Annotated in this window: 69 protein-coding genes, 1 rRNA gene and 2 other annotated features (1 of these 72 running past the window's edge); all 70 genes read left to right on the top strand. The window is 42.1% G+C overall.

Annotated features, from left to right (window positions below; all coding sequences use genetic code 11):
- The first annotated feature begins 85 nt into the window (after window positions 1-85).
- Window positions 86-202 (top strand): 5S ribosomal RNA (rrf, locus tag J7I93_RS17015).
- Window positions 203-890: 688 nt separating this feature from the next.
- Window positions 891-1,355, top strand: coding sequence for a CtsR family transcriptional regulator (locus tag J7I93_RS17020; RefSeq protein ID WP_251025883.1), 465 nt, complete (start codon window positions 891-893; stop codon window positions 1,353-1,355).
- Window positions 1,356-1,383: 28 nt separating this feature from the next.
- Entirely contained in the window at window positions 1,384-1,932 is a 549-nt protein-coding gene (mcsA, locus tag J7I93_RS17025; protein ID WP_214727116.1) for a protein-arginine kinase activator protein McsA, read from the top strand.
- A gap of 2 nt (window positions 1,933-1,934) precedes the next feature.
- Window positions 1,935-3,014 carry a protein-arginine kinase McsB gene (mcsB, locus tag J7I93_RS17030; protein WP_214727117.1) on the top strand — a complete coding sequence of 360 codons (1,080 nt, stop codon included), beginning with the start codon at window positions 1,935-1,937 and terminating at the stop codon, window positions 3,012-3,014.
- Between the two features lie 4 nt (window positions 3,015-3,018).
- Window positions 3,019-5,469: an ATP-dependent Clp protease ATP-binding subunit gene (gene clpC / locus J7I93_RS17035; RefSeq protein WP_214727118.1), complete on the top strand. Its 2,451-nt coding sequence runs from the start codon at window positions 3,019-3,021 to the stop codon at window positions 5,467-5,469.
- Between the two features lie 323 nt (window positions 5,470-5,792).
- Window positions 5,793-7,172 (top strand): DNA repair protein RadA, encoded by a 1,380-nt coding sequence (gene radA / locus J7I93_RS17040; protein ID WP_214727119.1) that lies wholly within the window; start codon window positions 5,793-5,795, stop codon window positions 7,170-7,172.
- A gap of 2 nt (window positions 7,173-7,174) precedes the next feature.
- The gene (gene disA / locus J7I93_RS17045) at window positions 7,175-8,248 is read left to right on the top strand and encodes a DNA integrity scanning diadenylate cyclase DisA (protein ID WP_214727120.1); all 1,074 of its coding nucleotides are present in this window, start codon (window positions 7,175-7,177) and stop codon (window positions 8,246-8,248) included.
- A 238-nt stretch (window positions 8,249-8,486) separates the two neighbouring features.
- Window positions 8,487-9,575 (top strand): PIN/TRAM domain-containing protein, encoded by a 1,089-nt coding sequence (locus J7I93_RS17050; RefSeq protein WP_214727121.1) that lies wholly within the window; start codon window positions 8,487-8,489, stop codon window positions 9,573-9,575.
- Window positions 9,576-9,667: 92 nt separating this feature from the next.
- Window positions 9,668-10,357, top strand: a complete 690-nt coding sequence (gene ispD / locus J7I93_RS17055) for a 2-C-methyl-D-erythritol 4-phosphate cytidylyltransferase (RefSeq protein WP_214727122.1) — start codon at window positions 9,668-9,670, stop codon at window positions 10,355-10,357.
- Window positions 10,358-10,406: 49 nt separating this feature from the next.
- Window positions 10,407-10,889 carry a 2-C-methyl-D-erythritol 2,4-cyclodiphosphate synthase gene (ispF, locus tag J7I93_RS17060; RefSeq protein WP_214727124.1) on the top strand — a complete coding sequence of 161 codons (483 nt, stop codon included), beginning with the start codon at window positions 10,407-10,409 and terminating at the stop codon, window positions 10,887-10,889.
- Window positions 10,890-11,071: 182 nt separating this feature from the next.
- Window positions 11,072-12,529 carry a glutamate--tRNA ligase gene (gene gltX, locus J7I93_RS17065; protein WP_214727126.1) on the top strand — a complete coding sequence of 486 codons (1,458 nt, stop codon included), beginning with the start codon at window positions 11,072-11,074 and terminating at the stop codon, window positions 12,527-12,529.
- A gap of 250 nt (window positions 12,530-12,779) precedes the next feature.
- Window positions 12,780-13,043, top strand: a binding site (T-box leader).
- A 211-nt stretch (window positions 13,044-13,254) separates the two neighbouring features.
- A complete protein-coding gene (cysE, locus tag J7I93_RS17070; RefSeq protein WP_214727127.1) occupies window positions 13,255-13,923 on the top strand; it encodes a serine O-acetyltransferase in 669 nt (222 codons plus the stop codon).
- Window positions 13,904-15,307 (top strand): cysteine--tRNA ligase, encoded by a 1,404-nt coding sequence (gene cysS, locus J7I93_RS17075; RefSeq protein WP_214727128.1) that lies wholly within the window; start codon window positions 13,904-13,906, stop codon window positions 15,305-15,307. The genes cysE and cysS overlap by 20 nt, the downstream gene beginning before the upstream one ends.
- A gap of 3 nt (window positions 15,308-15,310) precedes the next feature.
- On the top strand, window positions 15,311-15,736 hold the full coding sequence (locus J7I93_RS17080) for a Mini-ribonuclease 3 (protein ID WP_214727129.1): 426 nt from the start codon (window positions 15,311-15,313) through the stop codon (window positions 15,734-15,736).
- The gene (rlmB, locus tag J7I93_RS17085) at window positions 15,733-16,476 is read left to right on the top strand and encodes a 23S rRNA (guanosine(2251)-2'-O)-methyltransferase RlmB (protein WP_214727130.1); all 744 of its coding nucleotides are present in this window, start codon (window positions 15,733-15,735) and stop codon (window positions 16,474-16,476) included. Before J7I93_RS17080 ends, rlmB begins: the two co-directional genes overlap by 4 nt.
- A gap of 2 nt (window positions 16,477-16,478) precedes the next feature.
- Window positions 16,479-16,988, top strand: a complete 510-nt coding sequence (locus J7I93_RS17090; protein ID WP_214727131.1) for an NYN domain-containing protein — start codon at window positions 16,479-16,481, stop codon at window positions 16,986-16,988.
- 70 nt (window positions 16,989-17,058) lie between these two features.
- Window positions 17,059-17,715: an RNA polymerase sporulation sigma factor SigH gene (sigH, locus tag J7I93_RS17095; protein ID WP_026583290.1), complete on the top strand. Its 657-nt coding sequence runs from the start codon at window positions 17,059-17,061 to the stop codon at window positions 17,713-17,715.
- A 97-nt stretch (window positions 17,716-17,812) separates the two neighbouring features.
- Window positions 17,813-17,956 carry a 50S ribosomal protein L33 gene (gene rpmG, locus J7I93_RS17100; RefSeq protein ID WP_214727132.1) on the top strand — a complete coding sequence of 48 codons (144 nt, stop codon included), beginning with the start codon at window positions 17,813-17,815 and terminating at the stop codon, window positions 17,954-17,956.
- Window positions 17,957-18,095: 139 nt separating this feature from the next.
- Window positions 18,096-18,278 carry a preprotein translocase subunit SecE gene (gene secE / locus J7I93_RS17105; protein WP_110067536.1) on the top strand — a complete coding sequence of 61 codons (183 nt, stop codon included), beginning with the start codon at window positions 18,096-18,098 and terminating at the stop codon, window positions 18,276-18,278.
- Between the two features lie 143 nt (window positions 18,279-18,421).
- A complete protein-coding gene (gene nusG, locus J7I93_RS17110; RefSeq protein ID WP_110067537.1) occupies window positions 18,422-18,955 on the top strand; it encodes a transcription termination/antitermination protein NusG in 534 nt (177 codons plus the stop codon).
- 240 nt (window positions 18,956-19,195) lie between these two features.
- Window positions 19,196-19,621, top strand: a complete 426-nt coding sequence (rplK, locus tag J7I93_RS17115) for a 50S ribosomal protein L11 (protein WP_009336545.1) — start codon at window positions 19,196-19,198, stop codon at window positions 19,619-19,621.
- Window positions 19,622-19,789: 168 nt separating this feature from the next.
- A complete protein-coding gene (gene rplA, locus J7I93_RS17120) occupies window positions 19,790-20,488 on the top strand; it encodes a 50S ribosomal protein L1 (RefSeq protein WP_214727133.1) in 699 nt (232 codons plus the stop codon).
- Window positions 20,489-20,541: 53 nt separating this feature from the next.
- Window positions 20,542-20,684: a sequence feature (ribosomal protein L10 leader region), on the top strand.
- A 33-nt stretch (window positions 20,685-20,717) separates the two neighbouring features.
- Window positions 20,718-21,218 (top strand): 50S ribosomal protein L10, encoded by a 501-nt coding sequence (gene rplJ, locus J7I93_RS17125; protein WP_110067539.1) that lies wholly within the window; start codon window positions 20,718-20,720, stop codon window positions 21,216-21,218.
- Between the two features lie 57 nt (window positions 21,219-21,275).
- On the top strand, window positions 21,276-21,641 hold the full coding sequence (rplL, locus tag J7I93_RS17130; protein WP_214727134.1) for a 50S ribosomal protein L7/L12: 366 nt from the start codon (window positions 21,276-21,278) through the stop codon (window positions 21,639-21,641).
- Window positions 21,642-21,863: 222 nt separating this feature from the next.
- Entirely contained in the window at window positions 21,864-22,466 is a 603-nt protein-coding gene (locus tag J7I93_RS17135; RefSeq protein WP_214727135.1) for a class I SAM-dependent methyltransferase, read from the top strand.
- 270 nt (window positions 22,467-22,736) lie between these two features.
- Entirely contained in the window at window positions 22,737-26,291 is a 3,555-nt protein-coding gene (rpoB, locus tag J7I93_RS17140) for a DNA-directed RNA polymerase subunit beta (RefSeq protein WP_214727136.1), read from the top strand.
- Between the two features lie 149 nt (window positions 26,292-26,440).
- Window positions 26,441-30,040 (top strand): DNA-directed RNA polymerase subunit beta', encoded by a 3,600-nt coding sequence (gene rpoC, locus J7I93_RS17145; protein WP_214727137.1) that lies wholly within the window; start codon window positions 26,441-26,443, stop codon window positions 30,038-30,040.
- 155 nt (window positions 30,041-30,195) lie between these two features.
- A complete protein-coding gene (locus J7I93_RS17150; RefSeq protein WP_214727139.1) occupies window positions 30,196-30,444 on the top strand; it encodes a 50S ribosomal protein L7ae-like protein in 249 nt (82 codons plus the stop codon).
- 102 nt (window positions 30,445-30,546) lie between these two features.
- Entirely contained in the window at window positions 30,547-30,969 is a 423-nt protein-coding gene (gene rpsL / locus J7I93_RS17155; RefSeq protein ID WP_009336562.1) for a 30S ribosomal protein S12, read from the top strand.
- A gap of 42 nt (window positions 30,970-31,011) precedes the next feature.
- Complete coding sequence (gene rpsG / locus J7I93_RS17160; RefSeq protein ID WP_113885244.1) at window positions 31,012-31,482, top strand: 30S ribosomal protein S7; 471 nt, start codon at window positions 31,012-31,014, stop codon at window positions 31,480-31,482.
- 51 nt (window positions 31,483-31,533) lie between these two features.
- Complete coding sequence (fusA, locus tag J7I93_RS17165; protein WP_214727141.1) at window positions 31,534-33,612, top strand: elongation factor G; 2,079 nt, start codon at window positions 31,534-31,536, stop codon at window positions 33,610-33,612.
- A 121-nt stretch (window positions 33,613-33,733) separates the two neighbouring features.
- Complete coding sequence (gene tuf, locus J7I93_RS17170; RefSeq protein WP_214727143.1) at window positions 33,734-34,921, top strand: elongation factor Tu; 1,188 nt, start codon at window positions 33,734-33,736, stop codon at window positions 34,919-34,921.
- A gap of 677 nt (window positions 34,922-35,598) precedes the next feature.
- Window positions 35,599-35,907: a 30S ribosomal protein S10 gene (gene rpsJ / locus J7I93_RS17175; protein WP_009336571.1), complete on the top strand. Its 309-nt coding sequence runs from the start codon at window positions 35,599-35,601 to the stop codon at window positions 35,905-35,907.
- A 39-nt stretch (window positions 35,908-35,946) separates the two neighbouring features.
- The gene (rplC, locus tag J7I93_RS17180) at window positions 35,947-36,573 is read left to right on the top strand and encodes a 50S ribosomal protein L3 (RefSeq protein ID WP_214727145.1); all 627 of its coding nucleotides are present in this window, start codon (window positions 35,947-35,949) and stop codon (window positions 36,571-36,573) included.
- 28 nt (window positions 36,574-36,601) lie between these two features.
- Complete coding sequence (gene rplD / locus J7I93_RS17185; RefSeq protein WP_214727147.1) at window positions 36,602-37,225, top strand: 50S ribosomal protein L4; 624 nt, start codon at window positions 36,602-36,604, stop codon at window positions 37,223-37,225.
- Window positions 37,225-37,509 carry a 50S ribosomal protein L23 gene (gene rplW, locus J7I93_RS17190; RefSeq protein WP_034262861.1) on the top strand — a complete coding sequence of 95 codons (285 nt, stop codon included), beginning with the start codon at window positions 37,225-37,227 and terminating at the stop codon, window positions 37,507-37,509. Before rplD ends, rplW begins: the two co-directional genes overlap by 1 nt.
- A gap of 29 nt (window positions 37,510-37,538) precedes the next feature.
- Window positions 37,539-38,369, top strand: a complete 831-nt coding sequence (gene rplB / locus J7I93_RS17195; protein ID WP_214727149.1) for a 50S ribosomal protein L2 — start codon at window positions 37,539-37,541, stop codon at window positions 38,367-38,369.
- A gap of 60 nt (window positions 38,370-38,429) precedes the next feature.
- Window positions 38,430-38,708 carry a 30S ribosomal protein S19 gene (rpsS, locus tag J7I93_RS17200; protein WP_009336580.1) on the top strand — a complete coding sequence of 93 codons (279 nt, stop codon included), beginning with the start codon at window positions 38,430-38,432 and terminating at the stop codon, window positions 38,706-38,708.
- Between the two features lie 18 nt (window positions 38,709-38,726).
- Window positions 38,727-39,068: a 50S ribosomal protein L22 gene (gene rplV, locus J7I93_RS17205; RefSeq protein ID WP_009336582.1), complete on the top strand. Its 342-nt coding sequence runs from the start codon at window positions 38,727-38,729 to the stop codon at window positions 39,066-39,068.
- Between the two features lie 3 nt (window positions 39,069-39,071).
- Window positions 39,072-39,728: a 30S ribosomal protein S3 gene (rpsC, locus tag J7I93_RS17210; RefSeq protein WP_035332293.1), complete on the top strand. Its 657-nt coding sequence runs from the start codon at window positions 39,072-39,074 to the stop codon at window positions 39,726-39,728.
- 1 nt (window position 39,729) lies between these two features.
- Complete coding sequence (gene rplP, locus J7I93_RS17215; RefSeq protein WP_009336587.1) at window positions 39,730-40,164, top strand: 50S ribosomal protein L16; 435 nt, start codon at window positions 39,730-39,732, stop codon at window positions 40,162-40,164.
- On the top strand, window positions 40,154-40,354 hold the full coding sequence (gene rpmC, locus J7I93_RS17220) for a 50S ribosomal protein L29 (RefSeq protein WP_009336588.1): 201 nt from the start codon (window positions 40,154-40,156) through the stop codon (window positions 40,352-40,354). Before rplP ends, rpmC begins: the two co-directional genes overlap by 11 nt.
- Before the next feature lie 21 nt (window positions 40,355-40,375).
- Entirely contained in the window at window positions 40,376-40,639 is a 264-nt protein-coding gene (rpsQ, locus tag J7I93_RS17225) for a 30S ribosomal protein S17 (protein ID WP_214727151.1), read from the top strand.
- A gap of 40 nt (window positions 40,640-40,679) precedes the next feature.
- Window positions 40,680-41,048: a 50S ribosomal protein L14 gene (gene rplN / locus J7I93_RS17230; RefSeq protein ID WP_214727153.1), complete on the top strand. Its 369-nt coding sequence runs from the start codon at window positions 40,680-40,682 to the stop codon at window positions 41,046-41,048.
- 36 nt (window positions 41,049-41,084) lie between these two features.
- Window positions 41,085-41,396 (top strand): 50S ribosomal protein L24, encoded by a 312-nt coding sequence (rplX, locus tag J7I93_RS17235; RefSeq protein WP_214727154.1) that lies wholly within the window; start codon window positions 41,085-41,087, stop codon window positions 41,394-41,396.
- A 26-nt stretch (window positions 41,397-41,422) separates the two neighbouring features.
- Complete coding sequence (rplE, locus tag J7I93_RS17240; protein WP_144546243.1) at window positions 41,423-41,962, top strand: 50S ribosomal protein L5; 540 nt, start codon at window positions 41,423-41,425, stop codon at window positions 41,960-41,962.
- A gap of 25 nt (window positions 41,963-41,987) precedes the next feature.
- Window positions 41,988-42,173 (top strand): 30S ribosomal protein S14, encoded by a 186-nt coding sequence (gene rpsN, locus J7I93_RS17245; RefSeq protein WP_009336593.1) that lies wholly within the window; start codon window positions 41,988-41,990, stop codon window positions 42,171-42,173.
- Window positions 42,174-42,202: 29 nt separating this feature from the next.
- Window positions 42,203-42,601 carry a 30S ribosomal protein S8 gene (rpsH, locus tag J7I93_RS17250; protein WP_151537127.1) on the top strand — a complete coding sequence of 133 codons (399 nt, stop codon included), beginning with the start codon at window positions 42,203-42,205 and terminating at the stop codon, window positions 42,599-42,601.
- A gap of 31 nt (window positions 42,602-42,632) precedes the next feature.
- Window positions 42,633-43,169, top strand: a complete 537-nt coding sequence (gene rplF, locus J7I93_RS17255; RefSeq protein ID WP_144546245.1) for a 50S ribosomal protein L6 — start codon at window positions 42,633-42,635, stop codon at window positions 43,167-43,169.
- Between the two features lie 32 nt (window positions 43,170-43,201).
- Window positions 43,202-43,564 (top strand): 50S ribosomal protein L18, encoded by a 363-nt coding sequence (rplR, locus tag J7I93_RS17260; protein WP_214727155.1) that lies wholly within the window; start codon window positions 43,202-43,204, stop codon window positions 43,562-43,564.
- Window positions 43,565-43,588: 24 nt separating this feature from the next.
- Entirely contained in the window at window positions 43,589-44,089 is a 501-nt protein-coding gene (gene rpsE, locus J7I93_RS17265) for a 30S ribosomal protein S5 (RefSeq protein ID WP_026583677.1), read from the top strand.
- 13 nt (window positions 44,090-44,102) lie between these two features.
- Window positions 44,103-44,285, top strand: a complete 183-nt coding sequence (gene rpmD / locus J7I93_RS17270) for a 50S ribosomal protein L30 (protein ID WP_009336598.1) — start codon at window positions 44,103-44,105, stop codon at window positions 44,283-44,285.
- A 32-nt stretch (window positions 44,286-44,317) separates the two neighbouring features.
- Window positions 44,318-44,758, top strand: a complete 441-nt coding sequence (gene rplO, locus J7I93_RS17275; protein WP_214727156.1) for a 50S ribosomal protein L15 — start codon at window positions 44,318-44,320, stop codon at window positions 44,756-44,758.
- Complete coding sequence (gene secY / locus J7I93_RS17280; RefSeq protein WP_214727157.1) at window positions 44,758-46,053, top strand: preprotein translocase subunit SecY; 1,296 nt, start codon at window positions 44,758-44,760, stop codon at window positions 46,051-46,053. Before rplO ends, secY begins: the two co-directional genes overlap by 1 nt.
- Window positions 46,054-46,112: 59 nt before the next feature.
- Window positions 46,113-46,763 (top strand): adenylate kinase, encoded by a 651-nt coding sequence (locus J7I93_RS17285; RefSeq protein ID WP_214727158.1) that lies wholly within the window; start codon window positions 46,113-46,115, stop codon window positions 46,761-46,763.
- A complete protein-coding gene (map, locus tag J7I93_RS17290) occupies window positions 46,760-47,506 on the top strand; it encodes a type I methionyl aminopeptidase (RefSeq protein ID WP_214727159.1) in 747 nt (248 codons plus the stop codon). The genes J7I93_RS17285 and map overlap by 4 nt, the downstream gene beginning before the upstream one ends.
- 16 nt (window positions 47,507-47,522) lie before the next feature.
- On the top strand, window positions 47,523-47,858 hold the full coding sequence (locus tag J7I93_RS17295; RefSeq protein ID WP_214727160.1) for a KOW domain-containing RNA-binding protein: 336 nt from the start codon (window positions 47,523-47,525) through the stop codon (window positions 47,856-47,858).
- Window positions 47,836-48,054 (top strand): translation initiation factor IF-1, encoded by a 219-nt coding sequence (gene infA / locus J7I93_RS17300; RefSeq protein ID WP_066192222.1) that lies wholly within the window; start codon window positions 47,836-47,838, stop codon window positions 48,052-48,054. Before J7I93_RS17295 ends, infA begins: the two co-directional genes overlap by 23 nt.
- A 35-nt stretch (window positions 48,055-48,089) precedes the next feature.
- Entirely contained in the window at window positions 48,090-48,203 is a 114-nt protein-coding gene (rpmJ, locus tag J7I93_RS17305) for a 50S ribosomal protein L36 (RefSeq protein WP_000868344.1), read from the top strand.
- 22 nt (window positions 48,204-48,225) lie between these two features.
- Window positions 48,226-48,591, top strand: coding sequence for a 30S ribosomal protein S13 (gene rpsM, locus J7I93_RS17310; protein WP_110067561.1), 366 nt, complete (start codon window positions 48,226-48,228; stop codon window positions 48,589-48,591).
- A gap of 21 nt (window positions 48,592-48,612) precedes the next feature.
- Window positions 48,613-49,002 carry a 30S ribosomal protein S11 gene (gene rpsK, locus J7I93_RS17315; RefSeq protein WP_048011510.1) on the top strand — a complete coding sequence of 130 codons (390 nt, stop codon included), beginning with the start codon at window positions 48,613-48,615 and terminating at the stop codon, window positions 49,000-49,002.
- Between the two features lie 174 nt (window positions 49,003-49,176).
- Window positions 49,177-50,121, top strand: coding sequence for a DNA-directed RNA polymerase subunit alpha (locus J7I93_RS17320; protein WP_026583683.1), 945 nt, complete (start codon window positions 49,177-49,179; stop codon window positions 50,119-50,121).
- 78 nt (window positions 50,122-50,199) lie between these two features.
- The gene (gene rplQ / locus J7I93_RS17325) at window positions 50,200-50,562 is read left to right on the top strand and encodes a 50S ribosomal protein L17 (protein ID WP_214727162.1); all 363 of its coding nucleotides are present in this window, start codon (window positions 50,200-50,202) and stop codon (window positions 50,560-50,562) included.
- Window positions 50,563-51,140: 578 nt separating this feature from the next.
- On the top strand, window positions 51,141-51,980 hold the full coding sequence (locus J7I93_RS17330; protein WP_214727163.1) for an energy-coupling factor ABC transporter ATP-binding protein: 840 nt from the start codon (window positions 51,141-51,143) through the stop codon (window positions 51,978-51,980).
- On the top strand, window positions 51,956-52,825 hold the full coding sequence (locus tag J7I93_RS17335) for an energy-coupling factor ABC transporter ATP-binding protein (RefSeq protein WP_214727164.1): 870 nt from the start codon (window positions 51,956-51,958) through the stop codon (window positions 52,823-52,825). Before J7I93_RS17330 ends, J7I93_RS17335 begins: the two co-directional genes overlap by 25 nt.
- Complete coding sequence (locus J7I93_RS17340) at window positions 52,822-53,619, top strand: energy-coupling factor transporter transmembrane component T family protein (RefSeq protein ID WP_214727165.1); 798 nt, start codon at window positions 52,822-52,824, stop codon at window positions 53,617-53,619. Before J7I93_RS17335 ends, J7I93_RS17340 begins: the two co-directional genes overlap by 4 nt.
- A gap of 12 nt (window positions 53,620-53,631) precedes the next feature.
- Window positions 53,632-54,369 (top strand): tRNA pseudouridine(38-40) synthase TruA, encoded by a 738-nt coding sequence (gene truA, locus J7I93_RS17345; RefSeq protein ID WP_214727166.1) that lies wholly within the window; start codon window positions 53,632-53,634, stop codon window positions 54,367-54,369.
- Between the two features lie 232 nt (window positions 54,370-54,601).
- The gene (rplM, locus tag J7I93_RS17350) at window positions 54,602-55,039 is read left to right on the top strand and encodes a 50S ribosomal protein L13 (RefSeq protein WP_214727167.1); all 438 of its coding nucleotides are present in this window, start codon (window positions 54,602-54,604) and stop codon (window positions 55,037-55,039) included.
- 20 nt (window positions 55,040-55,059) lie between these two features.
- Window positions 55,060-55,452 carry a 30S ribosomal protein S9 gene (gene rpsI, locus J7I93_RS17355; protein ID WP_214727168.1) on the top strand — a complete coding sequence of 131 codons (393 nt, stop codon included), beginning with the start codon at window positions 55,060-55,062 and terminating at the stop codon, window positions 55,450-55,452.
- Between the two features lie 259 nt (window positions 55,453-55,711).
- A protein-coding gene (locus tag J7I93_RS17360) for an ASCH domain-containing protein (protein ID WP_214727169.1) crosses the window boundary here: on the top strand, window positions 55,712-55,919 show its 5' portion. 221 nt of this gene lie beyond the right edge of the window; only the first 208 of its 429 coding nucleotides appear in the window; its start codon is at window positions 55,712-55,714; its stop codon lies off the right edge, out of view.

Genomic DNA, 55,919 nt, shown 5'->3' on the forward strand with positions numbered 1-55,919 from the left:
ACTTAACCAAGTTATTGGTGATACTCGGCAACTTCTTCATGCATTATCTAGTTTTGAAGGAATGAATGTTCTTCAAATCAAATAGTCTGGTGGCGATAGCGAGAAGGTCACACCCGTTCCCATACCGAACACGGAAGTTAAGCTTCTCAGCGCCGATGGTAGTTGGGGGCTGTCCCCCTGTGAGAGTAGGACGCTGCCGGGCAATAAAAAGAGCACCGATCAGGTGCTCTTTTTGTGTTTTTATTTATTTTCCAGCTATCAATATCACTTATTTCTCTAAAGTAGTCACTTTTTTGGGTCAACTTGCCCTGTTTTATAGGGAATATCGGTCACTTTCTTAGATTTATCGGTCAGAATTCCATTTTATCAGCCACTTCTTCGATATATCAGTCAGATTTCATTTTTATCGGTCACTTTTTCCATATATCGGTCACTTGGCTCTATGGCGCCTTTTTATAGCCAAAACCCCCTAAATTCAATGTAAATCTCCGTTCACTCTGCACCAGCAGAAAAATGTAAATTTGGATCATATGCTAGACAAATAGTTATATCCCCATATGTTCTGGAAAAAATCAAAAAGCAAGTCTTTATACTGTGTGCAGTGCTCCTCACAAAACAAATCCTGTTCTAATGTTCCGTTCTTCAAAAAGAAAATACTATCCAAAATTATTGACTTAATATAATACTTTTAATAAAAAGTATAAATTACATCCTCTACTCATGCACAAACCTTCCTAACTCAAAATATATTGTTATCGACATTAACTACCAAATTCAGGTTTGGGAAGTCAAAAAATGGGGGAAAATTATTAACACCCGCCGATTGCAAGAAATTACATAAATCATGTATAATTAATGTCAAATATAGTCAAAGTCAGATAGGAGGAGGCTTGGTGAGAAATATATCCGACATAATTGAGAATTATCTAAAACAGGTTTTAGAAAAAAGTGAGAGGGAGATCGTGGAAATAAAAAGAAGTGAAATTGCTGATAAATTTCAATGTGTGCCCTCTCAGATCAATTATGTTATCAACACCCGCTTTACGATTGAAAAAGGCTATGTCGTGGAGAGTAAGCGGGGCGGCGGAGGCTATATCCGGATTATGAAAGTCCAGTCTTATGACCACGCTGATTTAGTGGACCAGTTGATTTCATTAGTGCAAGGCCGAATCGCCCAAAGCAGTGCCGAAAATGTAATCTATCGCCTGGTTGAAGAAGAAATCATTACACATAGGGAAGCAAAAATAATGCTTAGTGTAATCGACCGTTCTGTACTTTATATTGATCTGCCATACAGGGATGAACTACGGGCACGAATGTTGAAGGCGATGTTAACTACTTTGAAATATAAATAAAGTTTTAGCGAGCTGGAGAGGTGAAGTCATGATTTGTCAGGAGTGTAATCAAAGGCCGGCAACGCTGCATTTTACAAAGGTAGTAAATGGTGAGAAAGCAGAGTTTCATCTTTGCGAAAAGTGTGCGCAGGAGAAAGGTGAAATGTTCATGCTTGGCAGCGGATCCGGTTTTTCAATAAATAATTTGCTGGCAGGCCTGCTGAATATTGAACCTGCGTTTCAGGGATCGAATCAGGATCCTTTCCAGCAGGAGAAGGTGTTGCAGTGTGAACAATGTTCCATGACCTTTCAGCAGTTTATTAAAGTAGGGAGATTTGGATGTGCTCGTTGCTATGAAACCTTTAAAGAACATCTGAATCCTATACTTAGAAGGCTGCACAGCGGGAATTCCTCACATAACGGAAAAATTCCTGCAAGAATAGGCGGAACTATTCATTTACGAAGGAATATTGACGAATTGAAACATAAGTTAAAAGAAATGATTGGCCAAGAAGAGTTTGAAAAAGCGGCAGAATTAAGAGACGAAATAAGGAAGCTGGAAAAACAGCTCAATGCCAATCATGAGGGAGGGGAATAAGCTTGTCGCTGGAACGTTTCATGAATCAAGCTATTAGCTCCTGGATGAGTGCTGAAGGCCCCGATTCCGATATTGTCTTAAGTTCGCGAATCAGGCTCGCTCGCAATATTAAACAATATAAATTTCCAACTTTATTTTCAAACGAAGAAGCAAAAGCGGTTATCCAAAAAGTGAGTGAAAGGGTGGAGCATTCTTCTCTTTCAAAACTAGGAGAGTTGGAACTCCTATTAATGGATGAACTTCAGCCTCTTCAAAAAAGAGTATTAATGGAAAAACACCTAATTAGTCCACATCTTGCTGAGAATTCAACTCATGGTGCCTGCCTTCTTTCAGAAAATGAAGAGGTAAGCATTATGATTAATGAAGAAGACCATATACGGATTCAATGTTTGTTTCCAGGGTTTCAGCTTTTGGAAGCCTTAAGTATGGCAAATAAAATAGATGATTGGCTGGAGGAAGAAGCCGATTATGCTTTTGATGAAAATGTTGGCTTTTTAACAAGCTGCCCGACAAATGTAGGGACTGGTCTTAGAGCATCCGTTATGATGCATTTGCCGGGTCTTGTGCATACCCAGCAAATGAACCGGATTATTCCGGCGATTAATCAGCTTGGCTTAGTAGTTAGAGGAATTTACGGTGAAGGCAGCGAAGCATTAGGAAACATCTTTCAAGTTTCAAACCAGATCACACTCGGAAAATCAGAAGAGGATATCGTAGAGGATTTGAAAAGTGTTGTCAGCCAGCTAATTTCACAGGAAAGATCAGCAAGGGAAGCATTAGCAAAGACTTCTAACATACAATTAGAAGACAGAGTCTTCCGCTCTTATGGCGTTTTATCAAATTGCCGAATTATTGAATCAAAGGAAGCCGCTCAATGCTTATCCGATGTTCGCCTGGGAATAGATATGCAGTATATAAAAAACATATCAAAAAATATTTTAAATGAGCTGATGATCCTGACACAGCCCGGCTTTTTGCAGCAATATGCAGGCGGGCCGCTTAGGCCTCATGAACGCGATATCCGCAGGGCTTCATTAATCAGGGAAAGATTAAAAATGGAAGATCAAGAGTTAGGAGGATGAAATTATGATGTTCGGACGATTTACGGAAAGAGCTCAGAAGGTATTGGCACTAGCACAGGAGGAAGCAATCCGTTTAGGCCATAATAACATTGGGACAGAACATATCCTGCTTGGACTGGTACGCGAAGGAGAAGGTATAGCCGCAAAAGCCTTATATGCTTTGGGTCTTGGTTCTGAGAAGATTCAAAAAGAGGTTGAAAATCTAATAGGCAGGGGACAGGATGCTTCCCAGACTATCCATTATACACCGCGCGCTAAAAAGGTAATTGAGCTATCCATGGATGAAGCCAGAAAGCTTGGACACTCTTATGTTGGTACCGAACATATCCTGCTGGGACTTATCCGTGAAGGAGAAGGCGTAGCAGCAAGAGTTCTCAATAATCTTGGAGTCAGTCTTAATAAAGCGCGCCAGCAGGTGCTGCAGCTGTTGGGCAGCAATGAGTCAGGCGGCCATCAAGGTGGTTCTGCTGCTAATGCCAATACGCCAACTCTTGATGGATTAGCCCGTGATCTAACAGCTATTGCAAGGGAAGGAAGCTTGGATCCAGTAATTGGGCGCAGCAAAGAAATTCAGCGTGTCATTGAAGTATTAAGTCGACGCACGAAAAATAACCCGGTTCTTATTGGTGAGCCAGGGGTTGGTAAAACAGCAATTGCAGAGGGTTTGGCACAGCAAATCATTAACAATGAAGTGCCGGAAACGCTTCGTGATAAAAGGGTTATGACGCTTGATATGGGTACAGTTGTTGCAGGTACCAAATATCGAGGTGAATTTGAGGACCGCCTGAAAAAGGTGATGGATGAAATCAGGCAGGCGGGTAACATTATTTTATTCATTGATGAGCTTCATACTTTAATAGGAGCAGGTGGAGCTGAAGGTGCCATTGATGCGTCAAATATCTTAAAGCCATCTCTTGCTCGCGGTGAACTTCAGTGTATTGGGGCAACTACACTTGATGAATATAGAAAATACATTGAAAAGGATGCAGCGCTTGAAAGACGTTTCCAGCCAATTACGGTTGATGAGCCCACTGCGGAAGAATCCGTACAGATTCTGGAGGGGCTCCGTGACCGCTATGAAGCCCACCATCGCGTAACAATTACAGACGCAGCAATTGCGGCAGCTGTAAAACTTTCAGACCGATATATCTCAGACCGCTTCCTGCCAGATAAAGCGATCGATTTAATAGATGAAGCAGGTTCAAAGGTAAGACTTCGTTCCTATACAACGCCGCCTAACTTAAAAGAGCTTGAAGTTAAGCTGGAGGACGTCAGAAAAGAAAAAGATGCTGCAGTTCAAAGCCAGGAGTTTGAAAAAGCCGCCTCTTTAAGGGATACAGAGCAGCGCCTGCGCGAGCAGCTTGAAGAAACAAAGAAAACGTGGAAAGAAAAACAAGGCAAGGAGAACAGTGAAGTAACTGTAGAGGATATTGCCAATGTAGTTTCCAGCTGGACTGGTATTCCTGTTTCCAAGTTAGCACAAACAGAAACAGAAAAGCTGCTGAATCTGGAGGAAATCCTTCACTCCCGTGTAATTGGGCAGGAGGAAGCTGTTAAGGCCATTTCTAAGGCAGTCCGCCGAGCACGTGCAGGACTTAAAGATCCTAAGCGCCCAATTGGTTCCTTTGTATTCCTTGGACCAACAGGGGTTGGTAAAACAGAATTAGCACGTGCATTAGCCGAAGCGATGTTCGGTGATGAGGATGCCATGATTCGCATCGATATGTCCGAGTACATGGAGAAGCACTCCACCTCCCGTTTGGTAGGATCGCCTCCAGGATATGTTGGCTATGAAGAAGGCGGACAATTAACGGAAAAGGTTCGGAGAAAGCCATATTCAGTTGTTCTTCTGGATGAAATCGAAAAGGCGCATCCAGATGTGTTCAATATCCTATTACAGGTATTGGAAGACGGAAGATTAACAGATTCAAAAGGAAGAACCGTCGATTTCCGCAATACCGTACTTATTATGACGTCCAATGTTGGTGCTGAGGCGCTTAAGCGCAACAAATATGTAGGCTTCAATATTCAGGATGGAGAACAGGATTATAAAGATATGAAAGGGAAAGTAATGGAAGAGATGAAGAAATCCTTCCGTCCGGAATTCCTTAACCGTATCGATGAAATTATTGTTTTCCATGCATTGGAGAGGAAGCATCTTCAGGAGATCGTTACGCTTATGTCTGACACGTTAACAAAACGACTTAAAGAACAGGATATTACACTGGAATTAACAGATGCGGCCAAAGAGAAAATTTCTGTTGAGGGCTATGATCCGGAGTACGGTGCACGTCCGCTCCGCAGAGCGATTCAAAAGCATATAGAGGACCGTTTATCCGAGGAACTGTTAAAGGGAACAGTCCTAACTGGGCAAAGCGTTGTAATAGATGTAAAGGATGGAGAATTTGTTGTTAAAACCGCTGAAGCCAGCGGCACCCCAAACCTTCAAAAATAAATATCTTACATCCAAAGACTGAACACAGCAAAAAGGTACACGTCCCTGTTATACGTGTACCTTTTTGTACTCTTTTGGACATGATCGTTAAAATAAAATATCGCAGTGTTCAAACAGGTTTATTTGGCAGTTTTATGTTAATTTTAAAAGAGATAACGAGGAATATTTAATATATTTCAACATGAAAACATTTTAAGACGCGTGAAAAAGGGAATAGAGGAGTAAACTGCACTACTAGCACCACTGGCTTCTCTGCAAAGTCCGGTAACGTTTAAGATTCCTTTATGGCGGCTGAAATGGATGTTCAGAGAAGGAGAAGAAGGATGGCTAAAAGAAAAACAAAGTTTATGTGCCAGGAATGCGGCTATGAATCACCAAAATGGATGGGGAAATGTCCGGGATGCGGCCAGTGGAATACCATGGTCGAAGAAGTGGAAAAGCCGGCATCAACCAGAAGAGGAGCTTTTGCCCATTCACAAGGATCAGCTATAGCTGCGAAAGCAACACCTATTACATCAATAGAAACTGTGAGCGAACCGCGTATTTACACTGATTTACATGAATTAAACCGAGTATTGGGCGGCGGAATTGTCCGTGGTTCTCTCGTGTTAATTGGAGGAGACCCTGGTATCGGGAAATCAACGCTTCTTCTTCAGGTTTCATCACAGCTGGCGAATAAGAAGCATTCAGTTTTATATATATCAGGTGAAGAATCGATGCGCCAGACAAAGCTTCGTGCTGATCGCTTAGGCGTTTCTTCGGAAAGTTTGATGGTTTATTCGGAAACAAGTCTTGATGAAATCAGCAGAACGATTGATAGTGTAGATCCTGACTTTGTTATTATCGACTCCATTCAAACGATCTTCCATCCGGAAGTCACATCCGCACCCGGAAGTGTGTCACAGGTAAGGGAATGTACAGCCGAACTGATGAGGATTGGCAAAACAAAGGGCATCGCCATTTTTATCGTTGGGCATGTTACAAAAGAAGGATCGATCGCAGGTCCAAGACTTTTAGAACATATGGTTGATACGGTTTTATACTTTGAAGGCGAGCGCCATCATACATACCGAATCTTACGGGCTGTAAAAAACAGGTTTGGATCAACAAATGAAATGGGCATTTTTGAAATGAAGGAATTTGGGCTTGAGGAAGTCGCAAATCCATCGGAAATTTTCCTTGAAGAACGATCTCAGGGGGCAGCGGGTTCCACAGTGGTGGCTTCGATGGAGGGGACAAGGCCTGTACTGGTTGAAATTCAGGCACTGATTTCACCAACGAGCTTTGGTAACCCAAGGCGTATGGCTACGGGAATTGACCATAATCGTGTACCGCTTCTTATGGCCGTCCTGGAAAAAAGAGTCGGAATGCTGCTGCAAAATCAGGATGCGTACCTGAAAGTAGCAGGAGGAGTAAAGCTTGATGAACCGGCTATTGATTTAGCAATTGCTGTAAGTATCGCTTCAAGTTTTCGGGATAAACCAACAAAAGCGACTGATTGCATTATTGGCGAAGTAGGGCTGACAGGAGAGGTCCGCAGAGTGTCAAGAATTGAACAAAGGGTACAAGAAGCGGCAAAGCTGGGGTTTGAGAGGGTCATTATGCCTGCGAATAATCTTGGAGGCTGGAGTGCGCCGAAAGGGATTGAATTAATCGGAGTAAATTCTGTCAGTGAAGCACTAAAGGCTGCGTTAGGAGGATAAAGATGGAGACAAAAAAATTGGGCGAAAAAACAATGAGCGAAATCCTTCAATTTATGGCTCCGGGTACACCTATCAGGGAAGGAATTGATAATGTCCTTCGCGCCAATACTGGCGGCTTAATTGTTTTAGGATCAAAAGAAAAGATGAATAGCATTGTGGATGGGGGCTTTTTGATCAATTGTCCATTCACACCAAGTTATTTGTATGAGCTGGCTAAAATGGATGGAGCCATTATTTTAAATGAAGAAGGGAATAAAATATTAATTGCCAATGCCCAGCTTGTTCCTGATCCAGGTGTTCCTTCCACAGAAACAGGAATGCGGCATCGGACTGCTGAAAGAGTTGCCAGGCAGACGGGTGCTTTGGTGATTGCCATTTCCCAACGGCGCAATGTCATTACATTGTATAAGGGGCATTCACGTTATGCATTAAGGGATATTGGCGTTATTCTAACGAAAGCAAATGTTGCCGTTCAGACACTTGAAAAGTATAAAGTGGTTCTTGAACAAAGTATAGGCAACCTGAGCATTTTGGAATTTGAGGAACTTGTTACATATAGTGATATCCTTCATGTTTTTCATAATATTGAAATGGTGCTGCGCATTAAAAATGAACTTCTAACCTATTTAAGCGAACTAGGAACAGAGGGAAGGCTTATTCGGCTTCAAATGAATGAACTGTTAACAGAGCTTGAAAGAGAAGCAGAGTGGATTATCAGAGATTATGCCCAGTCAAAAGATATTGATTCCAGGGATACGATTATTAAGCTTCAGGAACTTTCCAAGGGGGAAATGCTTGAGGACTCAGTAATCCTAAAGCTTTTAGGCTATAACGGTTATATTCACACGGAGGAATTCAAATGTCCCCGCGGCTATCGGGTGCTGAATAAAGTCCCGCGCCTTCCGCCTATTATTATTGAAAATCTAATAAATCGTTTCGAAGAGTTTCCTAATATTATTGCGGCATCCGTAGAGGATCTGGATGAAGTGGAAGGAATTGGAGAAGTAAGGGCCAGAAAAATTAAGGAAGGGCTTAAGCTTATAAAAGAACAGGTTTTTGCAGACCGGCAGCTATAACAGACCATTGAACTATGTAAAAGGTTATGCTAAAATGGTAAGTTATTTATTTGACAGTTTATTGCCAATGATGCTACCCTTAGGTTGTATCAAGGTATAAAATATGCAGCAAATGTATCTTCATTTAGATGCATTATTAGTATCCTAAAATAACTTTTGATTAGAAAGATAAAAATCTCTGTAATTGAAGGTTTCAATTTTGGGAATTTGTTTATAATGAGTAAAAGGAGGTGAAGGAATGTTAAGACGTATTGTACAGGCATGCTTCCTTATTATCGGGGTAACGCTTGGTATATTTTTGATTCCTGACTTATTAAAATTAATTAATTTAAACGACATTCCTCTTTTAAATAATCCATATGTGTCCGCCATTTTAGGTGCTATTATTTTTTATCTTATAACTTTTTGGGCGGTTGATCATGTCGTCAATTTTGTGAGATGGGCAGAAGAATCACTCGTAAAAGTACCTATAACTGATATTATATTCGGAAGTGTCGGCCTTGTTTTTGGATTAGTTATTGCTTTTTTAATCGGATACGCGCTGAATGCGATTGAGGTTCCCATCCTGAATACAGTGGCACCGATTGTATTGACATTGCTGTTTGGCTACCTTGGTTTTCAGGTGGGATTTAAAAAGCGCGATGAACTTTTAACCTTGTTTACAAGCAAGAAAAAGAAAACAGGTGAAGAAGAGCCAGAGCCGGAAACAGCGGCTAAAAACGAGCTTAAAATTCTTGATACTAGCGTTATTATTGACGGGCGTATCGCTGATATCTGCCAAACCGGTTTCCTGGAGGGCACGATTGTTATTCCGCAGTTTGTGCTGGAAGAGCTTCAGCATATTGCTGATTCATCAGATGTATTAAAACGCAACCGCGGACGAAGAGGGCTGGATATTTTAAACAGAATCCAAAAAGAGCTTTCCATTAAAGTTGAGATTTATGAAGGTGACTTTGAAGAGATTCAGGAAGTTGACAGCAAGCTTGTTAAACTTGCGAAAATAACAAATGGTGTGGTTGTAACCAATGACTTTAACTTAAACAAAGTTTGTGAATTGCAAAAGGTGGCTGTCCTGAATATTAATGACCTGGCTAACGCCGTGAAGCCTGTTGTGCTTCCTGGCGAAGAAATGAAGGTGCAGGTAATTAAAGATGGGAAGGAACAGAACCAGGGAATTGCTTACCTGGATGATGGCACTATGATCGTTGTTGAAGAGGGACGCAACTATATCGGCAAACATATTGATGTTCTTGTCACAAGCGTTCTGCAGACATCAGCGGGAAGAATGATCTTTGCAAAACCCAAGCTTTTAGAAAAAGCTTTATAATGTACGCTCAAAAAAAGTAGGACAGATTGTGCCGGGGAATGATTTTCCCCCGCCTTTTTGCCCTACCTTTTTTAGGAGATAGGAGTAATCTTATGAGTTACCAAGTAATCCTGCCAGCTGCTGGCCAGGGAAAAAGAATGGGAGCAGGAAAGAATAAACTTCTGCTGAAGATCGGTGAGATACCTGTTTTTATACATACTTTAAGAGTCTTTGAGAATGATTCAGAATGCGCAGGCATTTATTTGGCGATAAACCCACAGGATGAGGAAGAGATACGGGTTCTCTTAACAGAGCATAATATCACAAAAGTAACTGCACTGATTCCTGGCGGAGAGGAAAGGCAGCATAGTGTTTATAATGCCGCAAAAGCAGTGGCTGGTGAAGGGATTGTACTTGTCCATGACGCCGCCCGCCCTTTTATAACCCAGGACTTGCTGAGGCCGCTTGTGAAGATGGCGGAAAAAAAGGGGGCTGCTGTTTTGGCTGTCCCGCTAAAAGACACGGTTAAAAAAGCAGATGGAAACTTGATCGCAGAAACTCTTGAACGTTCCTGCCTGTGGGCTGTTCAAACTCCGCAGGCTTTTCGTATTTCTGCCTTAAAAGAAGCTCACCAGAAAGCGGAAGAAGAGCATTTTTTTGGCACAGATGATGCCAGCCTTGTGGAGCGGTTAGGCAAAGAAGTGATGATTGTTGAGGGAAGTTACGATAATATTAAGTTGACAACACCTGAAGATATATATTTTGCTGAAGCGATAATGAAGAAAAGAAAGAATAAGCAATAGCCTTTGGGACGATATTGCTCATCAATAAAAAGAAAAAGGGGATTAGAATATGTTTCGGATTGGACAAGGTTTTGATGTTCATCAATTCGCTGAAGGGCGCCCTTTGATCCTTGGCGGAATAGAGATACCATATGAGAAAGGGCTACTCGGCCACTCGGATGCGGATGTACTGCTGCATACTATTGCTGATGCTTGTCTTGGTGCCATCGGTGAAGGTGATATTGGGCGGCATTTTCCTGATACAGATCCTGAATTTAAGGATGCTGATTCAGCAAAATTACTTGAGTATATATGGGGGATTGTAAAAGAAAAAGGGTATGAGCTAGTGAATGCAGATTGCACGATTATTGCCCAAAAGCCAAAGATGGCTCCCCATATTGGCAAAATGCAGGAGCGGATTGCTCAGCTTCTGGAAACTGAAGCCGTAAATATCAATGTAAAAGCAACAACAACCGAGAAGCTTGGTTTTACAGGAAGAGAAGAAGGGATTGCTTCACAGGCAGTTGTTTTGCTGATAAAGAAAGACAACTAAAAAATTCTTTCAGATGAAAATCCAGAGTGTTAAAATATAGCTTATCGCAGTCTAACGGGCAGTAAGACTCTGAGGATAAGCAGCGTGACGTCATGTCGCAGCGTCTCACCAGCAGGTCCTGTGCGTCGAAAACCCCAACTGATTGAGTTTCACTTTATCGAGATTTTGAGGAGGCAATAATTATGTCAAACGAAATCCGCGTTCGCTACGCTCCGAGCCCAACCGGGCACTTACATATCGGAAACGCGAGAACCGCGCTATTCAACTACTTATTCGCAAGAAGTAAAGGCGGGAAGTACATTATCCGCATTGAAGATACAGATAAAAAACGCAATATTGAAGGCGGAGAGGAAAGTCAGCTTCATTATTTGAAATGGCTCGGAATTGATTGGGACGAGAGCATTGACAAAGAAGGCGAATATGGTCCATACCGCCAATCTGAAAGAAATCATATCTATGAAACATACTATAAGGAATTACTTGATAAAGGGCATGCCTATAAATGCTATTGTACGGAAGAAGAACTGGAAGCTGAGCGTGAAGCCCAGTCTGCTAAGGGTGATACACCTGCTTATTCAGGTAAATGCCGTCATTTGACAGCGGAAGAAAGAGCTGCTCTGGAAGCAGAAGGCAGAAAGCCGAGCATCCGCTTCTTAGTGCCAAAAGGCAAGGTGTTAAAATTCAATGATATGGTAAAAGGCGAGGTATCATTCGAATCAGATGGCTTTGGCGATTATGTAATCGTCAAGAAGGACGGCACACCTACTTATAATTTTGCGGTAGCAGTGGATGACCACCTAATGAAAATCTCTCATGTTCTGCGCGGCGATGACCATATCTCCAATACGCCCAAGCAGCAGATGATTTATGAGGCATTGGGTTGGGGAATTCCTAAGTTTGGCCATATGACTTTGATTGTCAATGAAAGCCGTAAAAAGCTAAGCAAGCGTGATGAGACAATTATTCAGTTTATCGAACAATATGAAGAGTTGGGCTATTTACCTGAGGCTCTTTTTAACTTTATTGCTTTGCTTGGCTGGTCTCCAGCTGGAGAGGAAGAAGTATTCTCCAAGGAAGAATTCATTGGAATCTTTGATGAAAGCCGTTTATCCAAATCACCTGCTTTGTTTGATAAGCAAAAGCTAACCTGGATGAACAATCAGTATATTAAGAAGCTGGATAAAGATCGTTTAGTGGCCATTTCTGCGCCTCATTTAGTTAAAGCCGGAAAAATCAGCGAAAACTGGAATCAGGAAAACGAACAATGGGTTCGAAGCCTAATTACTCTTTACCAGGAAAAAATGAGCTTTGGCGCTGAGATTGTGGAACTATCGGAACTGTTCTTCACAGAAGAAATGACCGTAGATGAAGAAGCCAAGGCGGTTCTTGCGGAAGAGCAAGTACCTGAAGTGCTATCTGCCTTTTTGAAGGAAATAGAAACACTTGCAGAGTTCAAAGCTGATGAAATTAAAGCAGCAATGAAGGCTGTCCAAAAGGCAACAGGTCATAAGGGCAAAAAGCTATTCATGCCAATCCGCTCTGCAACAACCGGGCAAACGCATGGCCCTGATCTGCCTCAAGCAATCGAGCTTTTAGGAAAAGAAAAAGTAAAAAGCCGTTTGATGAGCATTATTGGTTAACATCTTGGAGAAAATGTAATATAGTATAAAGTAAAACTTACCTCAGCAGAGGCTTGCCCCCGCTGAGGTAAGTTGAGGCCCGTTATGATGCGGGTCACTCAGACGTTGCCGCAGAGTGACGATATTGTCTGAGTTCTGCTATACGGGCTTTTAGGGGCAGTTGACCCCGGTCGGATTATTTTAATTACAAAAACGATTTTCCTGCAAGGGGGCGTATTGCCCGTTAATGCGGGATAAAGTAATTTCATAAATGAAAGTGTTGAAGAGGAAAAGTAAGAAAAAGAAGCTTTTTAGAGAGAACCATCACCGGCTGAAAGTGGTTTAAGCCTCTCTTTTTCCGAAGTGCGCCTCTGAGCCCCATATCGAACGGATGAAACATCCTTCCCAGATAATAATTCTCGGTGAATGCATGTTTCTCAAGTAGATTTGGGCGGAGCTCCTTCCGTTAACAGGTTAAAGTTGAGACTTCTGTGAAGTCTAAACAGAGTGGAACCGCGTGTAAAGCGTCTCTGTCCTATTGTGGCAGGGGCGCTTTTTCATTTTCTTTAGGCTAAGTTAAAGCTCATTATTGATTTTGGCACTCTATTGATTAGAGCGAAATCAACAGGCGGATATAAAGGGAAATACAGCCTATTTCCCAGAAAATATTATATGGGGAAAATACCTGGCCTTCTTAGGCCGTATATAAAAAATAAATGAAGATTATGTTAGGAGGGGAAAGAACGATGTTTGCAAGAATGAAGGAAGACATCGAAGTAGTATTTGAACAAGACCCGGCGGCAAGAAGCTATTTGGAAGTAATATTAACGTATTCTGGGCTTCATGCGATTTGGTCACACCGTATTGCCCATGCGCTTTTTAAGCGGAAGTTTTATTTCCTTGCAAGAGTTGTTTCCCAAATCAGCCGCTTTTTCACAGGAATTGAAATCCATCCTGGCGCAAAAATCGGAAGACGTTTTTTTATCGATCATGGCATGGGTGTAGTAATCGGGGAAACGTGCGAAATCGGAGATAACGTAACTGTTTTTCAGGGTGTTACACTAGGCGGAACCGGTAAAGAAAAAGGAAAGCGGCATCCAACTATTCAAGACAATGCGCTAATTGCTACCGGGGCGAAAGTTCTTGGTTCCATAACCATTGGGGAAAATTCAAAAGTAGGTGCAGGGTCAGTTGTCCTCCATGAGGTTCCGCCCAATTCAACTGTAGTCGGTATTCCTGGCAGAGTGAAAATACGGGATGGTGTGAAAGTGAAAAAGGACTTAAATCATACGGATCTTCCGGATCCAATTGCAGACCGTTTCAAGGAAATGGAAAATGAACTGCAAGCTTTAAAAAGTGAAGTTGAGACCTTAAGGAAAGAAAGGAGCCAGGTGCATGGCCATTCAGATTTATAATACACTTACACGGCAAAAAGAAGAGTTTATCCCGTTAGAAGAGGGAAAAGTGAAAATGTATGTGTGCGGACCAACCGTATATAACTATATCCATATAGGGAATGCCCGTCCGCCAATTGTATTTGATACAGTAAGGAGATATCTTGAATTTCGTGGTTATGATGTTCAGTATGTCTCCAATTTTACAGATGTTGATGATAAGCTGATTCGTGTAGCCAATGAGCTTGGAGAGGATGTTCCAAGCATTGCGGAACGTTTTATCAAGGCTTACTTTGAAGATGTTTCAGCACTTGGCTGCAGACAGGCGGATGTCCATCCGAGAGTGACCGAAAGCATGGAAATTATTATTGATTTTATCCAGACCTTGATTGACAAAGGCTATGCTTATGAGTCAGAGGGGGATGTGTATTACCATACTCGTAAATTCGATGGATATGGAAAACTCTCACACCAGTCCATTGACGAATTGCGAGTCGGAGCCCGTATTGCAGTCGGAGAAAAGAAACAGGATTCCCTTGATTTTGTGCTTTGGAAAGCAGCGAAGGAAGGGGAAATTTCCTGGGATAGCCCATGGGGGAACGGAAGGCCTGGCTGGCATATTGAATGCTCTGCTATGGCAAAGAAATATCTGGGGGATACCATTGATATTCATGCTGGCGGACAGGATTTGGCTTTCCCGCACCATGAAAATGAAATTGCACAGTCGGAAGCATTGACAGGCCAAACATTTGCCCGTTATTGGATGCATAATGGCTATATTAATATAGACAATGAAAAAATGTCTAAATCACTTGGAAATTTCGTTTTGGTTCATGACATTATCCAAAAGCATGACCCTCAGGTTCTAAGATTTTTTATGCTTTCTGTACACTACAGGCATCCAATCAATTACAGTGACGAATTGCTTGAAAATACACGCTCAGGGCTTGAGAGAATCAAAACGTCTTATCAAAATTTAAAACACCGCAAGGAAACAAGCGTAAACCTGCCTGACAACAATCAGGAGTGGATTGGTAAAATAACCGCTCTTCATGAACAATTCATTAAAGATATGGATGATGATTTTAACACAGCCAATGCGGTTTCCATCTTATTTGAGCTATCAAAATTAGCAAATTATTATTTGATGGAGAAGAACACTGCTGTTGAAGTGATTGACACATTCACGAATGAGTTTGAAACACTATTTGAAGTTTTGGGCCTTTCTCTTGAGGAAGCCAATGGGGAACTTTTGGATGAGGAGATCGAGCAGTTAATCGAACAGCGTCAGCAGGCCAGAAAAGAACGCAATTTTGTACTGGCTGACAAGATCCGCGACGAGCTGAAAGAGATGAATATCATCCTTGAAGATACACCGCAGGGAATTAGATGGAAAAGAGGCTAAAGGATGCTTCACTATGATAATAAAGTAGATGAAAAACAATTGAATAGTCTTGCTTTGGCGTATATGGGGGATGCTGTTTTTGAAACCTATATACGCCACCATCTGATACAAAACGGACGAGTCAGGCCTCACCTTCTGCACAAGGAGGCAACATGGTATGTTTCCGCAAAAGCACAATCCATGATCATACATGAATTGATTAATTTCGATATTCTGACGGAAGAGGAATTGGCGGTTGTGCGCAGGGGCAGGAATGCCAAATCTGGTTCTGTCCCAAAAAATACCGATGTACAAACGTACAGGTACAGTACGGCTTTTGAATCCTTGATCGGATATTTGTTTTTATCCGAACGTAAAAAGCGGATGGAAGAACTTATTATAAAATCAATTAAATTAGTCGAGGAGAAGAAAGGAGGAGCGGTAAAATGAGCCAGGATTTTATCATTGGAAAAAACCCTGTTATTGAAGCATTAAAATCAGAGAGGGATATTAATAAGATATTTATTGCTGAAGGTTCGCAAGGCGGCCAGATGCAGCAGGTGATCGGTTTGGCAAAATCAGCCGGTGTGCTTGTCCAGTTTGTCCCTAAAAAGAAAATTGATCAGATGGCAGAAGGCAACCATCAGGGAGTCATTGCGCAGGTTGCTGCGTATCAGTATGCAGAGATCGACGACCTTTTCGCAGCAGCTGAAAAGAAAAACGAATCCCCATTCTTTCTATTGCTTGATGAGATCGAAGACCCACATAACCTCGGATCCATTATGAGAACGGCCGATGCTGTCAGGGCACATGGAATTATTATTCCGAAGAGGAGGGCTGTGGGGCTTACCGCAACTGTGGCCAAGGCATCCACTGGAGCGATTGAGTATATTCCCGTCGTGCGCGTTACCAATATGGCAAGAACCATTGATGAATTGAAAGAAAGAGGCGTATGGATTGCGGGTACAGATGCGAAAGGGAAAGAAGATTACCGCCAATTCGATGGAACGATGCCAATAGGGCTTGTTATCGGAAGTGAAGGAAAAGGCATGGGCCGGCTTATTCGGGATAAATGTGATTTTCTTATCCAATTGCCAATGGCTGGACATGTTACCTCGCTAAATGCATCAGTTGCGGCTGCTCTTCTTATGTATGAGGTTTATCGGAAACGGCATCCTCTTGAGGGATAAAAATGGACATCCTTATTGTTGACGGGTACAACATAATTGGTGCTTGGCCAGAACTCAGGGAGCTGAAAGATAAAGATTTATCGTCTGCCAGAGACCGCCTGATTGAAAAAATGGCCGAGTACCAGGGATATTCCGGTTACAGAGTCATAGTTGTTTTTGATGCCCACTATGTAAAGGGAACAGAAAAAAAATTTAAGAATTCAAAAGTAGATGTAATTTTTACCAGAAACAATGAAACAGCCGATGAGCGCATTGAAAAATTGGCGATCGATTTAAGCAACATTAAAACGCAAATCCATGTAGCCACTTCAGATTTTACAGAGCAATGGGTCATCTTTGGCCAAGGCGCTCTAAGGAAGTCTGCAAGAGAATTGCTTAATGAAATGAATCTAATCGAAAGCAGCATCGAAAAAAAGGTTAAAAAAATTCAGCAAAAAAAGCCTGTTTCCAAAATCCCCCTAAGTGATGAAGTGGCAGAAATTTTTGAAAAATGGCGCAGAGGAGGCCAATGAGCGGTTGACGCTTGAAAAAGCCCTGCTGTATAATATTTCTAACCATGCTTGTACGGTCGGGGGGATCCTAGTGAGTGCTGACTTCAAGACAATCGACGAAAATCTAATAGACTTTATTCAGCTTGAGGACGAAGAGTTAGTTGATCTGGTGCATAAAGGAGAAAGTGAAGCACTGGATTATCTGATTCATAAGTATCGCAATTTCGTGCGGGCAAAAGCAAGATCCTATTTTTTAATTGGCGCAGACAAAGAAGACATTGTGCAAGAGGGAATGATTGGTTTATATAAAGCAATCCGTGACTTCAAAGAGGACAAGTTATCCTCCTTTAAAGCATTTGCCGAATTATGCATTACCAGGCAGATTATCACGGCCATCAAAACGGCGACGCGCCAAAAGCATATTCCGCTGAATTCGTATGTTTCTTTGGACAAGCCTATTTATGATGAGGAATCTGACCGAACCTTAATGGATGTAATTTCAGGTGCAAAGGTCATGGATCCTGAAGAGCTTATTATCAATCAGGAAGAGTTTGACCATATCGAAATAAAAATGTCCGAGCTTCTGAGCGATCTGGAAAGAAAAGTGCTTGCCTTATATTTGGACGGGCAGTCTTATCAGGAAATCTCTGAGGAACTCAACCGCCATGTTAAATCCATTGACAATGCCTTGCAGCGTGTTAAAAGAAAGCTGGAAAGATATTTAGAAGTGCGCGAATTTTCATTATAGACATATTTTCCAAACCCGCACTCTTTTTGCAGTTATTGACATGTTTTAGGGAGCGTGTTAAAGTTTTAAGGGCGTAAAGAGACTAGTAGGTGGGAAAATGACTAAAAAAGTAATTTTGGCCTGTTCTGTTTGCGGTTCGAGAAATTATTCCACGGCAGGCAAGAATGATTCTGAAAGGCTGGAACTGAAGAAGTTTTGCAGTACATGCAGTACTCATACGATCCATAGAGAAACAAAGTAGTTTAGATATAGATTAGAAGAAGTACTCTTTTAATAGCCAGAAAGCTTAATGGTGTCTTGCGGACTAGGTGAAGTATGTTATGATGCCGTTTACGTTTTTCTGTTAAAGGATATATCTCTTGAAAGTTGGGGGTTACGAAATGCAGCGCATCGTGAATTTTTTCCGTGAAGTTGGACGAGAAATGAGAAAGGTCAGCTGGCCTAAACGCAAAGAATTAACAAACTATACTGTGACGGTTCTTGCTACAGTTACATTCTTTGCTTTGTTTTTTGCAGTGCTAGACCTGGGTATTTCTGAATTGATTCGTTTTATTCTTGAATAACCCCTGAGTTTCCATGGTATAATGGAGAATAACACAGGAAACATTTGCAAAGCCCGGAAACGGGTTTTTTCATTTGGTCAAAAAATTGTGATGGTAAATAATTTGTTTAATACAGGGAGGGAAGGACGATCAAGTCCTCTTGAATGGAAAAGAATTGGTATGTTGTTCATACGTACTCCGGCTATGAAAATAAAGTAAAAGCCAACTTGGAGAAACGTGTTGAATCTATGGGTATGCAAGACAAAATCTTTCGCGTAGTGGTTCCGGAAGAAGAAGAAACAGAATTGAAAAACGGCAAAAAGAAAGTAGTCAAGCGAAAGGTTTTCCCTGGTTATGTACTAGTGGAAATCGTTATGACAGATGATTCCTGGTATGTTGTGAGGAATACCCCGGGCGTAACCGGATTCGTTGGTTCTGCGGGTTCAGGTTCAAAGCCTACTCCGCTATTGCCGGAAGAAGTGACAAACATCCTTAAGCATATGGGTGTTGAAGAAAAACGATTCGATATCAACTTTGAAATCGGTGAAACGGTTCAAGTCAAAGAAGGGCCGTTTGCAAACTTTACAGGTACCATTGAAGATATTGATAAAGATAAGGCGAAGATCAAAGTGCTTGTCAACATGTTTGGCCGTGATACTCCGGTAGAACTTGATTTTTCACAGATTGAAAAGCTGTAATAAACCGCCAAAAAGCTGGATGCGTTGGCCGGATAATGCCTGCTCTGTGAAAGTACTTTTATATATCTTTGTAAAAAAACTTGAAATCGTCTTTGAAAAGTGATAATATTTCATAGGTCAGTATGTCTCGACAATGAGGCTGGACATTTGTCAAGTTCTTTATCTTAATATAAAGACTATAAGTTGAGTGGGAGGGAATTTCCCTATTACCACATCACGGACTTTAAGGAGGTGTGTCTCGTGGCTAAAAAAGTAATCAAACTTGTTAAGTTACAAATCCCTGCAGGTAAAGCTAACCCTGCACCACCAGTAGGACCTGCACTAGGTCAAGCGGGTGTTAACATCATGGGATTCTGTAAGGAATTTAACGCTCGTACAGCTGAACAAGCTGGCTTAATTATTCCTGTTGAAATCACGGTTTTTGAAGACCGTTCATTTACATTTATTACGAAAACTCCTCCTGCTGCAGTTCTTCTTAAGAAGGCGGCTGGAATCGAGTCTGGTTCTGGTGAACCAAACCGTAATAAAGTAGCAACAGTCAAGCGTGACAAGGTACGCGAGATTGCTGAAACAAAGATGCCTGACCTAAACGCTGCAAGTGTTGAAGCTGCAATGCGTATGGTTGAAGGTACTGCACGCAGCATGGGTATCGTTATCGAAGACTAATCCATGCTTGTAATGTGTGCACTTTGAATGTTGGACAACTGTCCAGCTTCAGAAATTTTAACGCATTTCTGTTTATGATTGAGGTTGCGACGCTGAATTTGGTTTCACTCGCAACCTTTATTCGTGGGAGGTTATTCCGCTAAAACCACATTCAAGGAGGAAATAAAAATGGCTAAAAAAGGTAAGAAGTACGTAGAAGCTGCAAAGCTTATCGATTCTTCAAAAGCTTACCCAATCGACGAAGCGATTGATCTTGCGAAGAAAACTAATTTTGCTAAATTTGATGCAACTGTTGAAGTAGCATTCCGTTTAGGAGTTGACCCTAAGAAAGCTGACCAGCAAATCCGTGGAGCAGTTGTGCTTCCAAACGGAACTGGTAAAACTCAGCGCGTTCTTGTATTCGCTAAGGGTGAAAAGGCGAAAGAAGCAGAAGCTGCTGGAGCAGATTTCGTAGGCGATTCTGAATACATCAACAAAATCAACCAAGGCTGGTTCGATTTTGATGTGATCGTTGCTACACCTGACATGATGGGTGAAGTTGGTAAACTTGGACGCGTATTGGGGCCTAAAGGTTTAATGCCTAACCCTAAAACAGGTACAGTTACTTTTGACGTAGAAAAAGCAGTTAACGAAATCAAAGCAGGTAAAGTAGAATACCGCGTTGACAAAGCTGGAAACATCCACGTGCCAATCGGTAAAGTATCATTCGAAAACGAAAAGCTTGTTGAAAACTTCAACACTATTTTCGATACAATGATGAAAGTTAAGCCTGCAGCTGCTAAGGGAACTTACATGAAGAACGTTTCTGTTACTTCTACTATGGGACCTGGCGTAAAAGTAGATCCTTCATCTGTTGCAGTAAAATAAAAAAAACAATTGACAACATAAAATGCATGTAGTAATATGGATTTTGTTGTGAAAATATAATAACATTTGTGCCGTAGACAGCAGGTGCTGTAAAGCTTAATTTCCTGCCGAGGTATTACGATAGAAATGCTTGTTTAACTTGCTATTGTATACTTCCTCCATGTCTGCTAAGGTGTGGAGGTTTTTTATTGGACGGTATGAATGTAGAAATTCTACAGGAGGTGTAAGGATGAGCAGCGTTATCGAACAAAAGAAACAAATTGTAGAAGAAATTGCTGATAAATTTAAATCAAGTTTATCAACAGTTGTTGTCGACTACCGTGGTCTTACTGTTGCTGAAGTTACTGAACTTCGTAAACAACTTCGTGAAGCTGGCGTAGAATTCAAAGTATACAAGAATTCAATGACTCGCCGTGCTGCTGAAGCTGCTGAACTTTCCGGTTTAAACGATTCTTTAACTGGTCCTAACGCAATTGCGTTCAGCACAGAAGATGTAGTTGCTCCAGCGAAAATCTTAAATGATTTCGCGAAAAAGCATGAAGCACTTGAAATTAAAGCAGGTGTAATTGAAGGGAATATCGCTTCAGTAGAAGATATTAAAGCTCTTGCTGAACTACCATCACGCGAAGGCTTACTATCTATGCTACTCAGCGTACTTCAAGCACCTATCCGCAATCTTGCTCTTGCTGCAAAAGCTGTTGCAGACCAAAAAGAAGAACAAGGCGCGTAAGTTAACTTTAGCGTTAAACTAATAGACTCAAACCAAATATAAGGAGGAAACATTATCATGACTAAAGAACAAATCATTGAAGCAGTTAAATCTATGACTGTTTTAGAACTAAACGACTTAGTAAAAGCAATCGAAGAAGAATTTGGTGTAACTGCTGCTGCTCCTGTAGCAATGGCTGGTGGAGCTGCTGCTGGCGGTGCTGCTGAAGAACAAACTGAATTTGACGTAATTCTTAATTCTGCAGGCGACCAAAAAATCAAGGTTATCAAAGTTGTTCGTGAAATCACAGGTCTTGGACTTAAAGAAGCGAAAGAACTTGTTGATAACACTCCTAAAGCTCTTAAAGAAGGCGTTTCTAAAGAAGATGCTGAAGAAGTTAAAGCTAAGCTTGAAGAAGTTGGAGCTGGCGTTGAAGTTAAGTAATATAATTGATGAAAAGCCCGCTGCTTAGGCGGGCTTTTTATTTTGCAATCAAGTGAAAAGTATATACTTTTATATTTTGAGACCGTCTGATTTCTATCTCTATTAATATAAGGTCTTAAGATTTTTGCTTTTTAAAAAGCAATCCTTTATAATTCGTTCGAAAACACTTTATTGTTGTTCTCCGAAATTCTTCAATTGATATTCTCCTATGGAGGTGATTTCATGTCCGAACACTATTATTCCCAAACACAAAAAGTCGAAAGCAGTCCCAAAACCTGGAGTTATACCCTGAAGGATCAATCATTCCGCTTTAAAACAGATAATGGCGTTTTTTCAAAGAATGAAGTGGATTTTGGTTCAAGACTATTAGTTGAAACCTTTGAACACCCGGAGGTCGAGGGGAACATTCTTGATGTTGGCTGCGGGTACGGGCCTATCGGGCTGACAGCAGCGAAACTTATGCCGGAACGGACTGTACATATGGTCGATGTAAATGAGAGGGCGCTTGGATTGGCAAAAGAGAATGCTGAGTTAAATGGCATCAAAAATGTGTTAATCTATGAAAGCGACCGCCTTGAAAATGCAAAAGGAAATAAGTTCGCTGCAATCCTGACAAACCCGCCGATCAGAGCAGGTAAAAAAGTTGTTCATGATATTTTTGAGCAAAGCTTTGAAGCGCTGCTATCCGAAGGGGATCTATGGGTGGTCATCCAGAAAAAGCAGGGAGCACCTTCTGCTATCGATAAACTGACAGAGCTGTTTGGCGAGGTTGAGACTGTGGAAAAGAAAAAAGGCTATTTTATTTTAAAAGCAAAAAAAGATTGACTTGACTTTTTCGCTATGATAGTATTGTAAAATGCCAACATATTATATTTCTATTTATAACTAAATTTAACTAATAGTTGTATAAATTTGGTTTTAATGGGAAAGCTAACAAAATAATAGTCGTATTGTGAAAATGTGGTTTTTGAAGTGAAAACCCTTTTTCTTTTTGTCTTATAAGAATGGATGTTTGGCTTACGTTCCCGCTTTTCTTATAGGATGATAATAAATTGCTATTAGCAACAATAACGCTTGATTTGAGGGGTGAATCAGTTGACAGGTCAACTAGTTCAGTATGGACGACACCGCCAACGTAGAAGTTACGCACGAATCAGTGAAGTTTTAGAATTACCAAATCTAATCGAAATCCAAACCTCTTCTTATCAATGGTTTCTTGATGAGGGTTTACGAGAAATGTTCCATGATATTTCTCCGATTGAAGACTTTACTGGTAATTTGTCGCTTGAATTTATTGATTACAGCCTTGGCGAACCAAAATATTCCGTTGAGGAATCGAAAGAACGAGATGTTACATATTCTGCACCTTTACGTGTGAAAGTGCGTCTTGTAAACAAAGAAACAGGCGAAGTTAAAGACCAGGATGTCTTTATGGGTGACTTCCCGCTTATGACAGAGACAGGTACGTTCGTTATTAATGGAGCGGAACGTGTCATTGTATCCCAGCTTGTACGTTCACCGAGCGTATATTTCAGTGGAAAGCTTGATAAAAACGGGAAAAAAGGATATACCGCAACCGTAATCCCGAACCGCGGCGCCTGGCTTGAGTATGAAACTGATGCCAAAGACGTCGTATACGTCAGAATAGATCGTACTCGGAAACTGCCCGTTACGGTTCTTTTGCGTGCACTTGGGTTCGGCTCTGATCAAGAGATCATCGATTTGATTGGAGACAACGAGTACATTCGCAACACTCTCGAAAAAGATAATACCGAAAGCACGGATAAGGCATTGCTTGAAATTTATGAACGCCTTCGTCCTGGTGAGCCGCCGACAGTCGATAATGCGAAGAGCTTGCTTGTTTCAAGATTTTTCGATCCAAAACGCTATGATTTAGCTAATGTCGGCCGTTACAAAATTAATAAAAAGCTTCATATTAAAAACCGTTTATTTGGCCAGAAACTAGCTGAAACACTTGTGGATCCAGAAACAGGCGAAATTATTGCGGAAAAAGGCGTTACTCTTGATCGCCGTACATTGGACCGCATTCTTCCGAATTTGGAGAAAGATATCGGTTTTAAAACAGTTAGCCTTTTAGGCGGAGTAGTAGATGATGATGTATTGCTGCAATCCATCAAGATTTACGCGCCAAACGAAGACGGAGAAAAGGTCATTAATGTGATTGGAAATGCCTATGTTGAAGAAGCAGTGAAAAACATTTCTCCTTCAGACATTATTGCTTCAATCAGTTATTTCTTTAATCTTCTTCACTCTGTGGGAGATACTGATGATATTGACCATCTTGGAAACAGACGCCTTCGTTCCGTTGGCGAACTATTGCAAAACCAGTTCCGTATTGGTTTATCCCGTATGGAGCGTGTTGTCCGCGAGAGAATGTCTATTCAAGATACAAATACAATTACACCTCAGCAGCTGATTAACATTCGTCCGGTAATTGCTTCAATTAAAGAGTTCTTCGGAAGCTCTCAGTTGTCCCAGTTCATGGACCAAACAAATCCGCTTGCTGAATTAACACATAAACGCCGTCTTTCAGCGTTAGGGCCTGGCGGATTGACTCGTGAACGTGCCGGTTTTGAAGTGCGTGACGTTCACTACTCTCACTATGGCCGTATGTGTCCGATTGAAACGCCTGAGGGACCTAACATTGGATTGATCAACTCCTTATCTTCATTCGCGAAGGTGAACCGTTTTGGATTCATTGAAACACCTTATCGCCGCATCGATCCTGAGACAGGAAAAGTTACTTCCCGCATCGACTATCTAACAGCTGATGAAGAGGATAACTATGTAGTTGCTCAGGCGAATGCACTTCTGGGTGATGATGGTTCATTCCTTGATGAAGAAGTAGTTGCCCGTTTCAAGGGTGAAAACACTGTTGTAAAACGCGATCGTGTTGATTACATGGATGTATCGCCTAAGCAAGTAGTTTCTGCAGCGACAGCTTGTATTCCTTTCTTGGAAAACGATGACTCCAACCGTGCCTTAATGGGAGCGAACATGCAGCGTCAGGCTGTGCCTTTGATGCAGCCGGAAGCACCTAGAGTTGGGACTGGTATGGAATACGTATCAGGTAAAGACTCTGGTGCTGCAGTCATCTGTAAACATGAAGGAATTGTTGAGCATGTTGAAGCACGAGAAGTTTGGGTGCGCCGCATTCAAAATGTAGACGGACAGGAAGTAAAAGGCGATCTTGATAAATACAGAATGCTTAAATTTATCCGTTCCAACCAGGGAACATGCTACAACCAGCGTCCAATTGTTGCAGTAGGAAACCGTGTAACTAAGGGAGAAATCCTTGCTGACGGACCTTCAATGGAACTTGGGGAATTAGCCCTTGGACGAAACGTTCTTGTAGCATTTATGACATGGGATGGATATAACTACGAGGATGCGATCATTATGAGTGAGCGTCTCGTAAAAGATGATGTTTATACATCTATCCATATTGAAGAATATGAATCTGAGTCCCGCGATACAAAACTAGGGCCTGAAGAAATTACCCGCGATATCCCTAACGTTGGGGAAGATGCCCTTCGCAACCTTGATGAGCGCGGAATTATCCGTACGGGTGCGGAAGTTAAAGACGGTGATCTGCTAGTTGGTAAAGTTACTCCTAAAGGGGTAACCGAACTAACGGCTGAAGAAAGGCTATTACATGCAATCTTTGGTGAAAAAGCACGTGAAGTCCGCGATACATCCCTCCGTGTGCCACATGGCGGCGGCGGTATTGTACTTGATGTTAAAGTGTTTAACAGGGAAGATGGAGATGAACTTCCTCCAGGTGTGAACCAGCTGGTACGTGTATACATCGTTCAAAAGCGAAAAATCTCTGAAGGGGACAAGATGGCCGGCCGCCATGGTAACAAGGGTGTTATCTCCCGTATTTTGCCGGAAGAAGATATGCCATATTTACCAGACGGCACTCCAGTTGATATCATGTTAAACCCATTAGGGGTTCCATCACGTATGAACATCGGACAGGTGCTTGAGCTTCACCTTGGTATGGCTGCCAGAGCTCTTGGCATTCATGTAGCTTCCCCTGTATTTGATGGTGCCCGTGAGGAAGACGTTTGGTCAACGATTCAAGAAGCAGGCATGGCCCGTGATGCAAAGACTGTCCTTTATGATGGACGCTCCGGCGAGCCGTTTGATAATCGCGTATCAGTAGGCGTCATGTACATGATCAAACTGGCACACATGGTTGATGACAAGCTGCATGCCCGTTCAACTGGACCTTACTCACTCGTTACGCAGCAGCCTCTGGGCGGTAAAGCTCAGTTCGGCGGACAGCGTTTCGGTGAGATGGAGGTATGGGCACTTGAAGCATATGGTGCAGCATATACTCTTCAGGAAATTTTAACGGTCAAATCCGATGATGTGGTAGGACGTGTTAAGACTTACGAGTCAATCGTTAAAGGCGAGAATGTTCCTGAGCCAGGTGTACCTGAGTCATTCAAGGTACTAATCAAGGAACTTCAAAGCTTGGGTATGGACGTTAAGATCCTTTCAGGCGATGAAGAAGAAATTGAAATGCGCGACATGGAGGATGATGAAGAGGTTCAGCAGGCTGAATCACTTACAATTGCCCCGGAAACGCAGAATGTAGAGCAAGTAGTTACCAAAGAATAACTTTCATATAAAAATGGAATCCAAAGTTCCTAAATTTCTTTGCGCTTCGCCTTATCCAGGCGAAGCCGAAGATGAATATGTACCGGCATTCATGCTGCTGTATTGAGCAATAAGGGTAAAACCCGGAGATTAAAAGGGAGGTAGGCCCCTTGCTAGATGTAAACAATTTCGAGTATATGAAGATAGGTCTTGCTTCACCGGATAAGATTCGTTCTTGGTCACACGGTGAGGTCAAAAAACCTGAAACGATTAACTATCGTACATTAAAGCCTGAAAAAGACGGTTTGTTCTGCGAACGCATTTTCGGACCAACAAAGGACTGGGAATGCCACTGTGGAAAATACAAACGCGTCAGATACAAAGGTGTTGTTTGTGATCGATGCGGTGTTGAAGTAACCCGCGCAAAAGTGCGCCGCGAAAGAATGGGCCACATTGAACTTGCTGCTCCTGTATCCCACATTTGGTACTTTAAAGGTATTCCAAGCCGCATGGGTCTTGTTCTTGATATGTCCCCTCGTGCGCTTGAGGAAGTTATCTATTTTGCTTCTTATGTTGTAACTGATCCGGGCGATACGGCTCTTGAAAAGAAGCAGCTGCTTTCTGAAAAAGAATACCGTGCATATCGCGAAAAATACGGAAACAAGTTCCAGGCATCAATGGGTGCTGAATCCATTAAGAAGCTTCTTTCTGATATCGACCTCAACAAGGAAGTAGACACCCTGAAAGAGGAATTGAAAACTGCACAAGGCCAGCGCCGTACTCGTGCTATTAAGCGCCTTGAAGTTCTAGAAGCTTTCCGTGGTTCTGGAAATGAACCTTCCTGGATGATTCTAGACGTTCTGCCGGTTATCCCTCCAGAACTTCGTCCGATGGTACAGCTTGATGGCGGACGTTTTGCAACTTCCGACTTAAATGATTTGTATCGCCGTGTAATAAACAGAAATAATCGCCTAAAGCGGTTATTGGACCTTGGTGCTCCAAGCATTATCGTTCAGAATGAAAAACGCATGCTGCAGGAAGCTGTTGATGCGCTTATTGATAATGGACGACGCGGCAGACCGGTAACAGGACCAGGAAACCGTCCGTTGAAGTCCTTGTCACACATGCTAAAAGGTAAGCAAGGACGATTCCGCCAAAACTTGCTTGGTAAGCGTGTTGACTACTCAGGCCGTTCTGTTATCGTAGTCGGACCAAACTTAAAAATGTATCAGTGCGGGCTTCCGAAAGAAATGGCATTGGAATTATTCAAGCCATTTGTTATGAAAGAATTGGTAGAAAAGGGCTTAGCCCATAACATTAAATCTGCCAAACGCAAAATTGAAAGAGTACAGCCGGAAGTATGGGACGTTCTTGAAAGTGTTATTAAAGAACACCCTGTCTTGCTTAACCGTGCACCGACTCTTCATAGACTTGGTATTCAGGCGTTCGAACCTACATTGGTAGAAGGGCGCGCCATCCGTCTTCACCCTCTTGTATGTACTGCTTATAACGCAGACTTTGATGGTGACCAAATGGCGGTTCACGTACCTTTATCAGCAGAAGCTCAGGCTGAAGCGCGTTTATTAATGCTTGCGGCACAGAACATCCTGAACCCGAAAGATGGAAAACCAGTTGTTACTCCTTCACAGGATATGGTATTAGGTAACTATTACCTTACACTTGAAAGAGCAGGCGCTGTTGGCGAAGGCATGATTTTCAATGATACTAGTGAAGCATTGCTGGCCTACCAAAATGGCTATGTTCATTTGCATACTAGAGTAGCTGTATATGCCGGATCCTTAAATAACCAGACATTTACTGAAGAACAAAATAAAAAGCTCTTGTTAACAACAGTAGGCAAGCTTATTTTCAACGAGATTTTGCCAGAGACATTCCCGTATATCAATGAGCCTACAAAAGAAAATCTTGAAATTGAAACTCCTGAAAAGTACTTTGTAGAGCCTGCCACAGATGTGGCTTCTGTCATCAAGGAAATGCCTCTTGTTGATCCGTTTAAGAAAAAGATTCTTGGTAATATCATTGCGGAAGTATTTAAACGTTTTAAAATTACAGAAACATCCAAAATGCTTGACCGCATGAAAAACCTTGGTTTCAGACACTCCACAAAAGCCGGTATCACTGTCGGTGTAGCAGATATCGTGGTATTAGGTGAGAAGCAGGAGATTATCCAGGAAGCACAGGGCAAGGTTGATAATGTAATGAAACAGTTTAGACGCGGTCTTATTACAGAAGATGAGCGTTATGATCGTGTTATTTCAATCTGGAGTGCGGCGAAGGATAATATCCAGTCCAAGCTGATGAAGTCATTGGATAAATCCAACCCAATCTTTATGATGAGTGACTCGGGTGCCCGTGGTAACGCATCTAACTTCACTCAGTTAGCTGGTATGCGCGGACTGATGGCCAACCCGGCTGGACGTATCATCGAATTACCGATTAAATCAAGTTTCCGTGAAGGCTTAACGGTTCTCGAGTACTTTATTTCTACTCACGGTGCCCGTAAAGGACTTGCGGATACGGCTCTTAAAACTGCTGACTCAGGTTATCTGACTCGCCGTCTTGTAGATGTTGCGCAGGATGTTATTGTACGTGATGACGATTGCGGAACAGATCGCGGTCTATTGATTGCTTCTCTTAAAGATGGTACGGAAGTAATCGAAGCCCTGGAAGAGCGTTTAATCGGCCGTTATGCAAGAAGAAACATCAAACATCCTGAAACTAAGGAAGTTATTGTTGCAGAAAACGGCTTAATCACTGAGGACATTGCCAATGAGATTGTTACAGCTGGCATTGAGAAGGTATGGATCCGTTCTGCATTTACTTGTAACACTCGTCATGGTGTATGTAAAAAGTGCTACGGCCGCAACCTTGCTACTGGACAAGAGGTTGAAGTTGGTGAGGCTGTAGGTATCATTGCTGCTCAATCCATCGGAGAACCTGGTACACAGTTAACAATGCGTACCTTCCATACCGGCGGTGTGGCAGGAGATGACATCACTCAAGGTTTACCTCGTATCCAGGAAATCTTTGAAGCCCGTAACCCTAAGGGTCAAGCGGTTATTTCCGAAATTGATGGTGTTGTGGTCGGCATTAATGAAGGCCGTGACCGACAGCATGAAATTGTGGTACAAGGTGAAGTGGAGTCTAAAACATATACTGCACCATATACAGGACGCCTAAAAGTTTCTGTTAACGATGAGGTAGTACGTGGTCAGGAATTGACAGAAGGTTCTATTGACCCTAAAGAGTTAATAAAAGTTAGAGATGTTACAGCTGTTCAAGAATACTTGCTGCGTGAGGTTCAAAAAGTATACCGCATGCAGGGGGTTGAAATTGGCGATAAGCATATCGAAGTTATGGTACGCCAAATGCTTCGCAAAGTGCGCGTAATTGATGCGGCAGAAACAGATGTACTGCCTGGTACACTGCTTGATGTCCATCAGTTCACAGATGCCAATGAAAAAGCCCTTCTGGCTGGGAAAATGCCTGCAACAGGGCGTCCGGTGCTTCTTGGTATCACAAAAGCATCTCTTGAAACAGACTCCTTCTTATCTGCAGCATCCTTCCAGGAGACGACAAGAGTTCTTACCGATGCAGCAATCAAAGGCAAGCGTGATGAGCTCCTTGGCCTTAAAGAGAATGTAATTATTGGTAAACTTGTCCCTGCAGGAACAGGTATGCAGCGTTACAGAAGAGCAGAGCCTTATACAAATGAAGAGGCAACAGAAGATACAGTAACAGTTGAGTAAATTATTCATTGCGGTGTTTGCTGATTTGCAGCAGGCACCGCATTTTAAAGTGAATAAATGAAATAAAAATCATTTTGCTTGTTGACATCAAAAAATGAAGATGTTACTATAGCAAAGGTGCTCCTATTCACCGGATACTTTGGAGGATACATCAAATGTCTTATGATAAAGTATTGCAGGCAAAAAGTTTTATTGTAGGAACAAAGCAAACAGTTAAAGCTCTCAAAACTGGAACAATCAAAGAAGTGCTAGTTGCCAGAGATGCTGATGCGAGAGTGACAGCAAAAGTGGTAAGTACAGCGAGTGATATGAATGTTCCGATCTTGTATGTGGATTCAATGCAAAACCTCGGAAAAGCATGCGGGATTGAAGTGGGTGCGGCAGCTGTTGCCATAACTCTTTAAAAACTGTTTTTGTAGATTGAGATCTGCAAGAACTTTGTTTTTGCATCAAAATGAACCACCTGGATGTGTGGGCTTAAACAAATTCGAAGGGAGGAAAAACAAATGCCTACTATTAATCAATTAGTGCGCAAGCCGCGTCAAACGAAATCTGAGAAGTCTAATTCACCAGCGCTTAACAAAGGTTACAACAGCTTCAAGAAAGCACAAACTAATGTAGCTTCACCTCAAAAGCGTGGTGTATGTACTCGTGTTGGTACAATGACTCCAAAGAAACCGAACTCAGCATTGCGTAAGTATGCACGTGTTCGTTTAACAAATGGTATCGAGGTTAATGCTTACATTCCTGGTATCGGGCACAACCTGCAAGAGCACAGTGTAGTGTTAATCCGTGGAGGTCGTGTAAAAGACTTACCGGGTGTACGTTACCACATCGTGCGCGGCGCTTTAGATACTGCTGGTGTTAACAACCGTATGCAAGGCCGTTCTAAATACGGTGCTAAGCGTCCGAAAGCAGCTAAAAAATAATTCTATTAAATAGATTAACATCATTGAAAGGAGGAAACATCCATGCCACGTAAAGGTCCTGTAGCAAAAAGAGACGTATTGCCGGATCCGATTTACAACTCAAAGCTAGTTAGCCGCTTAATCAACAAAATGATGGTTGACGGTAAAAGAGGTAAATCTCAAGCAATTCTTTACTCTGCATTTGATATCATTAGCGAACGTACTGGCAAAGAGCCAATGGAAGTATTCGATCAAGCACTTAAGAACATCATGCCTGTACTTGAAGTAAAAGCACGCCGTGTAGGTGGAGCAAACTACCAAGTACCAGTTGAGGTGCGCCCAGATCGCCGTACAACTCTTGGTCTTCGCTGGTTAGTAAACTATTCTCGTCTTCGCGGTGAGAAAACAATGGAAGAGCGTTTAGCTAACGAAATTCTAGATGCAGCTAACAACACTGGCGCATCTGTTAAGAAGCGTGAAGATACACACAAAATGGCAGAAGCAAACAAAGCGTTTGCTCACTACCGCTGGTAAAATATATAGCTTAATCAAAATAACACTCATACTAGGAAGGAGAAAGACCCAATGGCTAGAGAGTTCTCCTTAGAAAATACTCGTAATATCGGTATCATGGCTCATATCGATGCCGGTAAAACAACAACAACTGAGCGTGTACTTTACTACACTGGCCGTATCCACAAAATCGGTGAAACTCACGAAGGTGCTTCACAGATGGACTGGATGGAGCAGGAGCAGGAACGTGGAATCACGATTACTTCTGCTGCTACAACTGCACAGTGGAAAGGCCACCGCGTTAACATCATTGACACTCCTGGACACGTAGACTTCACTGTTGAGGTTGAACGTTCCCTGCGTGTGCTTGATGGTGCGGTAGCTGTACTTGATGCACAATCAGGAGTTGAGCCTCAAACTGAAACAGTTTGGCGCCAGGCTACTACTTACGGAGTACCACGTGTGGTATTCGTAAACAAAATGGACAAAATCGGTGCTGACTTCTTGTACTCATTGAAGACTCTTCATGACCGTTTACAAGCAAATGCAGCAGCTATCCAATTACCAATCGGTGCTGAAGATCAATTCGAAGGCATCATTGACCTAATTGAAATGAAAGCAACGTTCTACGGCAACGACCTAGGTACTGATATGGAAGACCGTGAAATTCCAGAAGAATACATGGAACAAGCTGAGGAATACCGCGAAAAGCTAATTGAAGCGGTAGCTGAACTTGATGAAGAATTAATGGAGAAATATCTTGGCGGTGAAGAAATCACTAACGAAGAGCTAAAAGCGGCAATTCGTCAAGGTACAGTAAACGTTGAATTCTATCCTGTAATCTGTGGCTCTGCTTTCAAAAACAAAGGTGTACAAAAAATGCTTGATGCAGTAATCGATTATCTTCCATCACCATTAGACGTACCAGCTATTAAAGGTACTCTTCCTGATTCAGAAGAAGAGGTTACTCGTCCTTCAAGCGATGATTCACCATTCTCAGCTCTAGCGTTTAAAGTTATGACCGACCCTTATGTTGGTAAATTAACATTCTTCCGTGTATACTCTGGTACTTTGAACTCAGGTTCATATGTACAAAACTCTACTAAAGGAAAGCGTGAGCGTGTAGGACGTATCCTGCAAATGCATGCTAACTCCCGTGAAGAGATTGCAACAGTATATGCTGGAGATATCGCAGCAGCTGTAGGTCTAAAAGATACTAGTACTGGCGATACTCTATGTGATGAAAAGAGTCTTGTTATTCTTGAGTCTATGGAATTCCCAGAACCAGTTATCTCATTATCTATCGAGCCTAAATCAAAGGCTGATCAAGATAAAATGACTACTGCTCTGCAAAAGCTTCAAGAGGAAGATCCTACATTCCGTGCGCATACTGACCAGGAAACTGGACAAGTTATCATCGCTGGTATGGGTGAACTTCACCTTGATATCCTTGTTGACCGTATGAGACGTGAATTTAAAGTGGAAGCAAACGTAGGTGCACCTCAGGTTGCGTACCGTGAAACTTTCCGTGCTTCAGCGCAAGTTGAAGGTAAATTTGCTCGTCAATCAGGTGGACGCGGACAATTCGGACACGTATGGATCGAGTTTGCTCCAAACGAAGAAGGTAAAGGCTTCGAATTCGAAAACGGTATTGTCGGTGGTGTTGTTCCTCGTGAATACATCCCTGCGGTTCAAGCTGGTCTTGAAGATGCTCTCGAAAGAGGAATACTTGCTGGATTCCCATTAGTAGATATCAAAGCTAGACTATTTGACGGTTCATACCATGATGTTGACTCTTCTGAAATGGCGTTTAAAATTGCTGCTTCAATGGCACTTAAAAATGCTGCGTCAAAATGTAATCCTGTAATTCTTGAGCCGGTTATGAAAGTTGAAGTCGTAATCCCTGAAGAATACATGGGTGATATCATGGGTGATGTTACATCACGCCGTGGACGTGTAGAAGGTATGGAAGCGCGCGGTAATGCTCAAGTAGTTCGTGCAATGGTTCCACTTTCAGAAATGTTTGGCTACGCAACTGCCTTGCGTTCTAACACGCAAGGCCGCGGTACATTCTCAATGCACTTCGACCACTATGAAGAAGTGCCAAAATCAATTTCTGAAGAAATCATTAAAAAAAATAAAGGTGAATAATTGATTTTACCTTTTTAATCAAGTATAACTACTATTGTAGGCATAAAGTGCTGTGGATAGGGCAACCTTTCCACAGCAACAAAATACTTAACTTTTATATTCTAAAGGAGGATTTTTCAAAATGGCAAAAGCTAAATTTGACCGTTCAAAACCCCATGTTAACATCGGTACTATCGGACACGTTGACCATGGTAAAACTACTTTAACTGCAGCTATCACAACTGTTCTTTCTAAGAAGGGCGGCGGAGAAGCACGCGGATACGATCAAATCGACGCGGCTCCAGAAGAGCGCGAGCGTGGAATCACAATCTCAACAGCACACGTTGAGTACGAAACTGATAATCGTCACTATGCACACGTTGACTGCCCAGGTCACGCTGACTATGTTAAAAACATGATCACTGGTGCTGCACAAATGGACGGCGGAATCCTAGTTGTTTCTGCTGCTGACGGCCCAATGCCTCAAACACGTGAGCACATCCTTCTTTCTCGTCAGGTAGGTGTACCTTACCTTGTTGTATTCATGAACAAGTGTGACATGGTTGACGACGAAGAGCTTCTTGAGTTAGTAGAAATGGAAGTACGTGACCTTCTTTCTGAATACGACTTCCCAGGCGATGACATCCCTGTAATCAAAGGTTCTGCACTTAAAGCTCTTGAAGGAGAAGCTGAGTGGGAAGCTAAAATCGAAGAACTAATGGCTGCTGTTGACGAGTACATCCCAACTCCAACTCGTGACACTGACAAACCATTCATGATGCCAGTTGAGGACGTATTCTCAATCACTGGCCGTGGAACAGTTGCTACAGGCCGTGTTGAGCGTGGACAAGTTAAAGTCGGTGACGTAATCGAAATCATCGGTTTAGCTGAAGAACCAAAGTCTACTACTGTAACTGGTGTTGAAATGTTCCGTAAGCTTCTTGATTATGCTGAAGCTGGAGACAACATTGGTGCCCTTCTTCGTGGGGTTGCTCGTGAAGATATCCAACGTGGACAGGTGCTTGCTAAGCCAGGTACAATCACACCACACACAAAGTTCAAAGCAGAAGTTTACGTTTTATCAAAAGAAGAAGGTGGACGTCATACTCCATTCTTCACAAACTACCGTCCTCAGTTCTACTTCCGTACAACTGACGTAACTGGTATTTGTAATCTTCCTGAAGGCGTAGAAATGGTTATGCCTGGAGATAACATTGAAATGACTGTAGAACTAATTGCTCCAATCGCTATTGAAGAAGGTACTAAATTCTCTATCCGTGAGGGTGGACGTACTGTTGGCGCTGGCGTAGTTGCTACAATCCAAGAATAATTATATTAAACAGATGGGTGACGACCCATCTGTTTTTTTTGCATTCTTATATATAATTTCTTTGTCCGAAAGGGAGGATATATTTTCGGTTTCATACTTGATGGAAAATGATTCATAGCTAAGCCGTGAATAGCGTCATACCTGCATAAAATTTTGCAAAGAAAAATCTTAAGTATTTAAACACAAATGAAAAGTTTAATTTTGTCCTGCAGAAACATGAATTTAGTTATTAAGGGAACTAACAGGTGATAATAGTTCCGATCAGAGCCTAAGGTGAACTCATAAGTATTAAAAATGCTATTGAATTTCATTGTCTTTATTTGCTGTTTCTGCTCCCTTTTGATAATTCGCTTTTCCGAGTTTCTTCTATAGTATAGATTCTCCAATTAATTCATTTCATTTTCCTGCAGTGTGTCTAAATGAAATATTTAGACTTCTTCTATTCCTATTGAAAACTTTTGGGTTAGTCGTTATAATAGTAAAAGTGTGCGGAACATAAAGAAATAACATTTACTTGTTGCATTTCATTTTTTGTTTCTGTATAATAGACAATGTTGGTCTTTGACTGCGATGATGTGAAAGGTTGCTGACACACCCGGCCGCTTTGCCATGGCGAGTGTGTGGGAAATTTTCACGGAGAATGTCTATAGTAAAATAGGCGAAAAGGAGGGAAAATAATGGCAAAACAAAAAATTCGTATTCGTTTAAAAGCGTATGATCACAGAATCCTTGATCAATCTGCTGAAAAGATTGTTGAGACTGCAAAACGTTCTGGTGCGGCTGTATCTGGGCCGATCCCATTACCAACTGAGAAGTCAATTTACACAATTCTTCGTGCGGTTCATAAGTATAAAGATTCTCGTGAGCAGTTCGAAATGCGTACGCATAAACGTCTTATCGACATCGTTAACCCAACACCACAAACGGTTGATTCATTAATGCGTTTAGACTTACCGTCTGGTGTAGATATCGAAATTAAACTTTAATAATAAATTTTAACAACAAACATAGGAGGTGTGACTGAAATGACCAAAGGAATCTTAGGAAGAAAGATTGGTATGACTCAAGTATTTGCTGAAAACGGTGATCTTATCCCGGTAACAGTTGTTGAGGCTGCTGCGAACGTTGTTCTTCAAAAGAAATCAGTTGAAACTGATGGATACGAAGCAATCCAAGTCGGATTTGAAGATAAGCGCGACAAGCTATCCAACAAGCCTGAAAAAGGACATGTTGCAAAAGCAAACACTGCTCCTAAGCGCTTCGTACGTGAATTCCGCGGAGCTGATTTAGGACAATATGAAGTTGGTCAAGAAGTCAAAGTTGATGTATTCGCCGAAGGCGAAACTGTTGATGTAACAGGAATCTCAAAGGGTAAAGGTTTCCAGGGTGCCATTAAGCGCCACGGACAGTCTCGCGGACCAATGGCACACGGTTCACGTTACCACCGTCGCCCGGGTTCAATGGGTCCTGTAGCTCCAAACCGTGTATTCAAAGGTAAGTTATTGCCTGGACGTATGGGTGGAGAGCAAATCACTGTACAAAACCTTGAAATCGTTAAAGTTGACGTAGAGCGCAACTTGCTATTGATCAAAGGAAACGTACCTGGTGCTAAAAAAGCATTATTAAAAATCAGAAGTGCGGTAAAAGCATAATAATTAAACCGGAAAGGAGGAAAACAGAATGCCGAAAGTAGCATTGTTTAACCAAAGCGGATCTAAAGTTGGTGATATCGAACTTAATGATGCGATCTTTGGTGTTGAGCCTAACCAGCACGTATTATTTGAAGCGGTTGTTATGCAAAGAGCTTCATTACGTCAAGGGACTCATAAAACTAAAATTCGTTCTGAAGTAGCGGGCGGAGGACGCAAGCCATGGCGCCAGAAAGGCACAGGTCGCGCTCGTCAAGGTTCCATCCGTTCACCACAATGGCGCGGAGGCGGTACTGTATTTGGTCCTGTACCACGCAGTTACAGCTACAAATTACCTAAAAAGGTTCGCCGTTTGGCAATCAAATCTGCGTTATCTTCTAAAGCATTAGAAGAAAACATCCTAGTATTAGAAGGCCTTGCTTTCGAAACTCCTAAAACAAAAGACTTCAAAGGTGTATTAACGGGTCTTTCTGTTGATTCAAAAGCACTAATCGTTACTGCTGACCTAGATGAGAACGTAGCATTATCTGCTCGCAACATCCCTGGAGTAACAGTTGTATCTGCTTCTGGAATCACTGTTTTAGATGTTTTAAACCATGATAAGCTAATCATGACAAAAGCAGCGGTTGAAAAAGTAGAGGAGGTGCTTGCATAATGGATGCACGCGAAATCATTAAGCGCCCCGTTATCACTGAACGTTCTACTGATATTATGGCTGATAAAAAATATACGTTCGAAGTTGACGTTAGAGCTAACAAAACTCAAGTTAAAGACGCTGTAGAGCAAATCTTTGGCGTTAAGGTTGAGAAAGTTAACATCATGAACTACAAAGGCAAGTTCAAGCGTATGGGCAAATTCGGCGGTTACACTAACAAACGCCGCAAAGCGATCGTTAAATTAACAGCTGACAGCCAAGAAATCGAGCTATTTGAAGCTTAATACTAAAACTAGAAGAGGAGGGAAACGAAATGGCGATTAAAAAGTATAAACCTACCTCTAATGGTCGTCGCGGCATGACGGTTTCTGATTTCGCAGAAATCACGACTAATCAACCGGAAAAGTCTTTACTTGCTCCTTTAAAGAGAAAAGGCGGCCGTAACAACCAAGGTAAGTTGACAGTTCGTCATCAAGGCGGCGGTCATAAACGTCAATATCGTGTAATCGATTTTAAACGTAACAAAGATGGCATTCCAGGACGCGTTGCCACAATCGAGTATGATCCAAACCGCTCTGCAAATATTGCACTAATTAACTATGTAGATGGAGAAAAGCGCTACATCCTTGCACCTAAGAATTTACAAGTGGGCATGGAAGTAATGTCTGGTCCAGAAGCTGACATCAAAGTGGGTAATGCACTTCCACTTATCAACATTCCAGTGGGTACTGTAATCCACAACATCGAATTAAAGCCTGGTAAGGGTGGACAATTAGTACGTTCTGCAGGTACTTCTGCACAGGTTCTTGGTAAAGAGGGCAAATACGTACTAGTTCGTTTAAACTCTGGTGAGGTTCGTATGATTCTTGCTGAGTGCCGAGCTACTGTTGGTCAAGTTGGCAACGAGCAGCACGAGCTTATTAACATTGGTAAAGCAGGACGTTCACGCTGGTTAGGCAAGCGCCCAACTGTACGTGGTTCTGTAATGAACCCTAACGATCACCCACACGGTGGTGGTGAAGGACGTGCGCCAATCGGACGTAAGTCTCCTATGACTCCTTGGGGCAAGCCGACACTTGGTTACAAGACACGCAAGAAGAACAACAAATCAGATAAATTTATCGTACGTCGTCGTAAAAAATAACGGGATTGTACTACGGTTCCACATAAGAACCGTAGAGCAATCACGAAGGGAGGTTCAATCATGGGTCGCAGCTTAAAAAAAGGACCTTTTGTTGATGAACATTTAATGACAAAGATCGAAAAGCTAAACGAAACAGAAAGCAAACAAGTTACTAAAACTTGGTCTCGCCGTTCTACGATCTTCCCGCAATTCATCGGACACACAATCGCAGTTTATGATGGTCGTAAACATGTGCCTGTATACATCACTGAAGACATGGTAGGCCACAAGCTTGGAGAATTCGCTCCAACTCGTGCGTACAAAGGCCATGGCAATGATGATAAGAAAACAAGACGTTAATGAGAGGAGGGCATTCTTATGCAAGCTAAAGCTGTTGCAAGAACAGTTCGTATTGCTCCTCGTAAAGCTCGTTTAGTCGTAGATTTAATTCGAGGAAAGCAAGTAGGCGAAGCAGTGGCGATTTTAAACCTTACACCTAAAGCTGCTTCTCCAATCGTAGAAAAAGTATTAAAATCCGCACTAGCTAACGCTGAGCACAACTACGAAATGGACGTTAATAATTTAGTGGTTGCTCAAGCGTTCGTAGACGAAGGACCAACTTTAAAACGTTTCCGTCCGCGCGCTATGGGTCGTGCAAGCCAAATTAACAAACGCACTAGTCATATTACTATCGTTTTATCAGAAAAGAAGGAGGGATAATCAGTGGGTCAAAAAGTAAATCCAGTCGGTTTGCGTATCGGAGTCATCCGTGATTGGGAGTCTAAGTGGTACGCAGGCAAAGACTATGCTGATCTTTTACACGAAGACCTTAAGGTTCGTGAGTATATCACAAAGCGTCTAAGCGATGCTTCTGTTTCTAAAGTAGAAATCGAACGTGCTGCTAACCGCCTGAACATCACAATCCACACTGCGAAACCAGGTATGGTTATCGGAAAAGGTGGTACTGAGGTTGAAGCACTTCGTAAATCTCTTAACTCATTAACTGGCAAACGTGTTCATATCAACATTCTTGAAATTAAAAGAGCTGATATCGATGCGAAATTGGTAGCGGAAAACATTGCTCGTCAATTAGAAAACCGCGTATCTTTCCGTCGTGCTCAAAAACAAACTATTCAACGTGCAATGCGCGCTGGCGCTAAGGGTATCAAAACAATGGTATCTGGTCGTTTAGGCGGTGCTGATATCGCTCGTTCAGAATCATACAGCGAAGGAACAGTTCCACTTCATACTCTTCGTGCTGATATCGATTATGCTACAGCTGAAGCTGATACAACTTACGGTAAATTGGGCGTAAAAGTATGGATCTATCGTGGAGAGGTCCTTCCTACGAAGAAGAAAACTGGGGAAGGAGGCAAATAATATGTTATTGCCAAAACGCGTAAAATATCGTCGTGTACACCGCGGAAAAATGCGTGGTCAATCTAAAGGCGGCACTGAAGTAAACTTCGGTGAATATGGTTTACAAGCACTTGAAGCTTCATGGATCACTAACCGTCAGATTGAGTCTGCACGTATCGCAATGACTCGTTACATGAAACGTGGCGGTAAAGTTTGGATTCAAATATTCCCGCATAAGCCTTACACTGCAAAGCCTCTAGAAGTCCGCATGGGTTCCGGTAAAGGTGCTCCAGAAGGCTGGGTAGCAGTAGTAAAGCCTGGTAAAGTAATGTTTGAAATCGCAGGTGTATCTGAAGAGATCGCTCGTGAAGCATTACGTCTTGCATCACACAAACTTCCTGTTAAGTGCAAGTTTGTAAAACGAGAAGAAATTGGTGGTGAATCAAATGAAAGCTAATGAAATTCGTGACCTTACCACTGCCGAAATAGAACAAAAAGTTAAATCATTAAAAGAAGAGCTATTCAACCTTCGCTTTCAATTGGCGACTGGACAACTTGAAAATACAGCTCGCATCCGTGAAGTACGCAAAGCGATTGCCCGCATGAAAACTGTAATTCGTGAAAGAGAAATCGGCTTTAGCAAGTGATATTGAGAGGAGGTTCGCACAATGAGTGAACGCAACCAACGCAAAGTTTACACTGGACGCGTCGTTTCTGACAAAATGGATAAGACAGTTACAGTCCTGGTAGAAACTTACAAAAAGCATCCTTTATACGGTAAACGCGTTAAGTACTCTAAAAAGTTTAAGGCTCATGATGAGCAAAACGAAGCAAAAATGGGCGATATCGTTCGTATTATGGAAACTCGTCCACTATCTGCGACTAAACGCTTCCGTCTTGTAGAAGTAGTTGAAAAAGCAGTAATTATCTAATTGTACGGAATAAGCTTTATCCCGAAGGGAGGTTACACACATGATTCAACAAGAATCACGTTTAAAAGTTGCTGACAACTCTGGTGCTCGTGAGGTACTTACAATTAAAGTTCTTGGTGGCTCTGGCCGCAAAACTGCTAATATCGGCGATATTATCGTTTGTACAGTGAAACAAGCAACACCTGGTGGCGTTGTTAAAAAAGGTGATGTTGTTAAAGCGGTAGTAGTTCGAACAAAGAGCGGTGTACGCCGTAATGACGGTACTTACATTCGTTTCGATGAAAACGCATGTGTAATTATTCGTGATGACAAAGGCCCGCGCGGAACTCGTATCTTCGGACCTGTTGCTCGTGAACTACGCGAAAACAACTTCATGAAAATTGTATCTTTAGCTCCAGAAGTATTATAAAAACAAATCAAATTGCCTTTAAGGAGGTGCGCACAGATGCATGTGAAAAAAGGTGACAAAGTTATGGTCATCTCTGGTAAGGATAAAGGCAAAACGGGCGTTATTCTTGCAGCGTTCCCTAAACAAAGTCGAGTACTTGTTGAAGGTGTGAACATTGTAAAAAAACACTCAAAGCCTTCACAGATGAATCCGCAAGGCGGAATTATCAGCCAAGAGGCACCTGTTCATGTATCAAACGTTATGCCTATCGATCCTAAGTCTGGTGAACCAACTCGTGTAGGCTATAAAACGGTTGATGGCAAAAAAGTACGTGTAGCAACAAAATCCGGTGAAGTTCTAGATAAATAGTTTAAAGAAGAAGGGAGGTACAATGAATGAACCGCCTAAAAGAAAAACAAGTAAAAGAAATTACTCCTGCTCTAATGAGCAAGTTTAACTATAAATCAGTTATGCAAGTACCTAAGCTTGATAAAATCGTTATCAACATGGGTGTTGGTGACGCTGTTCAGAACGCAAAAGCACTTGATAAAGCAGTTGAGGAATTAACGTTGATCACTGGTCAAAAGCCTGTTATCACTCGTGCTAAGAAATCAATCGCTGGTTTCCGCCTTCGTGAAGGTATGCCAATCGGTGCAAAAGTTACTCTTCGTGGAGAGCGCATGTATGAATTCTTTGATAAGTTAGTATCTGTATCTCTTCCACGTGTACGTGACTTCCGCGGTATTTCCAAGAAGTCTTTTGACGGCCGTGGTAACTATACTCTAGGTGTCAAAGAACAGTTGATCTTCCCTGAGATTGATTACGATAAAGTAAGCAAAGTTCGTGGTATGGATATCGTTATCGTAACTACAGCTAACACTGATGAAGAAGCTCGTGAACTTTTAACTCAATTTGGAATGCCATTCCAAAAGTAATCGCTAAATAGAGGGAGGCGAAAACGTGGCTAAAAAGTCAATGATTGCGAAGCAAAAACGCACGCCTAAACATAAGGTACAAGAATACACACGCTGCGAACGTTGCGGACGTCCACATTCTGTATACCGTAAATTTAAGCTTTGTCGTATTTGTTTCCGTGAATTAGCATATAAAGGACAAATTCCTGGCGTGAAAAAAGCTAGCTGGTAAACCCCAACTATGGGAAGGAGGTAAAAACAATGGTCATGACAGATCCAATTGCAGACTTGCTAACTCGCATCCGTAATGCGAATATGGTTCGTCACGAAAAATTAGAAGTTCCTGCTTCTAATATCAAAAAGGAAATTGCTGATATCTTAAAGCGTGAAGGTTTTGTGCGTGATGTTGAGCTTATCGAAGACAACAAGCAGGGTATCATCCGCATTTTCTTGAAATATGGTTCAAACAACGAACGCGTTATCACTGGTCTTAAGCGTATCAGTAAGCCTGGTCTTCGTGTATACGCAAAGGCTGACGAAGTACCTCGCGTACTTAACGGTCTTGGAATCGCACTAGTTTCTACTTCTCAAGGAGTTCTAACTGATAAAGAAGCTCGCGCTAAACAAGTCGGCGGAGAAGTTTTAGCATACGTTTGGTAATAGAGTTTTTCATGAATGGAGGTGCAATTAAATGTCTCGTATAGGTAAAAAACCAATCGAAATTCCATCTGGTGTTACTGTTACTCTTGACAAGAACACTGTTACTGTAAAGGGTCCTAAAGGTGAACTTTCACGTTCATTCAACCCAGATATCGAAATCAAGGTGGAAGAAAACGTAATTAACGTTTCTCGTCCATCAGAAGCAAAAGAACACCGCGCTTTGCACGGCACAACTCGCGCACTTCTTGCTAACATGGTTGAGGGTGTGTCTAAGGGATTTGAAAGAGGACTTGAGCTTATTGGTGTCGGTTACCGTGCTCAAAAACAAGGCAAAAAGCTTGTTTTAAACGTTGGTTACTCTCATCCTGTTGAAATTGAGCCTGAAGAAGGTCTTGAAGTTGAAGTGCCATCTAACACAAAGATTATTGTTAAAGGTACTAACAAAGAGCGTGTTGGTGCACTAGCTGCCAACATCCGTGAAGTTCGTCCTCCAGAGCCTTATAAAGGCAAAGGTATCCGTTATGAAGGCGAATATGTTCGTCGTAAAGAAGGTAAAACAGGTAAGTAATGCCGCATAGGTAAACGAAAGGAGTGACCTAAATGATTACGAAGGCTGATAAAAATGCAGTTCGTAAGAAAAGACATGCTCGTGTGCGTGCGAAGCTTTCTGGAACTGCGGCTCGTCCTCGTTTAAATGTGTATCGTTCAAACAAACACATTTATGCTCAACTTATTGATGATGTAAATGGAGTAACTGTAGCAAGTGCTTCTACATTAGATAAAGAAGTAAGCCTTGATGCTACTGGAAACGTTGATGCAGCAGTAAAGGTTGGAGAATTAGTTGCTAAACGCGCAGTCGAAAAAGGCGTTAAAGCTATCGTTTTCGATCGTGGTGGCTATCTATATCATGGACGTGTTCAAGCATTAGCAGATGCAGCACGTGAAAATGGCTTAGAATTTTAATAGACAAAGGAGGGACACAAAAAGATGCGTCGTATTGATCCAAACAAACTTGAACTTGAAGAGCGCGTAGTTACGGTTAATCGTGTAGCAAAGGTTGTTAAAGGTGGACGTCGTTTTCGTTTCTCTGCTCTTGTAGTAGTAGGTGACAAAAACGGTCACGTTGGCTTTGGTACAGGAAAAGCACAGGAAGTTCCTGAAGCGATCCGCAAAGCAATTGAAGATGCTAAGAAAAACTTAATCGAAGTGCCTATGGTTGGAACTACTATTCCTCACCAGGTAATCGGACATTTCGGTGCTGGAGAAATCCTTCTTAAGCCTGCTTCTGAAGGTACTGGTGTAATCGCCGGCGGTCCAGTTCGTGCGGTTCTAGAATTAGCTGGTGTTGGTGATATCCTATCTAAATCTTTAGGTACAAACACACCAATCAACATGGTTCGCGCCACTTTGAACGGTTTAACACAATTAAAACGTGCTGAGGACGTAGCGAAATTACGTGGTAAATCAGTAGAAGAACTGTTAGGATAAGGAGGGATATCAAATGGCGAATAAACTAGAAGTTACCCTCACTCGCAGCGTGATTGGTCGCCCGCAAGACCAGCGCGAAACAGTTAAGGCTCTTGGCTTACGTAAAATGCACCAAACAGTTGAGCATCAAGATAATCCTGCTATCCGCGGAATGATCAACAAAGTTGCTCACCTTGTTGTGGTAAAAGAAAAATAATTCTATTCTTCTACAAATAAGGAGGTGCCAACATGAAACTTCATGAATTAAAGCCTGCAGAAGGTTCTCGTCAAGAACGCAAACGCAAAGGCCGTGGTATCGGTTCCGGTAACGGTAAAACTGCTGGTAAGGGTCATAAAGGTCAAAACGCTCGTTCTGGCGGCGGTGTCCGTCCTGGATTCGAGGGTGGTCAAACACCTTTATTCCAACGCTTACCAAAGCGCGGTTTCACTAACATCAACCGTAAAGAATACGCGGTTGTGAACCTTGATGCTCTAAACCGTTTCGAAGACGGAGCAGAAGTAACACCTGAGCTTCTTATCGAAACTGGTGTAGTAAGCAATGAAAAAGCAGGAATCAAGATTCTTGCTAAAGGCAAAGTTGAGAAAAAGCTTACAGTAAAAGCTCATAAATTCTCCTCTGCTGCAAAGGAAGCTATTGAAGCTGCCGGCGGTAAAACTGAGGTGATTTAATGTTTCAGACAATCTCCAATTTTATGCGTGTGGGTGATATAAGACGAAAGATTATTTTCACCCTACTAATGCTGATCGTATTTCGCATCGGTACATTTATTCCTGTACCGGGCGTAAATGCTGATCTGTTAAAAGCCCAGGATGAACTTAATGTATTCGGTGTCCTGAATACATTCGGCGGCGGGGCGCTCCTTAACTTCTCGATCCTTGCTATGGGGATCATGCCGTATATTACTGCTTCCATTATCGTGCAGCTTTTGCAGATGGATGTAGTACCTAAGTTTACGGAATGGTCTAAGCAAGGTGAGGTTGGACGCCGTAAGTTAGCTCAGTTTACCCGTTACTTTACTATCGTGCTTGGTTTTATCCAGGCTCTCGGTATGTCTTATGGCTTTAATAACCTTGCAGGCGGAATGCTGATTGAGAATCCGGGAATAGGATCATATTTGTTAATTGCTGTAGTATTGACTGCCGGAACTGCATTTTTGATGTGGCTTGGTGAGCAAATTACATCAAAAGGCGTAGGCAATGGAATCTCCATCATTATCTTTGCTGGTATCGTAGCTGGTATTCCTTCAACGGTAAATCAGATCTATGCACAGCAATTTGAAAATGCAGGAGAACAGTTATTCCTTCGCATTGTGACAGTATTGCTTATCTTAATCGCAGTTGTTGCTATTGTTGTGGGTACAATCTTTATCCAGCAAGCATTAAGAAAAATTCCTATTCAATACGCTAAGCGTGTGACAGCAGGAAAAAATTCTGCTGGCGGACAATCTACACATCTTCCGTTAAAAGTTAATGCAGCTGGAGTAATTCCAGTAATCTTTGCCATTTCATTTATCATTACTCCAAGAACCATTGCGGGTTTCTTCGAACAGAATGATGTCACGTTATGGGTTCAAAGAATATTTGACTATACGACTCCAATCGGAATGGTCATTTATAGTGCATTAATTATTGCTTTTACTTATTTCTATGCTTTCATTCAGGTGAATCCGGAGCAAGTTGCGGAAAACTTGAAGAAGCAGGGCGGTTATATCCCGGGCATTCGTCCAGGAAATAACACACAGGAATATTTGACTCGCGTCTTATACCGTTTAACATTTGTTGGTGCGCTGTTCCTAACAGTTATTTCAATTCTGCCGGTATTTTTTATAAATATCGCTGGATTGCCTGAATCTGCACAAATTGGGGGCACTAGCCTGCTAATCGTTGTCGGTGTTGCACTTGAAACAATGAAGCAGCTTGAAGCACAGCTGGTTAAGCGTCATTATAAAGGTTTCATAAAATAATTTGGTTGAAGGGGACAGCGTGTTCCCTAAAACCATTTAGAGACTAGGGGGAAATTGACGTGAATTTAGTATTAATGGGGCTCCCTGGTGCCGGCAAAGGTACACAAGCTGAGAAGATCGTCCAAAAATACGGCATCCCTCATATCTCTACTGGAGATATGTTCCGTGCGGCTATTAAAGGCGAAACGGAACTAGGCCTTAAAGCTAAATCATTCATGGATAAAGGCGAACTTGTACCTGATGAAGTTACAATCGGCATTGTCCGTGAACGTTTAAGTAAGGATGATTGTGAAAAAGGCTTTTTGCTTGATGGCTTCCCAAGAACGGTAGCTCAAGCTGATGCCCTTGAAGACATCCTTTCTGATTTGAATAAAAAAATTGATTATGTTATTAATATTGATGTCGATCAGAGTATTCTAATGGAACGTCTTACAGGACGCCGCATTTGTAAAGATTGCGGAGCTACTTATCATTTAGTATTTAATCCTCCAGCGAAAGACGGAGTATGCGATCGCTGCGGCGGAGAGCTGTACCAGCGTGCAGATGATAACGAAGCTACTGTTCAGAATAGACTTGACGTTAATATTAAACAAACAAAACCGTTGCTTGATTTCTACGAAACGAAAGGATATCTGCGCAATATTGATGGTCAGCAAGATATTAATAAAGTATTTTCTGATCTTGATGCTTTGCTCGGGGGCTTACAATGATAATTTGCAAAACCCCGCGTGAAATTGAGATAATGCGTGAGGCCGGCCGGATCGTAGCACTTACACACCAGGAACTGAAAAAACACATTGAACCAGGAATCACAACTTTGGAATTAGATGAAATTGCAGACAAGTTTATTCGTAAGCACGATGCAATCCCCTCTTTCAAAGGGTATAATGGATTCCGCGGAAGTATATGTGCTTCAGTCAATGATGAACTTGTTCATGGCATTCCTGGTGAAAGAGTATTAAATAATGGTGATATAATCAGCATTGATATTGGTGCTAAATATAACGGTTATCATGGTGACTCAGCCTGGACTTATGCGGTAGGCAAAATTGATGAAGAAGCCCAGCGTCTTATGGATGTGACGGAGGAATCATTATATAAAGGCCTGGCAGAAGCAAAACCGGGTGAGCGCTTGTCGAACATCTCCCATGCTATCCAAACGTATGCGGAATCAAATGGCTTTTCCATTGTGCGCGAGTATGTCGGCCATGGTGTAGGGCAAGACTTACATGAGGACCCCCAAATTCCTCATTATGGACCGCCCAACAGAGGGCCGCGTTTAAAGCCGGGTATGGTACTTGCAATTGAACCGATGGTGAATGCAGGAAGTCGTTATGTGAAAACGTTAGCCGATAACTGGACTGTTGTGACGGTTGACGGTAAAATGTGTGCACACTTTGAGCATACAATAGCGATCACTGAATCCGGTTATGAAATATTAACAAAAGCCTAAGGTGCAGGTGATTCCATTGGTTGATTCTGATTCGAATCCGCAGCCTGGTCAAATTGTTTTGATCAAACGCGGGCGCGATGCTGGTCAATATGCTATAATTATAAGGTTGATGGATGAAAGGTTTGTTTTGCTTGCAGACGGTGATAAGAAGAAATTCGATCACCCGAAGAAAAAGAACATTCAGCATCTGCAATTGCTTAATTATATCTCTCCAGAAGTTCAGAGCAGTCTCAAAGAGACCGGCCGTGTAACAAACGGAAAGTTGCGCTTTGCTCTTGCAAAGTATGTAAATGAATTCGTATATGATATGAAGAAGGGAGAATCGTTCAATGGCGAAAGACGATGTAATTGAAATAGAAGGCACAGTTATTGATACTTTGCCAAATGCAATGTTTAAGGTAGAATTAGAAAATGGTCATACAGTGCTGGCTCATGTTTCCGGTAAAATCCGTATGCACTTCATCCGTATCTTACCTGGAGATAAAGTAACAGTTGAGCTATCTCCATATGATTTAACACGCGGTAGAATCACATATCGTTTTAAATAATCATTGCACTCCGTACTATTAAGGAGGTTAGGATAATGAAAGTAAGACCATCAGTTAAACCAATCTGCGAAAAGTGTAAAGTTATCCGCAGACGTGGAAAAGTAATGGTTATCTGTGAAAACCCTAAACATAAACAAAAACAAGGCTAAAATGAAGGAGGTGCGCTAACTAATGGCACGTATTGCTGGTGTAGATATTCCACGTGAAAAGCGTGTAGTAATCTCATTAACTTATATCTTTGGTATTGGTAAATCTACAGCTCAGAAGATTCTAGCTGAAGCTGGTGTTTCTGAAGACACTCGTGTTCGTGATTTAACGGAAGATGAATTAAACAAAATCCGTGACATCATTGACAAATTAAAAGTTGAAGGTGACCTTCGCCGTGAGGTTTCACTTAACATCAAGCGTTTAATGGAGATCGGAAGCTATCGCGGTCTACGTCATCGCCGTGGTTTACCGGTTCGCGGACAAAACACTAAAAACAACGCACGTACACGCAAAGGTCCTCGTAAGACTGTAGCGAACAAGAAGAAATAATCGGTAAAGGAGGTACTATAAATGGCTCGTAAAACTAATACACGTAAACGTCGTGTGAAAAAGAATATTGAACAAGGTATTGCACATATCCGTTCTACTTTCAATAACACAATCGTAACTATCACTGATGTTCATGGAAATGCTATTTCCTGGTCAAGTGCCGGAGCTCTTGGATTTAGAGGTTCTCGTAAATCTACTCCATTCGCAGCTCAAATGGCAGCTGAAACTGCAGCTAAAACTTCTCAGGAACATGGTATGAAATCCCTTGAAGTAACTGTTAAAGGACCTGGTGCAGGACGTGAAGCTGCTATCCGTGCTCTTCAAGCTGCCGGCCTTGAGGTTACTGCAATCAGAGACGTAACTCCTGTTCCACATAACGGATGTCGTCCACCAAAACGCCGCCGTGTATAATTTTTCTGTATAGATTTTGTATCCTTGTCTATAATGGGATATGATACTAATTTTTTAGCTCATACAGAACAATTATTCCAGTTGTTGTGCACAAAACGGGAACGTATACATGGGGGAATTTCGGTTAGAGATTGCTAGCCGGGGTTTCGACGTTTTGAAGGAGGGTATATTTTGATGATCGAAATAGAAAAACCAAAAATCGAAACGGTTGAGATCAGCGATGATGCCAAGTACGGCAAGTTCGTCGTAGAGCCACTTGAGCGTGGGTATGGTACAACTTTGGGTAACTCCTTACGTCGTATCCTTTTATCCTCACTCCCAGGTGCCGCTGTCACATCGATCCAAATTGATGGGGTACTTCATGAGTTCTCAACAATTGAAGGCGTCGTAGAAGATGTAACATCTATCATTTTAAACATTAAAAAACTAGCACTTAAAATCTACTCTGATGAAGAAAAGACATTAGAAATAGATGTACAGGGTGAAGGTGTAGTAAAAGCAGCTGACGTTACCCATGACAGTGATGTTGAAATCCTTAATCCGGATCTTCATATCGCCACTCTTGGTTCAAATGCCCACTTGCGCATGCGCTTAACGGCGAAGCGTGGACGCGGCTATACACCAGCTGACCAAAACAAGAGAGAAGATCAGCCAATTGGTGTGATTCCGATCGATTCCATCTACACTCCAGTAGCTCGTGTTTCATACCAGGTAGAGAATACACGTGTAGGGCAAATGACTAACTATGATAAGTTAACATTCGATGTTTGGACTGACGGAAGTACAGGTCCTCAAGATGCGGTTGCACTTGGAGCGAAGATCTTAACTGAGCATTTGAATATCTTTGTCGGTTTGACTGACGAAGCTCAAAATGCCGAAATCATGGTTGAAAAAGAAGAAGATCAAAAAGAGAAAGTACTTGAGATGACAATTGAAGAACTGGATCTTTCTGTACGTTCTTACAACTGTTTAAAGCGTGCTGGCATCAATACTGTTCAGGAGTTAGCTAATAAGACTGAAGAGGATATGATGAAGGTTCGCAACTTGGGCAGAAAGTCTCTTGAGGAAGTAAAACATAAATTAGAAGATCTTGGACTGGGCTTACGTAAAGACGATTGATAAGTTAACATTAGTTAGTTATCATTTTATGTATGCTTTCAGCAGATTGAATGACTTCAACAAAGGAGGGAAACTTTCATGGGATACAGAAAGTTAGGACGCACTAGTGCACAACGTAAAGCTATGCTGCGTGACTTAGCAACAGATCTAATCATCAATGAGCGCATCGAAACAACTGAAGCTCGTGCGAAAGAACTTCGTTCAGTTGTTGAGAAAATGATCACTCTTGGAAAGCGTGGCGACTTGCATGCTCGTCGTCAAGCATCAGCTTTTGTTCGTAATGAGGTAGCAAACGCTGAAACCAAGCAGGATGCAGTTCAAAAACTATTCAGCGACATCGCAACTCGTTATGAAGAGCGCCAAGGCGGATACACTCGTATTATGAAGCTTGGACCTCGTCGTGGAGACGGTGCGCCAATGGTAATTATCGAGTTAGTATAATTTTAAAGGAAAGGGCGCGGGACAGTTTAATCAGAAACTTGTTCTTTGCCCTTTTTCTATAACGTGGATACCTTCCTGAATTTGTAAGGTGTCCGTTAACCAAGCCAAAAAACGAGCGTTATGATGAGCATGTACATCTTTTAAACAGGATGAAAGTTTTTTGTACTCAGCCTTCTTAGAGGCTCTCCTTTTTCCTGGTACACTGTCTCGTCTAGCTCACGCACCTCTTCCGATTTCTATTATTGCGAAGGACAGGATATCTGTCTGACGGAAAGAGGTGCAGGCTTTTTTAATAGCAAGAACCACCATACTGCTTAACTATGAGCTTTTAATAGGGAGGCATAATAGGCATCCAATAAGCTTTGATAGCAGAAATCCAGTTTTTCTTGTATACAAGTGTGGGAGAATGGTTACATTCAACGCTTGCTATCCAGTTAAATAACCTATTATCGAACTATTAAAGCTCGCCAAAAATGGCGGGTTTTTTATTAGGCTAAAAATATAGTAAGATTAGGCACTAAGACTTATTGTTGAGCAGAGCGAAAAAGAGAGAAGCAGAGTTGAGAGGAGGAATCGAGATGAAAGAGCCACTGGTTGTATTAGAGAATGTCTCGTTTAAATACGATGCTGAGTCTGAATATGCCCTTCGAGATGTTTCATTTACTATTTTTAAAGGAGAATGGCTCGCTATTGTAGGCCATAACGGTTCAGGAAAGTCGACGCTTGCCAAGCTCCTGAATGGCTTGCATTTTCCTCTTGAGGGGATCATAACAGTTGGCGGAATGCATTTGGCAGAGGATACTGTATGGGAGACCAGAAAGAAGATCGGCATGGTTTTTCAAAATCCGGATAACCAGTTTGTTGGAACTACTGTTCAAGATGATGTGGCTTTTGGTTTAGAAAACCATGGAATTGAAAGAAATGACATGGTGCAAAGAGTTACTCAATCATTAGAAAAAGTCAAAATGGCACAATTTCTTGATCAAGAGCCGCACCATCTCTCCGGAGGTCAGAAGCAAAGGGTAGCGATCGCAGGTGTCATTGCCTTAAGGCCGGATATTATTATCCTTGATGAGTCTACCTCGATGCTGGATCCAAGAGGGCGTGAAGAAGTATTGGAAACAGTTAGAGAGCTTAAGCAGGATTATAATATGACGGTTATCTCGATTACTCATGATTTAGAGGAAGCCGCAAAGGCGGACCGCATTCTGGTCATGAACAAAGGACAGCTTTACCGTGAGGGAACACCTGAGGAAATCTTTCAAATGGATGACGAGCTGGTTAAGCTCGGTTTAGATATTCCCTTTCCTGTTAAGCTTAGCAAAATGTTAAGGGAAAAAGGATTGCCCTTATCCAGGCATTATTTATCTGAAGAAGAGTTGGTGGAAGAGTTATGGACATCTCACTCCAAGATGTAGAATACCGTTACCAGGTTAATACGCCATTTGAACGCCTTGCGATAAAAGATGTATCCATCGATATTCCATCTGGCACCTTCCTGGCTATCATTGGGCATACAGGGTCTGGAAAGTCTACTGTTCTCCAGCATTTGAATGCACTGCTGAAGCCGACAGAAGGCAAGGTGTTTATTGGAGATCGTGTCATATCTGCAGAGAAAAAACAGAAAAAACTGAAGGAAGTCCGCCAAAAGGTCGGAATCGTATTTCAGTTTCCTGAGCATCAGCTGTTTGAGGAAACGGTAGAAAAAGATATATGTTTTGGCCCAATGAATTTTGGAGTTTCTGAAATGGAAGCCAAAAAAAGGGCACGTGCTGCAATCCAGCAAGTTGGACTTCCAGAAGAGATCCTGAACAAGTCTCCGTTTGATCTATCAGGCGGGCAAATGAGGCGTGTTGCCATTGCAGGCGTGCTTGCTATGGAACCGGATGTTATCGTCCTGGATGAGCCTACTGCAGGTCTTGATCCGCGAGGAAGAAAAGAGATTATGGATATGTTCTTTCGCTTGCATCAAACCAGAGGGCTCTCAACTGTGCTGGTAACTCATAGCATGGAGGATGCCTCCCGTTACGCTGACCAGATTGTCATTATGCATAACGGAGAAGTGTATGAGAAAGGAACACCTAAAGAAATCTTTTCCTCACCTGAGGGGTTGCTTAAGCTTGGCCTTGATGTCCCTGAGGTTGTCCGTTTTCAGCAGAAATTTGAAACGTTATTCAACACCCGTTTCTCTAAGACTTGTTTAACAATGGAGGAGCTGACGGAAGAGGTAGCATCATTAGTGAAGAGGGGTGCGCCGAAATGATGGATAAAATGATTTTTGGGCGCTACGTTCCTGCCGATTCTGTCATTCATTGGATGGATCCACGCTCAAAGCTGATTCTTATCTTTTTATTTGTCTGTATCGTTTTTCTTGCCAATAATTTTTTGACTTACGGTATATTAACGGTTTATACCTTTTTTATGATCGCTTTGTCAAAAGTGCCCTTCAAGTTTATTTATACGGGCTTGAAGCCAGTACTTCTGCTTGTTATTTTTACTTTATTCCTGCACTTATTTTTAACGAAAGAAGGAGAAGTCCTCTTCCGGTTTGGGTGGTTAACCATCTATGAAGAAGGATTGAGGCAGGGGATCTTTATTTCATTGCGCTTTTTCCTGCTGATTTTGATGACTTCCATTCTGACTTTAACAACGACTCCGATTGAAATAACCGACGGCTTAGAAAGTCTGCTCGCTCCTCTAAACAAGATAAAGTTTCCGGTTCATGAGCTGGCTCTGATGATGTCTATTTCTCTTCGGTTTATTCCAACCCTCATGCAGGAAACGGATAAGATAATGAAGGCACAGACAGCAAGGGGAGTGGACTTTACGAGCGGCCCTATTAAAGACCGGGTTAAAGCTATAATTCCGCTGCTAATCCCCTTGTTTGTCAGTTCTTTTAAAAGGGCTGAGGAGCTTGCAGTGGCGATGGAGGCACGCGGGTACAGAGGCGGGGAAGGCAGAACGAAATACCGGCAGCTTAGCTGGGGTCTGAAGGATACAGGAATGCTTGCTATGCTTGCGGTACTGACCCTTGTGCTATTTCTGCTGAGGACATAATGGAGCTGAATTATGCAAAGATTTAAATGTATCGTTACCTATGATGGCACCCATTTTGCCGGCTATCAGATTCAGCCGAATAAGCGGACCGTACAGGGAGAGCTGGAGAGGGCCTTAAAGAAGCTTCATAAGGGAGAAGACATAAAGGTAACAGCCTCTGGAAGAACCGATGCTGGCGTCCATGCAAGAGGCCAGGTGATTCACTTTGATTCTCCACTAAATATTCCAGATGAAAAGTGGGAGATTGCCCTGAATTCACTGTTGCCCGATGATGTAGCGGTCATTGGGGCTGCAAGGGCTGCTGAGGACTTTCACGTACGCTTCGATGCCAAAGGGAAGGAATATCGGTACTTCGTGCATTTATCGTCCAGGAGGGATCCTTTTAAGCGCCACTATGCCTATCAATTTCCTTTTGCTTTAAATGTTGATTCAATGAAAAAAGCAGCAGCAGGCTTAGTTGGAACGCACGATTTCACGAGCTTCTGTTCAGCAAAAACGGAAGTGCAAGATAAGGTAAGGGAAATCCAGGAGATCGAGGTGTTCGAAGAAGGGGATATGCTCATATTCCGTTTTAAAGGCACTGGTTTTTTATATAATATGATCCGCATACTCGTCGGAACTCTTCTGGAGGTCGGGTCCGGGGAAAGAGACCCGAATTCTATGACTGCTGTTATCGAGGAGAAAAACAGATCTGCTGCAGGGAAAACAGCGCCTCCCCAAGGTTTATATTTATGGAAAGTTTTTTATTAAAATTTTGGTAAAAAACAGCGAGGAACCACGAGGACGCGTTGTAAAGCCAAATTCTTTTTAAAAAAAGATCTAAAACAACTAAACCAGGTGTAACATCCCCTTGACATTGGACTGTCAAAGTTATAATATAGCATATGGTATTATTATTAAAACCACGATAAGCCCCGGAACTTATTGTGTCGAATATATTAAACCAAAATGATTAATGATGGATTTATTAGGAGGGAAACTGATGCGTACAACGTTTATGGCGAATTCAAATAATATCGAACGTAAATGGTACGTGGTTGATGCTGAAGGCAAAACTCTAGGTCGTCTTGCTAGTGAAGTAGCATCAATCTTACGTGGTAAACATAAACCAACTTATACACCACATGTAGATACTGGTGATCATGTTATTCTTATCAACGCTTCAAAAATCGAACTTACTGGGAAAAAGCTTACTGACAAGATCTACTACCGTCACAGCATGCACCCAGGCGGTCTAAAGACAAGAACTGCTCTTGAAATGCGTACAAACTACCCTGAGAGAATGTTAGAGCTTGCTATCAAAGGCATGCTTCCAAAGAACTCTCTTGGCCGTCAAATGTTCAAGAAATTACACGTATATGCTGGTAGCGAACATCCGCACCAAGCACAACAACCTGAAGTTTACGAACTTCGTGGATAATTTTTAGGGAGGTTATTAACTTGGCACAGGTTCAATATATTGGTACTGGTCGTCGTAAGAGCTCCGTTGCACGTGTTCGTTTAGTTCCAGGCGACGGTAAAATCATCATCAATGATCGTGAAATCACAGATTACATTCCTTTTGCAGCTTTACGTGAAGTTGTAAAACAACCGCTTGTAGCTACTGAAACTCTTAACAGCTACGACATTCTTGTAAATGTAAACGGCGGTGGATACACTGGTCAAGCTGGCGCAATCCGCCACGGTATCGCTCGTGCGCTGCTTCAAGCTGACCCAGAATTCCGTCCAACATTAAAGCGCGCAGGACTACTAACTCGTGACGCACGTATGAAAGAGCGTAAGAAATACGGTCTTAAAGGTGCTCGTCGTGCTCCTCAGTTCTCAAAGCGTTAATTATCAAGCTTTCAAAGGCTCTCAACCGTTTGGTTGGGGGTCTTTTTTAATTCTAAAAAGTTTAGTTGACTTTTAGAACAACGAGATCCAGGTTGGAAAAGCGGTTATTTAAATAAGTGACTGGGAAGCTGAATATAGTACTGAACAAGACTCTATTCTTTAGCTAAGAATCATAATTGTTTTTAGCCTTTGCAAAATTGAAATAAGGATACAGGGGCATATTAAAATTAGGTTCTAGAATTTGAAAGGGTGCAGAAGCTTGAAAGTTCTATCAATGATCCAGCCTTGGGCAAGTCTTTTTGTTCTGAGAGAATCGAAGTTTGAAACAAGGTCTTGGAAAACGAATTATCGAGGATCTTTAGCTATTCATACAAGTATAAAGGTAGATAGAGCTGCGTGCCGCCATATAGCAATTCAAAATCTCTTAAAGAAGCATGGGTACTTAAGTGAGAATCTTCCCACTGGTA

It is taken from the genome of Bacillus sp. ISL-47, from assembly GCF_018613175.1.
Classification (GTDB): domain Bacteria; phylum Bacillota; class Bacilli; order Bacillales; family Cytobacillaceae; genus Cytobacillus.

What these genes read in the sequence shown, in the direction of transcription:
- mcsA (WP_214727116.1), top strand. Translation starts at nt 1,384, where the DNA reads ATGATTTGTCAGGAGTGTAATCAAAGGCCGGCAACGCTGCATTTTACA.
- clpC (WP_214727118.1), top strand. Translation starts at nt 3,019, where the DNA reads ATGATGTTCGGACGATTTACGGAAAGAGCTCAGAAGGTATTGGCACTA.
- radA (WP_214727119.1), top strand. Translation starts at nt 5,793, where the DNA reads ATGGCTAAAAGAAAAACAAAGTTTATGTGCCAGGAATGCGGCTATGAA.
- disA (WP_214727120.1), top strand. Translation starts at nt 7,175, where the DNA reads ATGGAGACAAAAAAATTGGGCGAAAAAACAATGAGCGAAATCCTTCAA.
- J7I93_RS17050 (WP_214727121.1), top strand. Translation starts at nt 8,487, where the DNA reads ATGTTAAGACGTATTGTACAGGCATGCTTCCTTATTATCGGGGTAACG.
- ispD (WP_214727122.1), top strand. Translation starts at nt 9,668, where the DNA reads ATGAGTTACCAAGTAATCCTGCCAGCTGCTGGCCAGGGAAAAAGAATG.
- ispF (WP_214727124.1), top strand. Translation starts at nt 10,407, where the DNA reads ATGTTTCGGATTGGACAAGGTTTTGATGTTCATCAATTCGCTGAAGGG.
- gltX (WP_214727126.1), top strand. Translation starts at nt 11,072, where the DNA reads ATGTCAAACGAAATCCGCGTTCGCTACGCTCCGAGCCCAACCGGGCAC.
- cysE (WP_214727127.1), top strand. Translation starts at nt 13,255, where the DNA reads ATGTTTGCAAGAATGAAGGAAGACATCGAAGTAGTATTTGAACAAGAC.
- cysS (WP_214727128.1), top strand. Translation starts at nt 13,904, where the DNA reads ATGGCCATTCAGATTTATAATACACTTACACGGCAAAAAGAAGAGTTT.
- J7I93_RS17080 (WP_214727129.1), top strand. Translation starts at nt 15,311, where the DNA reads ATGCTTCACTATGATAATAAAGTAGATGAAAAACAATTGAATAGTCTT.
- rlmB (WP_214727130.1), top strand. Translation starts at nt 15,733, where the DNA reads ATGAGCCAGGATTTTATCATTGGAAAAAACCCTGTTATTGAAGCATTA.
- J7I93_RS17090 (WP_214727131.1), top strand. Translation starts at nt 16,479, where the DNA reads ATGGACATCCTTATTGTTGACGGGTACAACATAATTGGTGCTTGGCCA.
- rpmG (WP_214727132.1), top strand. Translation starts at nt 17,813, where the DNA reads ATGACTAAAAAAGTAATTTTGGCCTGTTCTGTTTGCGGTTCGAGAAAT.
- secE (WP_110067536.1), top strand. Translation starts at nt 18,096, where the DNA reads ATGCAGCGCATCGTGAATTTTTTCCGTGAAGTTGGACGAGAAATGAGA.
- nusG (WP_110067537.1), top strand. Translation starts at nt 18,422, where the DNA reads ATGGAAAAGAATTGGTATGTTGTTCATACGTACTCCGGCTATGAAAAT.
- rplA (WP_214727133.1), top strand. Translation starts at nt 19,790, where the DNA reads ATGGCTAAAAAAGGTAAGAAGTACGTAGAAGCTGCAAAGCTTATCGAT.
- rplJ (WP_110067539.1), top strand. Translation starts at nt 20,718, where the DNA reads ATGAGCAGCGTTATCGAACAAAAGAAACAAATTGTAGAAGAAATTGCT.
- rplL (WP_214727134.1), top strand. Translation starts at nt 21,276, where the DNA reads ATGACTAAAGAACAAATCATTGAAGCAGTTAAATCTATGACTGTTTTA.
- J7I93_RS17135 (WP_214727135.1), top strand. Translation starts at nt 21,864, where the DNA reads ATGTCCGAACACTATTATTCCCAAACACAAAAAGTCGAAAGCAGTCCC.
- J7I93_RS17150 (WP_214727139.1), top strand. Translation starts at nt 30,196, where the DNA reads ATGTCTTATGATAAAGTATTGCAGGCAAAAAGTTTTATTGTAGGAACA.
- rpsL (WP_009336562.1), top strand. Translation starts at nt 30,547, where the DNA reads ATGCCTACTATTAATCAATTAGTGCGCAAGCCGCGTCAAACGAAATCT.
- rpsG (WP_113885244.1), top strand. Translation starts at nt 31,012, where the DNA reads ATGCCACGTAAAGGTCCTGTAGCAAAAAGAGACGTATTGCCGGATCCG.
- fusA (WP_214727141.1), top strand. Translation starts at nt 31,534, where the DNA reads ATGGCTAGAGAGTTCTCCTTAGAAAATACTCGTAATATCGGTATCATG.
- tuf (WP_214727143.1), top strand. Translation starts at nt 33,734, where the DNA reads ATGGCAAAAGCTAAATTTGACCGTTCAAAACCCCATGTTAACATCGGT.
- rpsJ (WP_009336571.1), top strand. Translation starts at nt 35,599, where the DNA reads ATGGCAAAACAAAAAATTCGTATTCGTTTAAAAGCGTATGATCACAGA.
- rplC (WP_214727145.1), top strand. Translation starts at nt 35,947, where the DNA reads ATGACCAAAGGAATCTTAGGAAGAAAGATTGGTATGACTCAAGTATTT.
- rplD (WP_214727147.1), top strand. Translation starts at nt 36,602, where the DNA reads ATGCCGAAAGTAGCATTGTTTAACCAAAGCGGATCTAAAGTTGGTGAT.
- rplW (WP_034262861.1), top strand. Translation starts at nt 37,225, where the DNA reads ATGGATGCACGCGAAATCATTAAGCGCCCCGTTATCACTGAACGTTCT.
- rplB (WP_214727149.1), top strand. Translation starts at nt 37,539, where the DNA reads ATGGCGATTAAAAAGTATAAACCTACCTCTAATGGTCGTCGCGGCATG.
- rpsS (WP_009336580.1), top strand. Translation starts at nt 38,430, where the DNA reads ATGGGTCGCAGCTTAAAAAAAGGACCTTTTGTTGATGAACATTTAATG.
- rplV (WP_009336582.1), top strand. Translation starts at nt 38,727, where the DNA reads ATGCAAGCTAAAGCTGTTGCAAGAACAGTTCGTATTGCTCCTCGTAAA.
- rplP (WP_009336587.1), top strand. Translation starts at nt 39,730, where the DNA reads ATGTTATTGCCAAAACGCGTAAAATATCGTCGTGTACACCGCGGAAAA.
- rpmC (WP_009336588.1), top strand. Translation starts at nt 40,154, where the DNA reads ATGAAAGCTAATGAAATTCGTGACCTTACCACTGCCGAAATAGAACAA.
- rpsQ (WP_214727151.1), top strand. Translation starts at nt 40,376, where the DNA reads ATGAGTGAACGCAACCAACGCAAAGTTTACACTGGACGCGTCGTTTCT.
- rplN (WP_214727153.1), top strand. Translation starts at nt 40,680, where the DNA reads ATGATTCAACAAGAATCACGTTTAAAAGTTGCTGACAACTCTGGTGCT.
- rplX (WP_214727154.1), top strand. Translation starts at nt 41,085, where the DNA reads ATGCATGTGAAAAAAGGTGACAAAGTTATGGTCATCTCTGGTAAGGAT.
- rplE (WP_144546243.1), top strand. Translation starts at nt 41,423, where the DNA reads ATGAACCGCCTAAAAGAAAAACAAGTAAAAGAAATTACTCCTGCTCTA.
- rpsH (WP_151537127.1), top strand. Translation starts at nt 42,203, where the DNA reads ATGGTCATGACAGATCCAATTGCAGACTTGCTAACTCGCATCCGTAAT.
- rplF (WP_144546245.1), top strand. Translation starts at nt 42,633, where the DNA reads ATGTCTCGTATAGGTAAAAAACCAATCGAAATTCCATCTGGTGTTACT.
- rplR (WP_214727155.1), top strand. Translation starts at nt 43,202, where the DNA reads ATGATTACGAAGGCTGATAAAAATGCAGTTCGTAAGAAAAGACATGCT.
- rpsE (WP_026583677.1), top strand. Translation starts at nt 43,589, where the DNA reads ATGCGTCGTATTGATCCAAACAAACTTGAACTTGAAGAGCGCGTAGTT.
- rpmD (WP_009336598.1), top strand. Translation starts at nt 44,103, where the DNA reads ATGGCGAATAAACTAGAAGTTACCCTCACTCGCAGCGTGATTGGTCGC.
- rplO (WP_214727156.1), top strand. Translation starts at nt 44,318, where the DNA reads ATGAAACTTCATGAATTAAAGCCTGCAGAAGGTTCTCGTCAAGAACGC.
- secY (WP_214727157.1), top strand. Translation starts at nt 44,758, where the DNA reads ATGTTTCAGACAATCTCCAATTTTATGCGTGTGGGTGATATAAGACGA.
- map (WP_214727159.1), top strand. Translation starts at nt 46,760, where the DNA reads ATGATAATTTGCAAAACCCCGCGTGAAATTGAGATAATGCGTGAGGCC.
- infA (WP_066192222.1), top strand. Translation starts at nt 47,836, where the DNA reads ATGGCGAAAGACGATGTAATTGAAATAGAAGGCACAGTTATTGATACT.
- rpmJ (WP_000868344.1), top strand. Translation starts at nt 48,090, where the DNA reads ATGAAAGTAAGACCATCAGTTAAACCAATCTGCGAAAAGTGTAAAGTT.
- rpsM (WP_110067561.1), top strand. Translation starts at nt 48,226, where the DNA reads ATGGCACGTATTGCTGGTGTAGATATTCCACGTGAAAAGCGTGTAGTA.
- rpsK (WP_048011510.1), top strand. Translation starts at nt 48,613, where the DNA reads ATGGCTCGTAAAACTAATACACGTAAACGTCGTGTGAAAAAGAATATT.
- J7I93_RS17320 (WP_026583683.1), top strand. Translation starts at nt 49,177, where the DNA reads ATGATCGAAATAGAAAAACCAAAAATCGAAACGGTTGAGATCAGCGAT.
- rplQ (WP_214727162.1), top strand. Translation starts at nt 50,200, where the DNA reads ATGGGATACAGAAAGTTAGGACGCACTAGTGCACAACGTAAAGCTATG.
- J7I93_RS17330 (WP_214727163.1), top strand. Translation starts at nt 51,141, where the DNA reads ATGAAAGAGCCACTGGTTGTATTAGAGAATGTCTCGTTTAAATACGAT.
- J7I93_RS17335 (WP_214727164.1), top strand. Translation starts at nt 51,956, where the DNA reads ATGGACATCTCACTCCAAGATGTAGAATACCGTTACCAGGTTAATACG.
- J7I93_RS17340 (WP_214727165.1), top strand. Translation starts at nt 52,822, where the DNA reads ATGATGGATAAAATGATTTTTGGGCGCTACGTTCCTGCCGATTCTGTC.
- truA (WP_214727166.1), top strand. Translation starts at nt 53,632, where the DNA reads ATGCAAAGATTTAAATGTATCGTTACCTATGATGGCACCCATTTTGCC.
- rplM (WP_214727167.1), top strand. Translation starts at nt 54,602, where the DNA reads ATGCGTACAACGTTTATGGCGAATTCAAATAATATCGAACGTAAATGG.